This window comes from Lentzea sp. NPDC060358, from assembly GCF_042725365.1.
Taxonomy (GTDB): domain Bacteria; phylum Actinomycetota; class Actinomycetes; order Mycobacteriales; family Pseudonocardiaceae; genus Lentzea.
The window spans coordinates 1-54,558 of the sequence record NZ_JBHXCW010000017.1; the positions used below are offsets into that span (position 1 = coordinate 1).

General features: G+C 71.7%; 58 protein-coding genes (1 of these 58 only partly in view). 22 read left to right on the forward strand and 36 right to left on the reverse strand.

Annotation, left to right across the window (positions count from 1 at the left end):
* Positions 1–13 precede the first annotated feature (13 nt).
* Positions 14–1,063: an aldo/keto reductase gene (locus ACFWGZ_RS05945; protein WP_382450335.1), complete on the reverse strand. Its 1,050-nt coding sequence runs from the start codon at positions 1,061–1,063 to the stop codon at positions 14–16.
* A gap of 110 nt (positions 1,064–1,173) precedes the next feature.
* Between ACFWGZ_RS05945 and ACFWGZ_RS05950 the strand changes: the two genes are divergently transcribed.
* Entirely contained in the window at positions 1,174–1,989 is an 816-nt protein-coding gene (locus ACFWGZ_RS05950) for a helix-turn-helix transcriptional regulator (protein ID WP_382450336.1), read from the forward strand.
* Here ACFWGZ_RS05950 and ACFWGZ_RS05955 read toward each other — a convergent pair.
* The 5 genes from ACFWGZ_RS05955 to ACFWGZ_RS05975 are packed head-to-tail and all read right to left on the reverse strand — an operon-like array spanning position 1,986 to position 5,727.
* Positions 1,986–2,585, reverse strand: a complete 600-nt coding sequence (locus ACFWGZ_RS05955; protein ID WP_382450337.1) for a YigZ family protein — start codon at positions 2,583–2,585, stop codon at positions 1,986–1,988. The genes ACFWGZ_RS05950 and ACFWGZ_RS05955 overlap by 4 nt on opposite strands.
* Positions 2,582–3,646: an ATP-dependent DNA ligase gene (locus ACFWGZ_RS05960; protein WP_382450338.1), complete on the reverse strand. Its 1,065-nt coding sequence runs from the start codon at positions 3,644–3,646 to the stop codon at positions 2,582–2,584. The genes ACFWGZ_RS05955 and ACFWGZ_RS05960 overlap by 4 nt, the downstream gene beginning before the upstream one ends.
* A 15-nt stretch (positions 3,647–3,661) precedes the next feature.
* On the reverse strand, positions 3,662–4,771 hold the full coding sequence (locus ACFWGZ_RS05965; protein WP_382450339.1) for an MAB_1171c family putative transporter: 1,110 nt from the start codon (positions 4,769–4,771) through the stop codon (positions 3,662–3,664).
* 1 nt (position 4,772) lies between these two features.
* On the reverse strand, positions 4,773–5,285 hold the full coding sequence (locus tag ACFWGZ_RS05970; protein ID WP_382450340.1) for a hypothetical protein: 513 nt from the start codon (positions 5,283–5,285) through the stop codon (positions 4,773–4,775).
* A gap of 4 nt (positions 5,286–5,289) precedes the next feature.
* Entirely contained in the window at positions 5,290–5,727 is a 438-nt protein-coding gene (locus ACFWGZ_RS05975; protein WP_382450341.1) for a helix-turn-helix domain-containing protein, read from the reverse strand.
* A 193-nt stretch (positions 5,728–5,920) separates the two neighbouring features.
* Here ACFWGZ_RS05975 and ACFWGZ_RS05980 point away from each other — a divergent pair, with 193 nt between their 5' ends.
* Positions 5,921–6,298 (forward strand): hypothetical protein, encoded by a 378-nt coding sequence (locus ACFWGZ_RS05980; RefSeq protein WP_382450342.1) that lies wholly within the window; start codon positions 5,921–5,923, stop codon positions 6,296–6,298.
* Here ACFWGZ_RS05980 and ACFWGZ_RS05985 read toward each other — a convergent pair.
* Together ACFWGZ_RS05985 and ACFWGZ_RS05990 are read right to left on the reverse strand one after the other, a co-directional pair.
* Entirely contained in the window at positions 6,277–7,506 is a 1,230-nt protein-coding gene (locus tag ACFWGZ_RS05985; RefSeq protein ID WP_382450343.1) for a ThuA domain-containing protein, read from the reverse strand. The two genes, ACFWGZ_RS05980 and ACFWGZ_RS05985, sit on opposite strands and share 22 nt — an antisense overlap.
* A 41-nt stretch (positions 7,507–7,547) precedes the next feature.
* Entirely contained in the window at positions 7,548–8,435 is an 888-nt protein-coding gene (locus ACFWGZ_RS05990; protein WP_382450391.1) for a lytic polysaccharide monooxygenase, read from the reverse strand.
* A 101-nt stretch (positions 8,436–8,536) separates the two neighbouring features.
* On the opposite strand from ACFWGZ_RS05990, the gene ilvA reads away from it, so the two are divergent.
* Positions 8,537–9,772: a threonine ammonia-lyase IlvA gene (gene ilvA / locus ACFWGZ_RS05995; protein ID WP_382450344.1), complete on the forward strand. Its 1,236-nt coding sequence runs from the start codon at positions 8,537–8,539 to the stop codon at positions 9,770–9,772.
* A gap of 72 nt (positions 9,773–9,844) precedes the next feature.
* Here the strand turns inward: ilvA and ACFWGZ_RS06000 are convergent, their stop codons facing one another.
* Positions 9,845–10,486, reverse strand: a complete 642-nt coding sequence (locus ACFWGZ_RS06000) for a DUF4360 domain-containing protein (RefSeq protein ID WP_382450345.1) — start codon at positions 10,484–10,486, stop codon at positions 9,845–9,847.
* Positions 10,487–10,547: 61 nt separating this feature from the next.
* Complete coding sequence (locus ACFWGZ_RS06005; RefSeq protein WP_382450392.1) at positions 10,548–11,168, reverse strand: DUF4360 domain-containing protein; 621 nt, start codon at positions 11,166–11,168, stop codon at positions 10,548–10,550.
* A gap of 308 nt (positions 11,169–11,476) precedes the next feature.
* Here ACFWGZ_RS06005 and ACFWGZ_RS06010 point away from each other — a divergent pair, with 308 nt between their 5' ends.
* Positions 11,477–11,722 carry a mycoredoxin gene (locus ACFWGZ_RS06010; RefSeq protein ID WP_089919660.1) on the forward strand — a complete coding sequence of 82 codons (246 nt, stop codon included), beginning with the start codon at positions 11,477–11,479 and terminating at the stop codon, positions 11,720–11,722.
* Between the two features lie 78 nt (positions 11,723–11,800).
* Here ACFWGZ_RS06010 and ACFWGZ_RS06015 read toward each other — a convergent pair whose 3' ends face one another.
* From ACFWGZ_RS06015 to ACFWGZ_RS06030, 4 genes are all read right to left on the reverse strand, one after another.
* Positions 11,801–12,847 (reverse strand): alpha/beta hydrolase family protein, encoded by a 1,047-nt coding sequence (locus ACFWGZ_RS06015; RefSeq protein WP_382450346.1) that lies wholly within the window; start codon positions 12,845–12,847, stop codon positions 11,801–11,803.
* A 66-nt stretch (positions 12,848–12,913) separates the two neighbouring features.
* Positions 12,914–13,414, reverse strand: a complete 501-nt coding sequence (locus ACFWGZ_RS06020) for a DinB family protein (protein WP_382450347.1) — start codon at positions 13,412–13,414, stop codon at positions 12,914–12,916.
* Positions 13,415–13,457: 43 nt separating this feature from the next.
* Positions 13,458–14,468: a glycoside hydrolase family 19 protein gene (locus tag ACFWGZ_RS06025; protein ID WP_382450393.1), complete on the reverse strand. Its 1,011-nt coding sequence runs from the start codon at positions 14,466–14,468 to the stop codon at positions 13,458–13,460.
* Between the two features lie 239 nt (positions 14,469–14,707).
* Positions 14,708–15,091, reverse strand: a complete 384-nt coding sequence (locus ACFWGZ_RS06030) for a VOC family protein (protein WP_382450348.1) — start codon at positions 15,089–15,091, stop codon at positions 14,708–14,710.
* Between the two features lie 99 nt (positions 15,092–15,190).
* Here ACFWGZ_RS06030 and ACFWGZ_RS06035 point away from each other — a divergent pair, with 99 nt between their 5' ends.
* Entirely contained in the window at positions 15,191–18,385 is a 3,195-nt protein-coding gene (locus ACFWGZ_RS06035; RefSeq protein ID WP_382450349.1) for a GH92 family glycosyl hydrolase, read from the forward strand.
* A gap of 10 nt (positions 18,386–18,395) precedes the next feature.
* Positions 18,396–19,289 (forward strand): phosphotransferase family protein, encoded by an 894-nt coding sequence (locus ACFWGZ_RS06040; protein WP_382450350.1) that lies wholly within the window; start codon positions 18,396–18,398, stop codon positions 19,287–19,289.
* On the opposite strand, the gene ACFWGZ_RS06045 is transcribed toward ACFWGZ_RS06040, so the two are convergent.
* The gene (locus ACFWGZ_RS06045) at positions 19,284–20,192 is read right to left on the reverse strand and encodes an RluA family pseudouridine synthase (protein WP_382450351.1); all 909 of its coding nucleotides are present in this window, start codon (positions 20,190–20,192) and stop codon (positions 19,284–19,286) included. The two genes, ACFWGZ_RS06040 and ACFWGZ_RS06045, sit on opposite strands and share 6 nt — an antisense overlap.
* Before the next feature lie 93 nt (positions 20,193–20,285).
* Between ACFWGZ_RS06045 and ACFWGZ_RS06050 the strand changes: the two genes are divergently transcribed.
* Entirely contained in the window at positions 20,286–21,149 is an 864-nt protein-coding gene (locus ACFWGZ_RS06050) for a DMT family transporter (protein WP_382450352.1), read from the forward strand.
* On the opposite strand, the gene ACFWGZ_RS06055 is transcribed toward ACFWGZ_RS06050, so the two are convergent.
* The 3 genes from ACFWGZ_RS06055 to ACFWGZ_RS06065 all read right to left on the reverse strand — a co-directional run bounded on the left by ACFWGZ_RS06055 (position 21,052) and on the right by ACFWGZ_RS06065 (position 23,002).
* Positions 21,052–21,939 carry a LysR family transcriptional regulator gene (locus ACFWGZ_RS06055; protein ID WP_382450353.1) on the reverse strand — a complete coding sequence of 296 codons (888 nt, stop codon included), beginning with the start codon at positions 21,937–21,939 and terminating at the stop codon, positions 21,052–21,054. The two genes, ACFWGZ_RS06050 and ACFWGZ_RS06055, sit on opposite strands and share 98 nt — an antisense overlap.
* A 135-nt stretch (positions 21,940–22,074) precedes the next feature.
* Positions 22,075–22,347: a hypothetical protein gene (locus ACFWGZ_RS06060; RefSeq protein WP_382450354.1), complete on the reverse strand. Its 273-nt coding sequence runs from the start codon at positions 22,345–22,347 to the stop codon at positions 22,075–22,077.
* A gap of 10 nt (positions 22,348–22,357) precedes the next feature.
* The gene (locus ACFWGZ_RS06065) at positions 22,358–23,002 is read right to left on the reverse strand and encodes a hypothetical protein (protein WP_382450355.1); all 645 of its coding nucleotides are present in this window, start codon (positions 23,000–23,002) and stop codon (positions 22,358–22,360) included.
* A gap of 245 nt (positions 23,003–23,247) precedes the next feature.
* Here ACFWGZ_RS06065 and ACFWGZ_RS06070 point away from each other — a divergent pair, with 245 nt between their 5' ends.
* From ACFWGZ_RS06070 to ACFWGZ_RS06090, 5 genes are read left to right on the forward strand one after another with little or no spacing between them, the layout of a single operon-like run.
* A complete protein-coding gene (locus ACFWGZ_RS06070; protein ID WP_382450356.1) occupies positions 23,248–25,404 on the forward strand; it encodes a hypothetical protein in 2,157 nt (718 codons plus the stop codon).
* Positions 25,401–26,366 carry an AAA family ATPase gene (locus ACFWGZ_RS06075; protein ID WP_382450357.1) on the forward strand — a complete coding sequence of 322 codons (966 nt, stop codon included), beginning with the start codon at positions 25,401–25,403 and terminating at the stop codon, positions 26,364–26,366. The genes ACFWGZ_RS06070 and ACFWGZ_RS06075 overlap by 4 nt, the downstream gene beginning before the upstream one ends.
* On the forward strand, positions 26,363–27,469 hold the full coding sequence (locus tag ACFWGZ_RS06080) for a DUF58 domain-containing protein (protein ID WP_382450358.1): 1,107 nt from the start codon (positions 26,363–26,365) through the stop codon (positions 27,467–27,469). Before ACFWGZ_RS06075 ends, ACFWGZ_RS06080 begins: the two co-directional genes overlap by 4 nt.
* Positions 27,466–27,744 carry a hypothetical protein gene (locus tag ACFWGZ_RS06085; RefSeq protein ID WP_382450359.1) on the forward strand — a complete coding sequence of 93 codons (279 nt, stop codon included), beginning with the start codon at positions 27,466–27,468 and terminating at the stop codon, positions 27,742–27,744. Before ACFWGZ_RS06080 ends, ACFWGZ_RS06085 begins: the two co-directional genes overlap by 4 nt.
* Positions 27,741–29,786, forward strand: coding sequence for a transglutaminase domain-containing protein (locus ACFWGZ_RS06090; protein WP_382450360.1), 2,046 nt, complete (start codon positions 27,741–27,743; stop codon positions 29,784–29,786). The genes ACFWGZ_RS06085 and ACFWGZ_RS06090 overlap by 4 nt, the downstream gene beginning before the upstream one ends.
* A gap of 24 nt (positions 29,787–29,810) precedes the next feature.
* Here the strand turns inward: ACFWGZ_RS06090 and ACFWGZ_RS06095 are convergent, their stop codons facing one another.
* From ACFWGZ_RS06095 to ACFWGZ_RS06105, 3 genes are all read right to left on the reverse strand, one after another.
* Positions 29,811–30,263, reverse strand: a complete 453-nt coding sequence (locus ACFWGZ_RS06095; RefSeq protein WP_382450361.1) for a hypothetical protein — start codon at positions 30,261–30,263, stop codon at positions 29,811–29,813.
* A gap of 121 nt (positions 30,264–30,384) precedes the next feature.
* A complete protein-coding gene (locus tag ACFWGZ_RS06100) occupies positions 30,385–31,992 on the reverse strand; it encodes a serine/threonine-protein kinase (protein ID WP_382450362.1) in 1,608 nt (535 codons plus the stop codon).
* A gap of 69 nt (positions 31,993–32,061) precedes the next feature.
* On the reverse strand, positions 32,062–32,655 hold the full coding sequence (locus ACFWGZ_RS06105; RefSeq protein ID WP_382450363.1) for a DUF4230 domain-containing protein: 594 nt from the start codon (positions 32,653–32,655) through the stop codon (positions 32,062–32,064).
* Between the two features lie 159 nt (positions 32,656–32,814).
* Between ACFWGZ_RS06105 and ACFWGZ_RS06110 the strand changes: the two genes are divergently transcribed.
* The 3 genes from ACFWGZ_RS06110 to ACFWGZ_RS06120 are packed head-to-tail and all read left to right on the forward strand — an operon-like array spanning position 32,815 to position 34,604.
* Positions 32,815–33,702, forward strand: a complete 888-nt coding sequence (locus tag ACFWGZ_RS06110) for a proteasome assembly chaperone family protein (RefSeq protein ID WP_382450364.1) — start codon at positions 32,815–32,817, stop codon at positions 33,700–33,702.
* Between the two features lie 9 nt (positions 33,703–33,711).
* On the forward strand, positions 33,712–34,071 hold the full coding sequence (locus tag ACFWGZ_RS06115) for an MmcQ/YjbR family DNA-binding protein (RefSeq protein ID WP_382450365.1): 360 nt from the start codon (positions 33,712–33,714) through the stop codon (positions 34,069–34,071).
* Between the two features lie 11 nt (positions 34,072–34,082).
* Complete coding sequence (locus ACFWGZ_RS06120; protein ID WP_382450366.1) at positions 34,083–34,604, forward strand: YciI family protein; 522 nt, start codon at positions 34,083–34,085, stop codon at positions 34,602–34,604.
* Here the strand turns inward: ACFWGZ_RS06120 and ACFWGZ_RS06125 are convergent.
* Genes ACFWGZ_RS06125 through ACFWGZ_RS06155 form a run of 7 tightly spaced genes read right to left on the reverse strand, consistent with a single transcriptional unit; the run spans position 34,601 to position 39,666 of the window.
* Complete coding sequence (locus ACFWGZ_RS06125) at positions 34,601–35,773, reverse strand: MFS transporter (RefSeq protein WP_382450367.1); 1,173 nt, start codon at positions 35,771–35,773, stop codon at positions 34,601–34,603. The two genes, ACFWGZ_RS06120 and ACFWGZ_RS06125, sit on opposite strands and share 4 nt — an antisense overlap.
* Positions 35,770–36,198, reverse strand: a complete 429-nt coding sequence (locus ACFWGZ_RS06130; RefSeq protein ID WP_382450368.1) for a MarR family winged helix-turn-helix transcriptional regulator — start codon at positions 36,196–36,198, stop codon at positions 35,770–35,772. The genes ACFWGZ_RS06125 and ACFWGZ_RS06130 overlap by 4 nt, the downstream gene beginning before the upstream one ends.
* 52 nt (positions 36,199–36,250) lie before the next feature.
* Positions 36,251–36,706: a dihydrofolate reductase gene (locus ACFWGZ_RS06135; protein WP_382450369.1), complete on the reverse strand. Its 456-nt coding sequence runs from the start codon at positions 36,704–36,706 to the stop codon at positions 36,251–36,253.
* Positions 36,703–37,500, reverse strand: a complete 798-nt coding sequence (locus ACFWGZ_RS06140) for a thymidylate synthase (protein WP_382450370.1) — start codon at positions 37,498–37,500, stop codon at positions 36,703–36,705. The genes ACFWGZ_RS06135 and ACFWGZ_RS06140 overlap by 4 nt, the downstream gene beginning before the upstream one ends.
* A gap of 9 nt (positions 37,501–37,509) precedes the next feature.
* A complete protein-coding gene (locus ACFWGZ_RS06145) occupies positions 37,510–38,115 on the reverse strand; it encodes a nitroreductase family protein (protein ID WP_382450371.1) in 606 nt (201 codons plus the stop codon).
* Positions 38,115–39,206 carry an acyl-CoA dehydrogenase family protein gene (locus tag ACFWGZ_RS06150; protein WP_382450372.1) on the reverse strand — a complete coding sequence of 364 codons (1,092 nt, stop codon included), beginning with the start codon at positions 39,204–39,206 and terminating at the stop codon, positions 38,115–38,117. The genes ACFWGZ_RS06145 and ACFWGZ_RS06150 overlap by 1 nt, the downstream gene beginning before the upstream one ends.
* A 22-nt stretch (positions 39,207–39,228) precedes the next feature.
* Positions 39,229–39,666: a MarR family winged helix-turn-helix transcriptional regulator gene (locus ACFWGZ_RS06155; protein WP_382450373.1), complete on the reverse strand. Its 438-nt coding sequence runs from the start codon at positions 39,664–39,666 to the stop codon at positions 39,229–39,231.
* 83 nt (positions 39,667–39,749) lie between these two features.
* Between ACFWGZ_RS06155 and ACFWGZ_RS06160 the strand changes: the two genes are divergently transcribed.
* Complete coding sequence (locus tag ACFWGZ_RS06160; protein WP_382450374.1) at positions 39,750–40,514, forward strand: SDR family NAD(P)-dependent oxidoreductase; 765 nt, start codon at positions 39,750–39,752, stop codon at positions 40,512–40,514.
* 51 nt (positions 40,515–40,565) lie between these two features.
* Positions 40,566–41,351, forward strand: a complete 786-nt coding sequence (locus ACFWGZ_RS06165) for an aldo/keto reductase (RefSeq protein ID WP_382450394.1) — start codon at positions 40,566–40,568, stop codon at positions 41,349–41,351.
* A 90-nt stretch (positions 41,352–41,441) separates the two neighbouring features.
* Here ACFWGZ_RS06165 and ACFWGZ_RS06170 read toward each other — a convergent pair whose 3' ends face one another.
* The 3 genes from ACFWGZ_RS06170 to ACFWGZ_RS06180 are packed head-to-tail and all read right to left on the reverse strand — an operon-like array spanning position 41,442 to position 44,475.
* Positions 41,442–42,779, reverse strand: coding sequence for an ABC transporter permease (locus ACFWGZ_RS06170; protein ID WP_382450375.1), 1,338 nt, complete (start codon positions 42,777–42,779; stop codon positions 41,442–41,444).
* The gene (locus tag ACFWGZ_RS06175; protein ID WP_382450376.1) at positions 42,779–43,480 is read right to left on the reverse strand and encodes an ABC transporter ATP-binding protein; all 702 of its coding nucleotides are present in this window, start codon (positions 43,478–43,480) and stop codon (positions 42,779–42,781) included. The genes ACFWGZ_RS06170 and ACFWGZ_RS06175 overlap by 1 nt, the downstream gene beginning before the upstream one ends.
* On the reverse strand, positions 43,480–44,475 hold the full coding sequence (locus tag ACFWGZ_RS06180) for an efflux RND transporter periplasmic adaptor subunit (protein ID WP_382450377.1): 996 nt from the start codon (positions 44,473–44,475) through the stop codon (positions 43,480–43,482). The genes ACFWGZ_RS06175 and ACFWGZ_RS06180 overlap by 1 nt, the downstream gene beginning before the upstream one ends.
* A 140-nt stretch (positions 44,476–44,615) precedes the next feature.
* On the opposite strand from ACFWGZ_RS06180, the gene ACFWGZ_RS06185 reads away from it, so the two are divergent.
* From ACFWGZ_RS06185 to ACFWGZ_RS06200, 4 genes are all read left to right on the forward strand, one after another.
* The gene (locus tag ACFWGZ_RS06185; RefSeq protein WP_382450378.1) at positions 44,616–45,410 is read left to right on the forward strand and encodes an SDR family NAD(P)-dependent oxidoreductase; all 795 of its coding nucleotides are present in this window, start codon (positions 44,616–44,618) and stop codon (positions 45,408–45,410) included.
* A complete protein-coding gene (locus tag ACFWGZ_RS06190; RefSeq protein WP_382450379.1) occupies positions 45,407–45,883 on the forward strand; it encodes a DUF1360 domain-containing protein in 477 nt (158 codons plus the stop codon). The genes ACFWGZ_RS06185 and ACFWGZ_RS06190 overlap by 4 nt, the downstream gene beginning before the upstream one ends.
* Before the next feature lie 90 nt (positions 45,884–45,973).
* Positions 45,974–46,669: a HemK2/MTQ2 family protein methyltransferase gene (locus tag ACFWGZ_RS06195; protein ID WP_382450395.1), complete on the forward strand. Its 696-nt coding sequence runs from the start codon at positions 45,974–45,976 to the stop codon at positions 46,667–46,669.
* The gene (locus ACFWGZ_RS06200) at positions 46,611–46,838 is read left to right on the forward strand and encodes a CDGSH iron-sulfur domain-containing protein (protein ID WP_382450380.1); all 228 of its coding nucleotides are present in this window, start codon (positions 46,611–46,613) and stop codon (positions 46,836–46,838) included. Before ACFWGZ_RS06195 ends, ACFWGZ_RS06200 begins: the two co-directional genes overlap by 59 nt.
* Here the strand turns inward: ACFWGZ_RS06200 and ACFWGZ_RS06205 are convergent.
* Both ACFWGZ_RS06205 and ACFWGZ_RS06210 read right to left on the reverse strand, forming a co-directional pair.
* Entirely contained in the window at positions 46,760–47,782 is a 1,023-nt protein-coding gene (locus ACFWGZ_RS06205) for an iron-containing redox enzyme family protein (RefSeq protein WP_382450381.1), read from the reverse strand. The two genes, ACFWGZ_RS06200 and ACFWGZ_RS06205, sit on opposite strands and share 79 nt — an antisense overlap.
* Entirely contained in the window at positions 47,757–48,734 is a 978-nt protein-coding gene (locus ACFWGZ_RS06210; RefSeq protein WP_382450396.1) for a YbdK family carboxylate-amine ligase, read from the reverse strand. The genes ACFWGZ_RS06205 and ACFWGZ_RS06210 overlap by 26 nt, the downstream gene beginning before the upstream one ends.
* Before the next feature lie 102 nt (positions 48,735–48,836).
* On the opposite strand from ACFWGZ_RS06210, the gene ACFWGZ_RS06215 reads away from it, so the two are divergent.
* Complete coding sequence (locus ACFWGZ_RS06215) at positions 48,837–49,238, forward strand: hypothetical protein (protein ID WP_382450382.1); 402 nt, start codon at positions 48,837–48,839, stop codon at positions 49,236–49,238.
* Here ACFWGZ_RS06215 and ACFWGZ_RS06220 read toward each other — a convergent pair.
* The 3 genes from ACFWGZ_RS06220 to ACFWGZ_RS06230 form a co-directional block, all read right to left on the reverse strand.
* Entirely contained in the window at positions 49,187–52,063 is a 2,877-nt protein-coding gene (locus ACFWGZ_RS06220; RefSeq protein ID WP_382450383.1) for an AAA family ATPase, read from the reverse strand. The genes ACFWGZ_RS06215 and ACFWGZ_RS06220 overlap by 52 nt on opposite strands.
* Before the next feature lie 68 nt (positions 52,064–52,131).
* A complete protein-coding gene (locus tag ACFWGZ_RS06225) occupies positions 52,132–52,320 on the reverse strand; it encodes a hypothetical protein (protein WP_382450384.1) in 189 nt (62 codons plus the stop codon).
* A protein-coding gene (locus ACFWGZ_RS06230; protein ID WP_382450385.1) for a type 2 lanthipeptide synthetase LanM family protein crosses the window boundary here: on the reverse strand, positions 52,317–54,558 show its 3' portion. The gene runs 368 nt beyond the window's last position; only the last 2,242 of its 2,610 coding nucleotides appear in the window; its start codon lies beyond the right edge, outside the window; it ends in the stop codon at positions 52,317–52,319. Before ACFWGZ_RS06230 ends, ACFWGZ_RS06225 begins: the two co-directional genes overlap by 4 nt.

Genomic DNA, 54,558 nt, shown 5'->3' on the forward strand with positions numbered 1-54,558 from the left:
CCCACGGGCGTTTCTAGCGGCTATCGACCTTCAGGTCACCCGACGTCACCGCGCGGATGTGCTCGCCCGCCAGCAGGTCGTGCGGGTACCCGAGCTCGATCGCGCTGACGGCGTCGAGCCGGGCCAGCTGAGCATCCGAGAGCTCGACCTCCAGCGCGTCGAGGTTGCCCAGCAGCTGCTCGGGCGTCCGGGCGCCGATCACGGGTGCCGTCACGCCCGGCTGCCGCAGGTTCCAGGCCAGCGCGACCTGCGCGGGCGTGCGCCCCACCTCGCGGGCCACCTCCCGCACGACATCGGCGATGCCCAGGGTGCGCTCGGTGACCATGCCCAGACCGGCGTTGAAGCTCCGCCGCGTGCTCTCGCTGCCGTCGGGCGAGGTCAGGTCGGCGCGGCTGTACTTGCCGGACAGCACCCCGCCGCCCAGCGGTGAGTACGGCACCACGCCCAGCCCCACCGCCCGCGCCATCGGGACCAGGTCGCGTTCCGCGTCCCGGTTGATCAGGCTGTACTCGACCTGCAGCGCGACCAGCGGCGACCACCCGCGCAGGTCCGCGATCGCCTGCAGGCGGGAGACCTCCCACGCCGGGGCGTTGGACATCGCGACGTACAGCACCTTGCCCTGCCGCACCAGGTCGTCGAGGCCCCGCAGCACCTCCTCGGCGGGCGTCGAGAAGTCCCACACGTGCACGTAGAGCAGGTCGACGTAGTCGGTCCGCAACTGCAGCAGGCTGTTCTGCACCGACGCGACCAGGTTCTTGCGGTGCGCGCCGCCGGAGTTCGGGTCGCCGGGCCTGCGCTGGGTCGTGTACTTCGTCGCCAGCACCAGGCTCTCGCGGGCGTCGCGGGTGAACTCGCCGAGCATGCGCTCCGACCCGCCGTACCCGGCGGCGGTGTCGATGAAGTTGCCACCGCGCTCGACGTAGGTGTCGAAGAGCTTGCGCGCGTCGTCCTGCTCCGCGCCCCAGCCCCAGTCGGTGCCGAACGTGGCCGTGCCCAGCGCCAGCGGGGACACCCGCAGCCCGGAGCGGCCCAGCAGCCGGTAGGTGTCGAGGGTGAGCGACATCGGGTCCTCCTGTGGTCGTCGTCGGGCACCAGCGTCGGCCGCGGGCGAGCAGGGGGTAAGGGAGGCCGCTTCCTGGGAACAGCCGTCCCACCCAGGCGGTTGGACCAGGGGTGATCACCAGCACCGCGGAGCTGGCCGCGTTCCTGCGGACCCGGCGCGAACGCCTCGACCCGCGCGACTTCGGGCTGCCGGTGCGCCGGCAGTCGCGGCGCACCCCCGGCCTGCGCCGCGAGGAGGTCGCCGAACTGGCCGGGATCAGCGTCGACTACGTCGTGCGCCTCGAACAGGCCCGCGGGCTGCGGCCGTCGGCGGACGTGGTGGAAGCCCTGGCCGGGGCGCTGCGGCTGGCGCCGGACGAACGCGCGTACCTCTTCGGCCTGACCCGGCAGCGGCCCGGTGACACCGGCAAGCCCGCCACCACCGCCGAACCGTCGCTGGCGCGCCTGGTCGACGACCTGTCCCCGCGCCCGGCGATGCTGCTGAACCACCGCTACGACGTCCTCGCCTGGAACGCCGGCATGGCGCGGCTGTTCCTCGACTTCGGCACCCTGCCGCCGTCCCGGCGCAACGCGATCTGGATCTGCCTGATGCACCCGCACATGCGCGCGCTCTACGTCGACCGCGACCGCGTCGTGCGGGACGGGGTCGCGCACCTGCGGACCGCGTGGGCCGCGCACCCGGACGACCAGGTGCTGAACGACCTCATCGCCGACTGCCTCGCGGGCGACGAGGAGTTCGCCCGGCTCTGGTCCACCCAGGACGTGAAGGTCAACGCCCGCGGGCACAAGCAGCTCGACCACCCGGACGTCGGCCTCGTCGACGTCGAGTTCGAGACGCTCCGGCCCGTGCAGGACCCCGACCAGCTGCTCGTGGTGCACCGCGCTGCGGATGAGGTGAGCCGGTCCGCTTTGGCCGCTCTGCTCTAGAGGTCGACGTCCACGGGCTCGCCCCGGATCGCCGTGACCGCACCACCGGTCTGCGCCGCGAGCCACACCTCGAACTCGCCGGGATCCTTGGTGTGCACGGTGAACGTGACGTCGTGCCCGTACTCGGCGTCGGCGACGTGGTACCCGGCGGCGCGCAACGCGTTCTCCAGCTTGCCCGCCTGGTCGTGGTCCGCGGCGAGCAGCAGGGTCTCGTGCCGCTCGCGGGTGAGCGTGCCGAGGAAGTCGATCGCCTCCGACACCGCTCGGCCGTACGCGCGCACCAGGCCGCCCGCGCCGAGCTTGATCCCGCCGTAGTAGCGGGTGACGACGACGGCGGTGTCCACGAGCTCCCGGCGCGTCAGCACCTCCAGCATCGGCACCCCGGCCGTGCCCGCCGGTTCGCCGTCGTCGGACGAACGCTGGGTGCCGGCCGTGCGGAACGCCGTGCAGTTGTGGGTCGCCTGCCAGTGCTCCTTGCGGACGCGGGCGAAGAACTCGGAGGCCTCGGCGTCGGTGGTGACGCGGGCGACGTGGCACAGGAACCGCGACCGCTGGATCTCGATCTCGTGCGTGCCGTCCCGCCTGATCACCTTCACGGCTCGATTGTGCGCCTGCGCTCCGCCTCACCGAACAGCGCGTCCAGCTCGGCGGGAGGCACCTCCTCCAGCTGCTCGAAGGTGCACTGGGCGGGCTCCTTGTCCTGGCGGAACCGCACCAGCCGCGCGATGTGCCGGAACCGGCCGCCCTGCACGTGCTCGTACCGCACCTCGGCCACCCGGACCGGTTCCAGCAGCACGACCTGGAGCTGCTTCTCCGGGTTCCACCGGCTGTTCATGCCGGGGCCCTCGTAGGTCGCCCACGCGGCCCACGGGTGCTCGGAGGGGTCGAGCAGCGGCTTCAGCTCGTCGACCAGCTCCCGCCGCCGGGCCGCGGTGAAGCTGCTCGCCACGCCCACGTTGTGCAGCTCACCGTCGCGGTAGAGGCCGAGCACGAGCGACCCGACGCTCTCGCCGTCCTTGTGCACGCGGTAGCCCGCGACCACGCAGTCGGCCGTCCGCTCGTGCTTGACCTTGAACATCACCCGCTTGTCCGGCTCGTACACGCCGTCCAGCGCCTTCACCACCACACCGTCGAAGCCCGCGCCCTCGAACCGGGTGAACCAGTCCTGCGCGACGTCCGGGTCCGTCGTGGACGGTGTCAGGTAGAAGCCGGGCACCTGCGAGGCGACCTCTTCCAGCCGTGCCCGCCGTTCGGCCAGCGGCAGCCCGGTCAGGTCGTCGTCGCCGCAGGCCAGCAGGTCGAACGCGACGAAGCTCGCCGGCGTCTCGACCGAGAGCTTCCGCACCCGCGACGCGGCCGGGTGCAGCCGCAGCTGCAGGGTGTCGAAGCTCAAACCGTCGGGCGTGACCAGCACGATCTCGCCGTCGACGACGCACCGCGGCGGCAGCGCCTCCTTCAGCAGCTCGACGACCTCGGGGAAGTACCGGGTGAGCGGCTTGTCGTTGCGCGAGCCCAGCTCGACCTCGTCGCCGTCGCGGAACACGATGCAGCGGAAGCCGTCCCACTTGGGCTCGTAGGAGAGCCCGTCCCCGCGCGGCAGCCCGGGCACGGACTTCGCGAGCATCGGCTTCACCGGCGGCATCACGGGCAGGTCCACCCACGGACCATAAGCTCAGCGCAGGGATGCCGCGAGCTTTTCCAGCTCCCGCACGTCGGCGTCCATGCCGTCGTCCTCGGGCACCGCGAGCGCGATCGGCTGGCGCACCGTCACCGCGCCCGACCCGCGCGTCCGCAGTCCCGACCGCAACCGGTCCGCGAGCGGCAGCGAGTCCGGCGTCTCGGCGACGTACGGGCTGATCCGCACCAGCCCGTCGCGGCACTCGATCACCCGCCGGTAGTACCGCCGGTGCACCCCGCGCAACGACACCGCGTCCCGCCGCGACGGCACCCGGTGCAGGGCGTCCTCGGGGAACGACTCGTGCAGCAGCGTCCACAGCGGAGCCAGCCGGTGGTAGGCGCGCAGGTGCCGCAGCCACAGCCGCGACGCGGCGACCCGCATCGCGACGATCGGGTGGACGACGCCGACCACGCACAGCAGCACGCCGGGAAGCAGGAAGAACACCGCGGCGGTCAGCAACCAGCGGGGGAGCGGTTCGCCGAAGTAGCGGGAGACGTTCGACGCCACGAAGATCGCGTCGGCGGGCACCAGCAGCGCGAGGCCCGTGGAGGTGATCAGCAGGCCCCTGCGCAGCCGCGGTTCGGCGCCGCGGGCGTAGCGGCGGGCCCACACGAACATCGTCGCGAAGCCGTAGAGCAGGTAGCCGTTGCCCAGCGAGTAGAAGACCGTGATCGCGAGGACGCCCGTCGGGCCGCCGCCGAGCGAGTTCGGCACGCGTGCCGCCGCCACCCTCAGGTCGTCGGGGATCGACAGCACGGCCCACGTCATGACGAGGACGCACAGCGCGAGCGGCACGAGGTGCCGCAAGGCCTGGCGGCGCGCGCGGGCGTCGTCGAGCGCGGAGAAGATGAAGAAGCAGATCAGGCCGTACACGCCGATCTGCAGCATCGAGTGCTGGACCAGCTGGCAGACCATCGGGTCGAGCCCGAGGAACCACCGGCCGCCCGCCGCCGCCCTGCCGAACGGGTGGCCGATCGCCCAGCCCGCCACCAGCGCCGTGACCGACCGCAGGCGCGGGTCGTGCGGGCGGCGGACCAGCAGGTAGAGCACCACCGCGAGCGCGGAGAACGCGACGATGCCCTGGGTCTCCTTCAGGTGTTCCACGTCAGAGCCACCCCAGCCGGTCGGCGAGCGAGGACGACATGCGCCGCGCCGGGCCCTCGGACGCCCGCGGCGCGACCTCGTCCAGCACGGACGCCCATTCGAGGATGATCGTCGCGACCGTCTCCGCCTCGCGCTCGTGCGCGCTGTCGTAGGAGGTGCGCCGCAACGCCCGGCGCACCGCGTCCGGGTCGAGGTCCGGGTACAGGCCCGTGAGCAGGTCGTCGTCCTGCTCGTCGCTCGTGTGACCGGCCAGCAGGTGGCCCAGCTCGTGCAGGATGATGTGGTTCTGGTGCGCCTTCGACGTCTCCCGCTGGTACAGGATGTAGTCGGCCTGCGCGGTCGCGATCCACACGCCGTACGGGCCGGGCACCGGGATCGGGTGCGCGATCAGCCGGATCGGCCTGCCGCGCTGCTCGCCGACGCGGCGGCAGAGCTCGGAGACGTCGAGCGGCGGCTGGATGTCCAGCTCGTTGAGCAGACGGCGGCACCGCTTGCGCAGATCTCGTTCGGCCACCGGGTCACCCCTCGCCGCGTTCGGCCTGTTCCTGCCGGTAGACGACGTCGAGCAGCTCCATCACGAGGCGGCGGCGGTCCGGCGAGAGCTCGCCCGCGCGCATCGCCATCAGCTGCGCGTCGCTGCCCGAGGCGATCTCGTCGAGCCTGCTCTGCCGGTCCTGCAACGACTTCAGCTGCTCGTCGACGCGGTCGGTGACCTCGTCGTCGAAGAAGTAGCTCACGGGCACACCGAAGAAGCCTGCCAGTGCCTGCAGGTGCTTGAACGTCGGGTTGTCCTTCTTGCCCTTGCGCAGCTGCCAGATGTAGCTCTGGGAGATCGTGACGCCGGTGCCGGCGATGGCCGCGGCGACGTGCTCGTTGCTGTACTCCTGGCCCGAGCGGGCCGTGTAGCGGGCGAAGAGGTGGTTCAGCCTGTCCGCCAGGGACCGTTCCCCCGCCATCACCGGCCCCCCGCGCTCGTCGTCTCCACCCACGGAAATCGCTACCAGGGTGCCGGGATTTTCGCCAGTTGAAACCCCGCTCCCGCCCAACATAGACTCCACGCCGTGGCCGTCTCAACCGCGGAGGGTGCTCGCACGACCGGGGACGGTCACGTCCGCCCACCCGTTCACCAGGTCGCGGAGGATCTCGGACATGGCGCTGGCTGAACGACAGGGTGCCTTCCACCGGGCCGTGCTCGACGTCGTCTACGAGACCATGGACCAGCTGGACCGGCCGGCCTCGCCCCAGGACGTGGTGGAACTGCGCGAACGGCTGCGCGACGCCCTGCCGTGGTGGCGCGGGCTGCTGCGGGTGCACGAGCCGAACGAGCGGCACCGGTGCAAGTCGTGCCGCACCTGGTACGGCGGTCACCGCGCGTGGCCCTGCCCGGTGTGGCGGGACGCGGTGCAGGCGTTGCACCAGCTCAACGACATGTACGGCTTCCTGGCCGCGTCCCGCCCGGCCTCCGCGGACGGCAGGCCGGGGGAACGCGTGACCGTGACCTGGCCTCAGCCCAGCCGGAACGACTGAGCCGCGGACCCGGTGCAGGCCGCCTGGACGAGCTGCACGCCGTCGGCCGACTCCGCGGGGGCGCTCAGGCACTTGCCCGAGTGGCGGGCCGTCAGCGTGGAGTAGCCGTCGGACCCGGTCGTGACCCGCCACTGCTGGTTGGTGCCGCCCACCCAGTCCCAGAGGTGGACGCCGGCGCCGTCCGCGGTCGACACGTCGCTCACGTCCAGCACCTTCGCCGGGTCGTTGCGGTACTCCAGGCGCGAGTAGCCGTCGGTCGTCGCCACCGCGCGGAAGTTCTGCGCCGTGGTGCCGTTGCAGGCGTACTGCTGGATGACGGTGCCGTTGGACAGACCTGCGGCCTTGGCGTCGACGCACTTGCCGTTGCCGCGGTTGACCGCCGTCTTCCACTCGCCCTGCGGCGGGGGAGTGCCGCCCCCGCCGAGCCAGAGCAGGCTGTCGATCAGGAACGTGTTCTGCGTCGCGCTCGCGAAGGTCGACGACAGCGGCTTGTTGGCCGCGTAGTCCATCGCGTTGTGGCCGAAGTTCGCGTAGACCATCTTGAAGTTCCTGTTGGTCCACATGATCGGGTAGTACCCGCTGCGCCACTGCTGGTTCGGGTCGGTGCCGAGCGGGAAGCTCGACGGGTCGACGCTCGCCAGCACCTGGACGGCCGGGTTCTGCCGCAGGTCGCGGTCCCAGCTGTACCACTCGCTCACCGCGGAGGTGAACTTCTCCGGCAGCCGCGCCGTCGACGGGTGGTCGCGGGTCTCGACCTTCAGCACCGCCGTGGTCGGCCCCCACGTGTTGCTGACGAAGTTCCCCTTGGCCAGGAACGTGTTGTGGTACCAGGACCACTCGTTCGCGTTCTGGGTGAACGCGCTCACGTGGAACCCGAAGAAACCGCCACCGGCCTCCATGTACCGCTGGAAACCCGCGCGGGCGGCGGAGGAGGTCGGCGCGTCGTCGAGGAAGACCACGACCTGCGCCTGTGCCGGGGTGAGGGTGTTGAGGCGGTTCCAGTCCGTCGTCGCCTCGTAGGTGAAGCCGTTGTCCTGGCCCGCGCGGGTCAGCCACGGGTTGGCCTCGTTGACGAACGCGATGTGCGCGGCGTCCCACGTGCCGTTGTAGAACGCCAGCACCTTGAACGGTGCCGCTTGTGCCGGAACGCCGACCGGGATGAGCGTCGCGGCGACCAAAGCCAGCAACGCCAGCAGTTTACGAGCCATGCAGGCACACCTTCGTCTCGCAGGGGTTGCGCGCCCGAAGATCACCCTAGTGGTGGTCCAGACCTGGTGGGGACCGGTACCGGACCGGGACGTTCACAGATTCTTCTGCGCCACAACATGATCGCGCCCAGCGCGGCGAGGCCGCCGAGCGCCGCGACGATCGCCGACATGCCGATCCTCGTTGCGGTGGAAGGAGGTTGTTCGGCACTCGACGCGACGGGGACGGGGCGTGGCGTGCTCGAGCTCGGCAGTGTGCCCGGGGCCGCGGACTTCGTGGACGGTGCCGCCGCCGGCTTCGTCGCGGGCGGTGCGGCCGCGGGGGGCTGGGTCGCGGCCGGCGGGGCGGCGGCGGGCTGGGCGGCGGGCGCGGCCGGTGCCGCGATCTCCACGTCGGTGCACGAGTAGTAGGTGTCGGGCGTGTCCGTGTTCTGCCAGACCGTGTAGATGACGTGCCGCCCGGCCCGGTCCTTCGGCAGCTGCACCTTGAACTCGTAGCCGCCGTTGACGAGCGGGGGAGTCGGCACGCTCAGGAACTGCTCCAGGTCGGCCCACCGCAGCGGCTGCGCCGGCGAGTAGCCCGGCCGCGTCGCGTAGAACCGGAACGAGCCCTGGTGCGGGATCGTCGCCCGGTAGGTGAAGGCGGTGCTCTTGAGCTTCGTCACCGGCCACTGCGCCGAGGGCAGGTCGAGTCCGGCGTACCGGGCGATCCCGGCGCTGCACAGCTTGCCGTCGGGCACCCGCGCCGCGTCCCGCCCGGCCACGTTCGGCAGCCGGATGTTGTCCCACTCCGTGGACGGCAACCCCGCCGCGATCGCGCTGCGGCAGGGCGAGGATGATGCTGTGGGTTGTCCTGGTGAGCAGAGATAAGCCCTGCTGGCAGGGTCCGTGGGCGCGCCATGAGCGCGTGCGGGGACCTCACAGAGCAACATCAGCAGTGCTACCACGCCCACAAGGCGAAACACAGGTACCTCCCCTGTCCTTCTAGGGGTACGCGTGCCAGACCCGAGTCGTTCACGGAAGATGTATTGACATGTCCTTCGCTGATGAGGTGTCCGCGGCCGCGGCCCGGCTGGGTGGCGTCGCCCGCACGACGCCGCTCGAGGTGAACCAGCGGTTGTCCGAGCGGACCGGCGCGCGAGTGTGGCTCAAGCGCGAGGACCTGCAGGTCGGCCGGTCGTACAAGCTGCGCGGCGCCTTCAACCTGCTCTGCCAGACCGAGTTCGCCTTCGGCGGCGCGGTCTGCGCGTCGGCGGGCAACCACGGCCAGGGCATGGCCTACGCCTGCCGCCGGCTGGGCATCGAGGGCCGCGTGCACGTCCCGCGCACCACCCCGCGCCAGAAGCGCGACCGCATCCAGGCCCTCGGCCAGGGCATGGTGCAGCTGGTGGTCGACGGCGACACCTACGACGACGCGGCGGCGCTGGCCAAGCAGTACGCGCTGGACACGGGCGCGACCCTGGTCCCGGCGTTCGACGACCCGCGCACGGTCGCGGGCCAGGGCACTGTGGGCCTGGAGATCGTCCAGCAGCTCGGCGGCGCCCCGGACGTGGTCGTGGTGCCCATCGGCGGTGGCGGCCTGCTCTCCGGCGTCGGCACGTGGTTCAAGGAGCGCTTCCCGCGCACCCGCATCATCGGCGTGGAACCGGCCGGTGCGGCGAGCATGATCGCGGCGATGCAGGCGGGCGAGCCGGTGACGCTGCCCGAGGTCGACTCGTTCGTGGACGGCGCCGCGGTCCGCAGGGCGGGCGAGGTGACGTTCCCGATGGTGCGCGACAGCGGCGCCGAGCTGCTGACCGTGTCCGAGGGCGCCGTCTGCACCGAGATGCTCGAGCTGTACCAGATCGACGGCATCATCGCGGAGCCCGCGGGGGCCCTGGCCTCGGCCGCGCTGGTCGAGGAGATCTCCGTGAGCCCCGACACGACGGTCGTGTGCCTGCTCTCCGGCGGCAACAACGACGTCTCCCGCTACGCCGAGGTCGTCGAGCGCTCGATGGTCCACCGCGGCCTGAAGCACTGGTTCCTGGTGGAGTTCCCGCAGGAGCCGGGCGCGCTGCGGCGGTTCCTCGACGACGTCCTGGGCAAGGACGACGACATCGTGCAGTTCGAGTACATGAAGCGGGACAACCGGGAGACCGGGGCGGCGCTCGTGTGCATCGAGCTGGGGCGGCGCGAGGACTACGACCTGCTGTGGGGGCGGATGAAGGAGTCGCCGCTCAAGATCCAGCACGTGGAGCCGGGGTCCACGGCGTACCGGTTCCTGATCTGACGGGCACGGGGCGTGCCGGGCACCCCGTGAGCGGGATGCCCGGCACCCGGGCGAGTGGCCTGATGTGCCGTCCTACCTGGGCGAGCAGACCTTCCACGCGAAGTGGTAGGTCGTCTCGATCGAGCCGTCCGTCGAGTCCATCGCGATGAAGCTCGTCAGCTTCTTCGGGTCCGACGTGCCCGCGCTGACCCGCAGCTCCGTGTTGATGTTGAAGTTCCGCTTCTCGCCGCACGGGTGGTAGACGATCGCCGCCACGTCCGTCGTGTCGGTCGCCTGCCAGTCGTCGCTGAACGGGCCCTTGTAGTTGTGCTGCTTGTACTCCGTCTGCGACATGCCCTGGAAGTAGTAGTTCGCCTTCTCCAGGGCGGTGGCGCCGCGCTCCAGGTGCGCGAAGCCGCGGTAGTCGGTCGACGAGATGCCGTAGGTGAAGCCCGACGGCACGTTGACGCGGAGGTTCAGCTGGCAGTTCTTGCGGAAGTCGGTGGGCAGGGCCTGGGGGCCGACCTGCGCCATGAACTCGCTGTAGGTGACGGTGAACGCCTTGTTGTCCGGGCTCACGGCGACGGCGGCCGTTCCCGCCCGGCAGCCGGAGCCGTTGATCGTCACGACGTCGATGGTGATGTGGTCGGGGGGAGGCGTGTCGTTCGGGGCGCCGCCCGGCGGGATGACGATCGTCGACATCGCGAGCGCGGCCGCGGCCAGGGTGGTGAGCATGGGGCACCTTTCCGACTGGGGTCCAGGAGACGAACGGCGGCGGCAGGAGGTGCCTGGAGCGTCAGCAGCGCTTCCAGGAGAACTGGTACTTCGTGCTCACGCTGCTGTCCGTGGAATCCATCGTCATGAAGCTGTTCGCCTTCGACGCCGTTCCCGCGTTGACGCGCAGTTCGGTGTTGATGTTCAGGTGCCGGATTTCCCCGCACGGCGCGTAGATGATTTCCGACACCGTGGCGCGGTCGGTCGCCTGCCAGTTGTCGCTCTTCGGGCCCGCGAAGTTGTGGGTGCGGCTCGCGCCCTGCGACATGCCCTGGAAGTAGTAGTTGCCCTTTTCCGTTCCGGTCGCTCCCGGCTGCAGGTTCGCGAAGCCGCGGTAGTCGGCCTGGGCGATGCCGAACGTGAAGCCCTGCGGGTAGCTGACTCTGATGTTGAGCTGGCAGTTCTTGCGGAAGTCCGTGGGCGCCGCACCCTGCCCCGCCTGGGCGAGGTACTCGCTGTAGGTCACCGTGAACGCCGTCCGGTCGTCGGCGGCCGCGACCGCCGCGGTGCCGGCGGGGCAGCCGGAACCGTTCACGGTGACGACGTCGATCGTCACGAAATCGGGGACATCGGCTGCTGCGTGGGCGGGCGCGGTCAGGACCGCGGACAGCGCGAGGGCAGCTGCCGCCACCGTTTTCAACATGACCAGCCTTTCTGTTCTGTTCATCGCGGTCGCGGCGGCGGAATCCAGACGATATCGGAAACCCTCCGTGGTGACGGGCCGCCGATTGGGTGACTGAAATAGTCGGTGGTGGGCTCGTGAATGCACGACGAAATGCACGCCCGAAATTTTCGGCGCGCGCGAACCATGTTCGCCCACGGTGCGAAGAATTGACCTGACAGTTGTCTGACGATCGCGTGGCGCGCAGCACGGGCGGCGCCGGGAAGAAGATCCGCACGCGCGGCGTTGACCCTGGTGACTTCGCCCGGACTCGACGAGGAGAGCGCCTGATGGCTCCCGACCAGCTGACCGTCTACTCGACCTCGTGGTGCGGCTACTGCCGGATCCTGAAGAGCTCGCTCGACCGCGAGGGCATCGAGTACGTCGAGATCAACATCGAGGAGACGCCCGGCGCGGCGGACTTCGTGATGAGCGTGAACGGCGGCAACCGCACGGTGCCCACGGTCCACTTCCCGAACGGCGCGGCGCTCACCAACCCGTCGCTCGCGCAGGTGAAGGAGCAGCTCGCGGCCTGACGACCGGGGCTTCCGCAGGCGGGCGAAGGGTGTTCGGGACCGGTCCCGGACACCCTTCTCGTCACCTGCTGGCCGTGCTCATCGAACCGGTCTGTGCGTCACGACGTCGACGCCCCGGTTGCCCTCGCTGACGATCGGGTTGTTCCGGCCGTTCAGGTACTGCTGGAAGAACGCCGAGACGTAGGTCGTGGCGATCTTCCGCTGCTGCTCGGGCGTGAGCGTCGGGCCGGGCGTGCAGAAGTTGTCGTGGTCGTAGGACCACTCGGTGTTGAAGAAGTTGTGGTTCGCCCGCCGCGGGGTGACCTGGTGGAACGGCACCTCGTTGCGCCCCAGCGCGTTGGCGATGTACATGGGTGCCTGCGTCGGCATGCTCGCGGAGTCGCAGTCACCGGTCACGACCGCGAACGGGATCTTGGTGATGCGGTAGTCGAGGTTCTGCGGCGCGTCCGGGTCCGGGCGGTAGTAGCCGGCGGGGGCGAGCGGGAGCACCGCCCTGATCCGGACTCCTCGCGGCAGTTCGGAGACGTGCTGGTCCGAAGCCTGGTAGACGACGCCGCGGCCGCCGCGGGAGTGGCCGAGCGTGCCGACGTTGGTCAGGTCCACGTGCCCCTGGAAGCCGTGCAGGCGCTCCACGAGCGGGCCGGTGCCGTCGTTGAGGTCGCGCCACATCTCGAGGTGCTTGTTCATCAGCGCCGCACGGGCCACGTCGGAGATCTGGCCCGTGATGCCGGCGTTGATCCCGTTCGCGCTCACCGAGACGACCACGAAGCCCTGTCGTGCCAGCTCCTCGCCCAGGTAGTCGTACCCGCGATAGCTCGGGAACGGGTCCCCGGCGGGACAGGGCCACTGCTCCACCTTGTTCACGCACGACTCCCAGTAGCCGTGGGCGAGCATCATGAGCGGACGCTTGCCGACGAGCGTGCGCGGTGCGTGCACGACCGCGGTGAGTTCGAGGTCCGCGACGGTTCCGTCCGGCCCGGTGAGGAAGCCGGGCACCTGGAACGCCCGGTCGCCGAGCGAGTACTCGACCCTGCGCACGCCGGAGCCGTCAGGCGCGGCGGAGGCGGCCGGTGCGACCAGCGTCATCGCCACCACGACGGTGGCCGCGACTTTTCCGAGTTTCATGCCCGGATTCGATCATCGGGTTCTCGGGGTCTCGTGCTGATCTCGTCCTGGTTGTGCCACAAGCGCTCAGGCGCCGTCCCGCGGCCACTCGTAGAGGGCCGACGTCGTCGACTGGCCGTCGAGCGTCTCGCGGAGGACGTCCGCGTGACCGGCGTGCTGCGCGGTCTCCCGGATCAGGTGGAGCACGATCCGCCGGACGGACAACGGCTCCGGGTGCGGGTCCCACGGCGCGGACGGCGGCGGGACCAGCTTGTCGAGCGAAGTGGTGCGCACGGCCTCGTCGGTCGCGCGCACCGCTTCGTCGTAGGACTCGAGCAACAGCTCGAAGTCGTCGCCGGTCCACACGTACTGGCGGCCGTCGAGCCATCCTCGCGGACGGCCCGGCTGCTCGGTCAGGACGTGGGTCCAGCCCCGCTCACACCAGGTGAGGTGCTTGAGCAACCCACCCAGCGTGAGCTCGCTGACCGTCGTGCGCTTCACCGCGTCGGCGGTGGTCAGACCCCGCATCGTGACGCGGAAGGTCCTGCGCTGATCGTTCAGTTCGTGCAGCAGGTCGTCGAGCTCCATGGCCCCGATTGAAGCCAGTGGTGCTCAAGTCCCGGCAGGGCGGCTAGCAGGAGAGGTTGCCGCCCGGCGTCACACCGATGGTGCCGGTGATCCGCTGGTAGTTCGAGACGCGGCTCTGGACCTGCGCCGGGTTGCGGCCGTCGCACTCCAGGGAACCGTTGATGCTGCGGATGGTCTGGCCGAAGCCGGCGCTGTTGACCATCGCGTCGTGGGCCGTCATGCTGCCCGGTCCGCGCTGCGTCATCCAGTACCAGATCGCCGTGCGCCACGCGGTGGTGGAGTTCTGCGCCACCTGGTAGGGGTTCTGCAGCAGGTTCAGGCCCAGGTAGTCACCGGCGGCCTTGTAGTTGAAGTTCCACGACAGCTGGATCGGACCGCGGCCGTAGTAGGCGTAGGTGCCGGCCGGGCAGCCGTAGGGCTGGCTCTCGTCACAGAGGTCGTTGTTCTTGTTGATCTCTTCGATGTAGACGAAGTTGCCGGTCTCGTGCGCGGTGTTCGCGAGGAACGCCGCGACTTCCTGCTTCTTCACCGTGTCGCTGCCGGACGTGCCGAACGCGGGGATGGTGCGTGCCGCGTCGACGAAGCCCTGGTAGGTGTAGAAGCTGTTGCGACCGGAGAACAAGCTGTTGAACTGCGACTCGCTGATCGGGAAGCCGGTGCCGGGCTGGCCGCCACCGCCGCAGTTGTGCGGCTCCCAGAACCACGTGGAGATCGTCGGGTCGTAGCCGGGGTTGTCGTGCTCGGCGATGTAGTAGGAACCGTTGTACTTCACGATGTTGCCCGTGTAGTACTGCCGGCCCGCGACCCAGTCGGTGGCGCCCGAACAGGTGCCACCGCCTCCACCGCCGCCACCGTCACACCCCGTCGGCTCCCAGTACCACGTGGAGACCGTCGGGCTGTAGCCCGGGTTGTCGTGCTCGGCGATGTAGTAGTTGCCTTCGAATCTCACGATCGAGCCAGTGGTGTACCACTGACCCTGTACCCAGTCCGTGAAGGTGCAGGCCTGCGCGGACACTTCTGCCTGAGAAGACGCAGTCGGCGCGATGACGGCCAGCGAAGCCGCCACCACACCTGCCGCGAGAGACGCCAAGATGCGTTTTTTCAGCAAGGTCACCCACTCCTGGAGTCTTGTTTCATCCGAGAGGTCAGGGATGTGAACAGTGCTGAGATTGGCATCAATGGTCCAGACCAGTCAAGGGTCTAGACCTGTTCGCGAGGTTCTTCCCGGTGCGCGCGGCCCAGCCGTGGTATCGCTCTCACGGCGGGGAGCAGGAGGTGTCTTCGCGTTGTGCGCTAAGCACCCGAGCCGTACGGGCGCGTGATGATTTCCAGGGCGTGGCCGTCCGGATCGTTCCAGTACACGCCCCGCCCACCGTCGTGGGTGTTGATCTGCTGGGGCAGCGACTTGTGCGGATCGGCCCAGTGGGCGAGGTCCTGGGCCTTGATGCGGCCGAAGATCTCGTCGAACTCCTCCTCCGTCACCAGGAACGCGTAGTGCTGGCCGGTGATCGGGCCTGCCACGGTCAGGAAGTCCAGCGAGACGCCGTTGGCCACCTCCACCACCGAGAACGGGCCGAAGCGGACCGCGTCCGGCAGGCCCAGGAGGGTGGTCAGGAACTTCGCCGAGCGGGTCTGGTCCGTGCTGTGGACGATCGTGTGGTTGAGCTGTACGGGCATGTCTCCTGCTTACTCCGGTGGACGAGCTCGTGTCGTGCAGTCGCCGACCTGCGGCCGAGGGGTGTCCGGGGAGGTGGTGTTCCGGTAATACTGCCCCTTATGCGGACACTGGTTGTAGTCGGACTGTTACTAGGTTTAACAGTTCCTGCGCAAGCGGCTCAGGCGGACGAAGATCCCTCGTCCCTGGTGAACCCCTTCGTGGGTACGCAGAACTTCGGCAACACCTTCCCCGGTGCGTCGGTGCCGTTCGGGATGGTGCAGGTCAGCCCTGACACGGGCGGTCAGGGCGGGTACGACTACAAGGCCACCTCCCTCTACGGGTTCTCGCAGACCCACCTGTCGGGGGTCGGCTGCGGTGTCATGGGCGAGCTGCCGGTGATGCCGACGGTCGGGTCCGTTGACAACGTTGACATCAACGCCTACAAGTCCGAGTTCAGCCATTCGGACGAGACCGCGCAGCCCGGGTACTACCGGGTCGGGCTGCCGCGGTACGGGGTGAACGCCGAGCTCACGGCCACGCAGCGGACCGGGTGGCAGCGCTACACGTTCCCCTCGTCCGGTGCGGCCAACGTCCTGTTCAACACCGGCAAGTCCAACCAGACGGTGCTCGACTCCGAGATCCACGTCGTCGGTGACCGGACCATCGAGGGCCGTGTGCGCAACGGGCGGTTCTGCGCGGGCAAGGACGAGCACACCGTCTACTTCACGGCGTCGTTCGACCGGCCGTTCGCGTCCTTCGGGTCGTGGCGGGGGAGCGCTCTCACCCCTGGTGGCCGGGATGCCGCCGGCACGGGCGGGAACGGTGCCTGGGTCACGTTCGACTCCTCGGCCGACCGCGACGTCGTGCTGAAGATCGGCCTGTCCTACACCGGGCTCGAGGGCGCGCGGAAGAACCTCGCGGCGGAGGCTCCCTCCTACGACTTCGACGCGGTGACCAAGGCCGCCAAGGACACGTGGAAGAAGCAGCTGGAGGCCGTCAAGATCTCCGGCGGGCCGCGGGACCGGCAGGTCGCCTTCTACACCGCGCTCTACCACTCGGTGATGCACCCCAACCTCGCCGGCGACGTGGACGGCAGGTACCTGGGCTTCGACAACCAGGTCCGCACGGCCTCGGGGTACACGCCATACCAGAACTTCTCGCTCTGGGACACGTACCGGCCGCAGAACCAGCTGCTGCAGATCCTCGAACCGAAGGTCGCCCGGGACGTCGCGCTGTCCGTCGTGGCCAGCGGGCGGGACGGCGGGTGGTTGCCGCGCTGGGCGCTGGCGTCGTCCGAGACCAACATCATGACCGGTGACCCGGTGACGCCGTTCCTCGTGGAGGCGTGGTCGAAGGGGCTGCTCAAGGGGTACGAGGAGGAGACCTACCAGCTCCTGCGGACCAACGCGACGTCGTTGCCGCCCGCCGACTCGCCCTACAACGGGCGCTCCGGCGTCACGTACTACCAGGACCGCGGCTACATCCCCTCGGGCCTGGAGCTGGGCGTGGACTGCGCGCACAAGGGCGGCGACAACGACTGCGTGCACCCGGCCTCGGCCACGCTCGAGTACGCGGCGGCCGACGCCTCGCTCGCGCTGATGGCCAAGGGGCTGGGCAAGCGGGCCGACGCGCGCCTGTTCGCCGACCGCGGCCAGTGGTACCGCAACCTGTGGGACTCCTCGACCGGCCAGTTCCGGCCGCGCACCGAGGCGGGCACCTGGCTGACGCCGTACAACCCGGTCGACGCCTCGCACCAGTTCCACGAGGGCGGCGCCTACCAGTACCAGTGGCTGGTCCCGCAGGACCCGGCCGGGCTGGTGTCGCTGATGGGCGGCCGCAAGGAGACCGAGAAGCGCCTCGACTCGTTCTTCGCCTACGACAAGCTGCTGATCGACCCCGCCGGCACCGCCCGGCAGGACTGGATCACCGAGCCGTACGACTACTACGGCAAGCCGACCTACAACCCGAACAACGAACCCGACCTGCTCGCGCCGTACATGTACCTGTGGGCGGGCGCGCCGTCGAAGACCGCGACGGTCGTGCGGGCGGCGATGACGCTGTTCACCACCGGCCCGGACGGCATGACCGGCAACGACGACCTGGGCACGATGTCGGCCTGGTACGTCTTCTCGTCGCTGGGTCTGTACCCGACGTTCAACGGCGCGGACTTCCTCGCGTTGTCGTCGCCGCAGTTCGAGTCCGCGACCGTCCGGATCGGACAGTACGGCTCGCAGGGCGGCACGCTCACGGTTTCGGCGAAGGGCGTGTCGGACACCAACCGGTACATCAAGAACGTGTCGTTCGGCGGCAAGGACGTCCGCAAGACCTACCTGACGTGGTCGTCGTTGCAGCGCGGCGGCAAGCTCACGCACGAGGTGTCGTCGAAGCCGTCGTCGTGGGGCACGGGCCGGTCGGACGAGCCGCCGTCGCTCAACGACGGCAACGCCGACTCGCGCCGCGCCGTCTCGGCGTCGCTGCGCAACTCCGAGATCGTCGTGCCGACCTCCGACACCGCGCAGTCGCTGACGCTGCAGCTCGACGTGCTCGCCCAGTCGCCGGGTGCCACGACGGTGCGGCCGCAGGTGACCGCGCCCGCCGGGTGGAAGGTGAGCGGCGCCAAGCCGGTCACCCTCGTGTCGCGGCACCTGCCGACGCAGAAGACCGTGCCGTTGACGGTGTCGGTGCCCCAGGGCGTGGCACCGGGTTCGTACGAGATCGGCGTCCAGGTGGACCAGGTCGCGCTGAAGGCGGTGGTCGAGGTCAAACCGGCCGCTATCTGCGCGTTCTCGACGTGTTCGGTGGACGTGACGCCGGAGCTCAACCACGACGGCACCGCCACGGTCGCGGACTCGGCGGCCGGTGACTTCGACGGCGGCGGCTGGAGCTACGACGCCGCGCTGCTGCCGCCGAAGGGCCCCGTGACGTGGGGCGGCATCACCTACCAGGCGCCGGACCCGACCGGCACGGCGCCGAACTTCGTGGAAGCACGGGGTCAGGCCATGCTGTTGCCGCCGGGGCAGTTCTCGTGGCTGCACGTCGTCGGCTCGTCGCACAACGGGCCGGTGTCGACCGCCTTCACCGTCTGGTACGCCGACGGCACCTCGGCCGAGGTCGCCGCCACCGTGCCGGACTGGGCGGGTGGTGGCCCGGCCGTGCTGGAGATGCCGCACCGCATCAAGGCGGGCCAGGGCGTGGACGGACCGCCGGTGCGGCTGTTCGGCCAGTCGCTGCGCCTCGACGCCACCAAGACGGTCCGTTCGGTGACCCTGCCGGACGACCCGCGGGTGGAGCTGTACGCGCTGACCCTGGCCTGATACTGGAGGAGTGGAACTCCTCGGGAGCAGTCAGCGGTCGCGCGTGCGGGCCGACGGCGACCGCGTCGTCAAGCACGTCATCGGCGACGCGGCCGCCTTCACCCGCGAGGTCACCGCGCTGCGGCTGGCCGCGCACACCGGAGTGGTGCCGCGCGTCCTCGAGGTCGACGAGGACGCGCGGACCGTGGTCCTCGAACGGCTCCGGTCCGACCCGCTGCGCGAGGACTGGGTCGTCGACTACGCCCGCGGCCTGGCCCGCCTCCACGCCGCGACCGGCCCCGGTCACGCCGGACTCCTGCCGCGGCAGGAGATCCCGGACCCGACACCGTTCCTGCGGTTCGTGCGGGCTCTCGGCGTCGAGGTCGGCGGCGCCGAGGCCGAGCTGGTCTTCGAGGACACCGGGAAGTTCGACCTGCTGCACGGCGATCCCTGTCCCGGCAACGACCTCTACACCGAGCGGGGCGCGCGGTTCGTCGACCTGGAGGGCGCGTGCCTGGGCGACGGCCTCACCGAGCTCGTCTACCTGCGCATCGGGTTCCCGACCTGCGCGCTCGTCACCGAGACGCCGCGTGCGCTGCGCGAAGCCGCCGAGCAGGCCTACTTCGCGGAGCGCGGGTACGAGACCGGGCTCGAGGACGCGTGCGTGCGGTGGCTGGTGCAGGGCGACGCGCTGGTGCAGCGGCAGGAGCGGGACGGCCGGGACCACCTCGCCAGGGTCGTCGACGAGGACTGGAAGTGGTACAGCACAACGGCTCGCGGCCGGCTGATGTACCGCACGCGGGTCGTGGCGACGTTCACCGAGACGCACCCCGAGACGAGCGCGCTGGCGCACCGCCTCCTCGGCCGCATGAACGAGGTCTGGGAGCGCCGGCCGATCGCGACCCGCCGCGAGCACCGGTCATGACCAGGCGGACAGCCTCAGCCGTGAGGTGAAGGAGCGGTCCTCCCCGCTCACCGGGTCGACGAAGGACAGCGTGCGGGCCAGCAGCTGCAACGGCGCCGTGAAGTCGTCGAGCGGGCGTTCCCGCAGCACGGGGTAGAAGTCGTCGTTCAGGATCGGCACGCCGAGACCCGACATGTGCAGGCGCAGCTGGTGCGTGCGGCCCGTCACCGGTCTGAGGCGGTAACGGCCCAGCCCGTCCCGGTGCTCCACGAGCGACACGTGCGTCTCGGCGTTCGGCTCGCCGTCGGTCTCGAACGCCGTGATGATGCCGCGTTCCTTGACGATCCGGGACCGCACGACCCGCGGCAGCTCCAGCGCGGCGTCGTACGGCGCGATCGCCTCGTACTCCTTCGACACCACCCGGTCGCGGAACATCGTCTGGTACCTGCCGCGCAGCTCCCGGCGCACGACGAACAGCACGAGCCCGGCCGTGACGCGGTCCAGGCGGTGCGCGGGGGAGAGGTCGGGCAGGCCCAGCGAGTCGCGCAGCTTCACGAGCGCCGTCTGCATGACGTGCTGGCCGCGCGGGATCGTCGCGAGGAAGTGCGGCTTGTCGGCGACCACGATGTCGTCGTCCCGGTGCACCACCCCGACCTCGAACGGCACGGGCACCTCGACCGGCAGGTCGCGGTGGAACCAGATGTAGCTGTCCGGCACGAACGGCGCGTCGATGCCCACCGGGCCGGTGACGCTCCAGATCCGTTCCTCGCGCAGCATCTCGGCGATGCGCTCCGGCGCCACCCGCGGCAGGCGTTCCTCCAAGTGGTCGCGCAGCAGCAGCCACGGGCCTTCGGGAGGCAGCTTCAACCGGGCCGCGTCCAGGCCGTTGCGCTGGGGGAGGGGGGAGGAAGGTTTGCGTCTCATCGCACCGGCCAGTCTAAATGGTCGGGAAATCCGAACGACATCGCTCGAAAACATTCGCTGTACCGAAGAGACCAGTTCGCCGAGGCTGGAGCCATGTCGGTCTTCCTCGTCCTCGGCTCGGTCGTGTCGCTCCAGTTCGGCGCGGCCTTCGCGAGCCAGCTCTTCGGCCAGGTCGGTGCGCCCGGTGCGACGGCGCTGCGGCTCGGCATCGCGGCGCTGGTGCTCGCGGTGGTCGCGCGGCCGAGGTTGCGGCAGGAGACGCTGGTGCTCGGCATGACGATGGCCGGCATGAACGGCACGTTCTACCTCGCCCTCGACCGGATTCCGCTCGGCGTGGCCGTGACGATCGAGTTCCTCGGACCGCTGGGGCTCGCGGCGGTGCTCGGCAGGAGGCCGCGGGACTTCGTCTGGGTCGGGCTGGCGCTCGCCGGCGTCGTCGTCCTGGGCGTGCGCGAGTACACGGGCGCGAAGCTCGACCTGGTCGGCGTCGCCCTCGCGTTGATCGCGGCCGTGTTCTGGGCCTGCTACGTCCTCGCCGGGCGCGAGGTCGCGACGGCCGGGCTCGGGACCGGCGGCCTCGCGGGAGCCAGCCTGGTCTCTGCGGCGCTCACGCTGCCGTACGGGCTGTCGGCGGCCGGCACCGCCTTGTTCGAGCCCCGCGTCCTGCTGCTCGGCACGCTGGTGGCGCTGCTCGCGTCCGCGATCCCCTACACCCTGGAGATCAGGGCGCTGAAGACGTTGCAGCCCAGCACGTTCGGCGTCGTGCTCGCGCTCGAACCCGCCGCGGCGGCGCTGGCCGGCGCGGTCCTGCTGGGCCAGCACCTCGGCGTGGTCTCGCTGTGCGGCATGGCGCTCGTGATCACGGCCGGGGTTGCAGCGGCGCTACGGAGAGCGCCAGCGTCTCGCGAAAGGCCCGCACCGCGGGATGCTGACCTCGGCCTGCCCGTGCCGCGGTGAACAGCAGGCGCGACATCGGCGCTGGCAGCTCGTGCAGGTCGACGGTGATCTCGCGGTCGTACCAGACGAGGTCGGGCAGCAGCGCTACCGCGAGATCGCGTTCCACGAACCGCAGCTTCACCAGCACGTCCATCGACGAGAAGCGCACGTCCGGCTCGAACCCGTTGTGGCGGCACCAGTTCACGTTGAACCTCCGCTGCGGGTAGCCGGTGGGTTCCATGATCCACGGGTAGGTGCCGATCTCGCCGGCCGGCAGTCCGCGGGGAACGGCCAGCCGGATCGGGTCCCGGTACAGCTCCCGGTAGTCGAGCCCGGTGAACCTGGCCTCCGGCTGGTCCGGCCACTCCTCCGCGAAGACCAGGTCGAAGTCCCTGGCGTTCAACGCGGAGAGCGCTTCGGCCGGGTCGAGCACCTGGAACTCGACCCGCAGCGCCGGGTGCTCGTCGCGCATCCGCGCCAGCGTCGCCGGGATCAGCGCCAGCGCCGCCGTCTGGAACGTCGCGACCCGCAGCGTGCCGGTGACCTCGTGCAGCGACGCGGCGACCTCGGACTCGGCCTGTTCGAGCCGCGCGAGGACCTCCTCGGTGTGCCGCACCAGGATCTCGGCCTGCGGCGTGAGCCGCACCCGCCGGCCCACGGGTTCCAGCAGCGGCACGCCGACCTCGTTCTCCAGCAGCGACAGCTGCTGCGACACCGACGACGGGCTGTAGTTCAACGCCTGCGCGACCGCCGCCAGCGTGCCCCGACGGGAGAGTTCGCGCAGCAGCCGCAATCGGTGGAGGTCGAACATCCGATCATTATTCCGGCCCGGCGCCGGCGCCGCCCCCTGAGCAGCGGAGGTCGCGCTGCCACCCGGTGACGAGGTCCCGGTGACGGACGGCCGCACGAGGGCGGAACCGCGTCGGGTGGCTCGGTCCGGACGCGGTCACGCGCTCAGGCGGGAGAGCCGCGTCGTGTCGGGTGCGGCCGTCCCGATGCGGGTCACCGTCGGCCGCGCCGCGCCGGCGGACCGGTGGTGCCGGAGTCCGAGCGCCTGTCTGGCGCACCACGCGCTCGCGACGAGGAGCACTGCGGCGAGCGCACAGGGCCAGGCGGTGGCCTCGGTGATCGCCAGTCCGGCGTTCGTGGCGCTGAGGAGTCCGAAGACGCTGGTCAGCAGCCACCAGGTGAGTCGATCGTCGCATGTGCGGGCCGTCATGGCGGCCCGGTTACCCGTTCTCGAGCTCCCTCACACCTTCCTCTTCCTCCTTCTTCTCGCCGCGGCGGCGCATGAAGCCGAAACCGGGGATGCCGAGGATGGCCTGGCGCATGTCGCTCGTGACCTCGAGCAGCTGGTGCACCTCGGGCCCGACCTTGTCCAGGGTGGCGAGGATCGGGAGGATGTCGCTGGTCAGGTGCTCGGTGAGGACCGGCAGCTCGTCGACGAGCTTGATCGCGGCCTCGACCTCCTGCGGCGAGAGCTCCTCCACGAACCGCTTCGCGAGCGGCTGGGCCTGCTTCGCGATGGGCTCGTAGATGCCGATCAGCTCGTTGGCCGTGTCCGCGGTGTGGCTCGCGGTCGTGACGACCAGTCCGGCCCGTTCCGCGACGTCGCTCGCGCTCGCCGTGATCGCGCGGACCTCGTCCACGGCCTTCTCCGCGTCCGTCACGACGTTGGCCGTGCGCTCGACCAGCTCGTCGGCCCTCGCCACGACGCCGTCGACGGCGTCGATGGTGCTGTTGACCTTGCGGACGAGTTGTTCGACCTCGCCGATGAGGTCCAGCACGCGGCTCGGGACCGCGGCGACGGCGGCCGTCGTGTCGAGGGCGGCGCCGAGCGCCTGCTTGGCCAGTCCCATGCCGGGGATCTCCATGAGCCCACTTTATTCAGGTGCGGCCTCCCGCGCGGAGCGAGCGAGGACGTGTCGGTGGTGGACCGTCCGGCTCACGGCGTTGCCCGGTTCGGCGTAGAGCCATTCGTTTTCCGGAATTGTCAGACCCCGTCATTAGTCTCACTGATGTCTGCCAGTCGGCTGACCGGACGATCCGGGAACCGTGCACCGTCCGAAGTTGTCAAAGCCGGGGGTTAGCATCCCCGGCGGGCGAGGGAGGGCGCGCGATGTCTTGGTGGCACCGGATCAGACGAGTCGTCTCCGGGGGAGGGCGGGAGTCGGCGAGTTTCGTCGCCGCTCTGCTGGGGGTGCTGGTGCTCGCGGGCGCCGCGCTCGGGCAGGGCATCTCCCGGACGTCGGTCGCGGTGTCGGACGGGCTCACCTGGCTGGGCGACGACCAGCGCGGCGAGGTCGTCCAGGTCAACCCCGTGTCGGGCAAGCCGCAGACGCGCCTGCAGATCAGCGGCCCCGACTCGCAGCTCGAGATCGCGCAGGAGGACGGCCGGCTGATCGTCCTGAACCGGCGCACCGGCGAGATCACCGTCATCGACCTCGCCACGCTGCTCGCGTCCGGCCGCCGCCAGGCTCCTCCCGGCGCGACGAGCAAGGTCCTCGTGTCCAACGGCATGGTGTTCGTCGTCGACCGCGCCGCCGGCACGGTGCACACCGCCGACCCGCTCACGCTGGCCGACATCGGCCAGACCTGGCAGGCCGGCCAGCCGCTCGCCGACGCCGTCGTGGACGAGCGCGGCGTGCTGTGGCTGGTCGACCACGGCGGCACGCTGCGCTCGCTCGACTGGTCCGACGACCAGGAGCGGTTCGAGGAGCGGTCGCACCGGCAGGTCAGCGGCGCCGGTCCCCGCACGGTGCTCGTGCCGCACGACCAGGGCGTCACGCTGATCGGTCTCGACGGCGGCGTCGTGGTGCGCGACGGCACGGGCGAGGACGTGTCGCGGTCGACCGACCGCACCGATGCCGAGGTGATCGCGGCGCAGCGGGCGCCGGCGGACCTCGTGCCCGCGTCGGTGCCCGACTCGTCCGCGGTCGTGCTCGTCGTCGACGGTCAGGTGCAGCGCGTGGACGTGGGGGCGCTGGGGTGCCCGAAGCCGGGCCGCCCCGCGGTGTTCCGCGACAAGGTCTACGTGCCCTGCAAGGGCTCCGGCAAGGTCATCGTCCTCGACCGCGGCGGCAAGCGCGGCGGCGACGACGTCCGCACGTCCGGCGGGTCCGACCCCGAGCTGGTGTTCGACGACGGCCGGTTGTTCGTGAACGTGCCGGGCTCCTCCACGGGCGTGCTGGTCGACGCCGACGGCGCCACGCGGTCGCTGACGATCCGCAGCCCCGAGCTGCCGGTGAAGGACCCGGACCGCTCGCCGCCGCCGTCGGTGCCGCCGCCCCCGCCGCCGAACCCGAACGAGCCGGTGAAGCCGCCGCGCAACCCCGGCAACAGCGGCACCAACGGCACCGGTCCGACCACGGAGGTCCCGCCCCCGCCGTCGTCCGCGCCCCCGTCGTCGTCCTCCGGTGGCGCCGCCCCGGCCGCGCCCGCGGGCGTGACGGTCAGGGAGAAGTCGCGCAGCGGTTCGGCGCTGGTCGTGACGGTGAGCTGGAGCGCGGCCGCGTCGGCCGACCCGATCGTGGGCTACACGGTCTCCGGGTCCGGCTCGTTCAGCGGCGGCTCGGTGTCGGCCCAGGTCTCGGGCACCTCGACCGACCTCTCGGTGCCGTGCACCGGGTCGAGCTTCTGCACGGGCGGCCGGCTCGACGTGACGGTGCGCGGGTCGACGGCCTCGCAGGCCGGTGCGGCGGGCATGGCGGCGTTCACCGTGTCGCCGCCCGCGACCACGAACCCGCCGAACACCCCGCCGCCCAACACGCCGCCGCCGGTGACGACCACGACGACCCCGCCCTACACCCCGCCGCCCACGACGACCACGACGACCCCGCCGCCTCCACCGCCGCTGCCGACCGCGGGTGCCACGGTGATCACCGGGGCTACCGGCGCCCGCACGCTGCCGACGCGCCGGCTGACCCTGAGTCCACCAGCCGACTGGGCGAGCCACAACGGCCGGTGCGAGGTCGTGAACAAGACGTACGGGTACTCGGTCGGCATCGCGTGCAACGCCACGTCGGCGACGATCGAGGTCGACGAAGGCAGCAACGCGCTGGTCGTGCGGGCCTATGCGGCGACCGGTGCCGGCCAGGTCGACTCGGCCCAGCGGAACGTGATCTTCACCTACGACGAGTGCGCCGGGAAGCCGAACTGCATCCCGAAGATGGCGCCCGCCGGTGCGGGGACCGCGCCGATGGGCGCGGGTGGTCTTGGCTTGCTGGCGTGCGCGTTCCTGCTGCGCATCGGTGTTCGGAAGGAAGACGAGAAGTGATCGACACCGGTGAGGTCTCCGCCTTCCGCGACCTGCACACGCGCCTCGGCGACGCGGTCGAGGCCGCGGTGCGCGGCAAGCGCGACGTTGTCGACCTGGTGCTCGTGGCCATGTTCGCGGGTGGCCACGTGCTGCTCGAGGACGTGCCGGGCACGGGCAAGACGACACTGGCCCGTGCCGTGGCCGGTGCCCTGGGCGGCATCTCGCGGCGCGTGCAGTTCACGCCCGACCTGCTGCCGTCCGACGTCACGGGCACCTCGGTCTACGACCCGCAGACGGGCCAGATCCGGTTCCGGCCGGGTCCGGTGTTCGCGAACATCGTGCTGGCCGACGAGATCAACCGCGCCGCGGCCAAGACGCAGTCCGCGCTGCTCGAGGTGATGGAGGAGCGGACCGTCACGATCGACGGCGTCGGGCACGCGGTGCCGGACCCGTTCCTGGTGGTGGCGACGCAGAACCCGATCGACCTCGACGGCACGTACCGACTGCCGGAGGCGCAGCTCGACCGGTTCATGCTGCGCACCTCGATCGGCTACCCGTCGGTCGAGGACGAGCTCGACGTGCTGCGCCCCGGCAGCGGCGCCGGCCGGATCGCCGACGTGCGCACGGTGACGTCGCCGCGCGAGGTGAGCGCGTTCAGCGGCCGGTTGCAGCAGCTGCACGTGGCCGACCCGATCCTGCAGTACATCTCGTCGCTGGGCGCGGGCACGCGTGGCGACGAACGACTGCGCCTGGGCACCTCGACGCGTGGTCTGCGCACGCTCGTGCGGTGCGCCCAGGTGTACGCGGCGTCGAAGGGCCGGCACTTCGTGGTGCCGCAGGACGTCCAGGACGTCGCCGAGCCGGTGCTGGCCCACCGCCTGGTGCTGACCAGGGAGAGCGTGCTGGCGGGCGTGACGACGTCCGAGGTGCTGGCCGACGTGCTCTCGCACGTGGCGGTGCCCAAGCCCGCGGCGCAATGAGACTCACCGTGCGCGGCACCGGCACGGCGGTGCTGGGCCTGCTGATGCTCGGGTTCGGGCTGTGGTGGCGCTACGCGGGCATGGCGGCGTTCGGGCTGGCGCTGACCGCGCTGGTGGTCGCGTCCGCGGTGTCGGTGCTGGTGGCGTCGCCGCTGACGGTGTCGCGCACCGTCCGCCCCCGCACGGTGCCGCGCCTGGCGCGGTGCAGCGGCCGCCTGGAGCTGTCGGCCGTGGGCCGCTGGCCGGTGGCGCTGGACGCCGTCGACCAGGTGGCGGGCGCGCCCATGTCCGTGGACGTGCCGCTGCTGAAGCCCGGCGCGGTCGAGGCGGTCGACTACGCGATCCCGACCGAACGCCGCGGCGTGTTCGACGTGGGCCCGCTGACGTTGCGCCGCAAGGGCCTGGCCAGTCTCGCACAGGCCCGCACCGTGCTGGGCGAGGTCGTGCAGGTGCGGGTCGTGCCGCGCGTGCTGCCGGTCCGCGGCCTGCCCTCGGGAGCCCGCCGCGGCCAGGTGGGCGCCGACGAACGGGTGGAGCGCGGCGGCACCGACCTGGTGGGCCTGCGCGAGTACGTGCCGGGCGACGACCTGAGGCGCCTGCACTGGGCGACGTCCGCGCGCACCGGCACCCTGATGATCCGCGAGGACGCCGACCCGGCCCGCCCGCACCTGGCCGTCCTGCTCGACGACAACGCCGCCTCCTACGAGGACGCCCAGCGCTTCGAGGAGGCCGTGGAGGTGGCCGCCTCCCTGGTCACCTCGGCCCTGGACCAGGGCCACCCGGTGCGGCTGCTGACCTCGTCCGGCGGCACCGACCGCGAGGAGAACCAGGACTCGGCCCCGCTCCTCGCGGCCCTGGCCGACCTGGAACTGCAGGACGTGGACGGCCGCCCGACCGTGCCGGTGCGCGACCTGGACGTGGTGGCCGTGATCAGCGGCAAGCAGGTCCCCGCCCTCGTGCTGGAGGCGGGCAGGGCGGCGTTCGGCACCGTGCTGGTGGTCGACGAGCAGCGCCCGGCGAGCGCGTCCGGCTCGGTGCTGGTGATCAGCGGGCCCAGGGCGGAGGACCTGGTGGACGCGTGGAACGCGGTGGTGGCCCGATGAGCCGCGCACAGGTGGTGCTGGTGGCGGGCCGGGGTCGGCTTGGCGCGGCTGTGGTGGCGGCGGGCCGGGGCCAGTTCGGCTCGGCCGTGCTGGTCGCGGGCCAGCCCGGCTTGACCGTGCCCAGGCAGAAGCTCCCGACCTCCGCCGCACCCGAAACCACCGCTCTCACCGCTCTCACCGCCCCCGCCGCACCTGGGACCACCGCCTCCACCGCTCCCACCGCCTCCACCGGCGCGCGTCCCACCAGCCCGCCCCACCCGGCGGTGACCCGATGAGCGAAACGCGAGCCACACCGGCGGCCACCCGGCTGAGCGGCGCCCTCAAGTACGCGTGGGTCTGCGCGGTCGTCCTCGTCGGCGCCCTCCAGCTGGCCCAGGCCTGGGACGGCGCGTACGTCTACTTCGGACTGGCCGCGTTCACCGGTTTCCTGGCCCTGCTCCTCACGCGGTGGGTCCCGGCGGGCCTGGCCGCGCTGGCCGTCATGGTCCTCGCCCTGGCAGCGGGGTTCTTCGCGGCGAAGGGCGCGTCGCCGGACCGCGATCCCACCTGGGTCCTGCTCGACACCGTTCCCAGGCTGCTGACCGCGGCCCGGCCGGCGCCGGCGACGCCCGAGCTGCTCGTGCCCGGACTGCTGCTGGTCATCGGCGTCTCGACGGGCGCGGTGCTGTCGGTGGCCAAGCGGAACACGGCGCTCTTCGTGCCCGCGCTGGGCGCGGCGAGCCTCTACGTCAGTGCCGCGCTGCTCACCACCGGCCGTGCCGACCGCTACGGGCTCGTGGCGCTCGTCCTGGTGGTGCTGCTCGCCCTGGGGTGGCTCGTCATCGACCGGCGCGGGCCCGTCGTGCCGCCCGCGGTGCTCGCGACGGCGCTGGCGGCGTTGACGCTGCTCGCGTTCGTGCTGCCCACCAACGGGTTCGAGCCGCGCAGACTCGTCACGCCGCCGATCACCGACATCGCCATCTCGAACCCGCTGCCGCAGCTCGCCGCCTGGGCCGCGCAGGGGGACGCCGAGCTCTTCCGGATGCGCGGGCCCGAGGTGCCGGTGCGCCTGGTGACGCTCAGCCGCTACACCGGCGCGTCGTGGGAGGCGGCCGCCACGTACGGGCCGCTCGGTGTCGTGGACGCGCCCGACCTGCCCCTCGGCGGCAAGACGCAGGCCGCGAGCGCCGACCTGGTGATCACCGGCCTGCAGGGCGAGTGGCTGCCTGGTGTCGGGAAGCCGCAGGCGGTGTCGCTCAGCGACGCCATGGTGGACCCGGACACCGGTTCGCTCGTGGTCGCCGAGGGCATCCGGACCGGGCTCAGCTACACGGTCCGCGGCGTCGTGGAGACGCCGGCCGACGCCGACCTGGCCGAGGCGCAGGTGCCGGCCGACGCGACGAGGTACACGGCGTTGCCGCGCCTGCCGTTCACGCTGGCCGACTACGCGCGGCAGGCGACGGCCAACGCGCGCACGCCGTACGAGAAGGCCGTGGCGCTGGAACAGGTCGTGCGGCTCAACCGCCGCCCGGACGCCGAGGCGCCCGTCGGGTCGTCGTACGCGCGGCTGGAGACGTTCCTGTTCGGCGCGCCGGGGGAGTCCGGTGCGGGGGCGGGCACGGCGGAGCAGTTCGCGTCGGCGTACGCGGTGCTCGCCCGCGCGGTCGGCCTGCCGACGCGCGTGGTGGTCGGCTTCCAGCCGGTGCCGGAGCAGAACGGCGAACGGGTCGTGCGCGCCGCCGACGCCACGGCCTGGCCCGAGGTGTACTTCAGCGGCTGGGGCTGGGTCGCCTTCGACCCGGTGTCGGGCAACGGAAGCGGCCCCAGCGCCGCCTCCAAGCGCGAGGTGCTGAACCGGCTGGCCTCCACGACCGCGAAGCCGACGCCGACGTCGTTGCCGTCCGTGCCGCCACTGGTGCAGCCGACGGCCGTCCAGCCCGACGCGCAGGCCGCTCCCGCGGCACCGAAGGGTTTCCCGTTCTGGGTGCTGACACCGGTGCTGGTGCTGGTCGTCCTCTACGCGGCACGCACGTCGCGCCGCCTGAGGCTGCGCTCGGCGGGACCGGTGGGCGCGTGGAACGAGGTGCTGGACGCGCTGCAGCTGGCCGGCCGGAAGCCCGAGCCCAGTCGCACGGTGCCGGACGTCGGCCGCGACTGGGGCGAGCCGGGACGGCAGCTCGCCGTGCTGGTGGACCAGGCCGCCTTCGCGCCGCAGCCCGCCCAGGCGGGACCGAGCTGGACGCTGGCCCGGCAGGTGCGCAAGGCGGTGCGGCGCAAGGCTTCCTGGTGGCGCAAGGTGGTGTGGGCGGTGGATCCGCGCCCGTTGTTCCGGCGCTGACGAACCGGCGCCGACGAACCGGCGTCAGCGCACGACCTGGGCCGCGATGCAGTTGCGGCCCGGCACCTTGAGCAACGCCTCGCACAGGCCGGGCGCCACCACCGACGGGAACGGGCCGATCCAGATGAACTGGGTGAACCTCGTGTCGTCGGGGACGATGGCGGAGCAGACGTCGTCCCGCCGGCTCAGGAACGCCGTCTGGTCCCTGAGCGCCGGGTTCGCGCTCTCCCGGTACTGCACCCACAGCGACTCGTAGTCCAGCAGCACCTTGACCTCCTCCGCCCGCATCGCACCCTCGAGCGAGTGCAGGACGAGCACGGACGAGCCGGGGTCGCAGGGCATGTCGGAGTACTCGAGCTGGACGGGCTCGGTGCGGGGGGAGGGCGAAGCGCTGGTGCCGGCGGGTGTGGACGGCGAGAGGCTGCCGCCGATCAGCAGGCCGATGCCGATCCCGACGGCGAGCGGGACGGCTGCCAACGCCACGAGTGTTCGGCGCTTGAGTCCACGGGCGAACAGCGGTGGGCCGGCATAACGAGCGCTTTGCACGCGGGGGACCGTACGCCAGTGCGTGCACGCGCAACAACGCGGCCTCGAAACGTCAATTCTTGTTGGCGCAGACTTTCGCGGAGCTGCCGCGTTCGCCGCTGTAGCCGAATGCCGCGATCTGGAAGCAACGCCGCGAACCGCCACCGTCGTCGATGACGTACTTCGTGCCACCACCGGTCACGCGGGTCACCGCGACCGGTTTCGCGCCGGTCACGTCGATCACCACGAACTCGGCCTGCCCGCCGCTCGGGTCGCTCCACTCGAGCTCGATCGCCTTGCCCGCGTACTCCGCGCGCTTGAGCACGGGGATGAACTTCGGGTCGGTGTTGGGTGGCGGGCCCGCGTCGGCCGACTCGGACGTCGGCACGGGGATCGTCGTGGTCGTGGTCGTGACCGGCGGCTGGGCCTGCTGCCGGTCGTCGGGGCGGTTCAGGATCAGGCCCGCCAGCACGCCACCGGTCACCGCGATCACGGCCAGCAGCGCGAGCACGCCGCCGCGCTTGGCCTTGCGGACCGGTGCCGTCATCGGCTCCGGCGGGGGCAGGTCCACGGTCGGCAGCACCGCGACCGGCGGCGGGGGAGGTGGCGCGGGGACGTGGTCGGTGCGGCGGTAGGTCAGGTCCTCGAGACGCCCCCGCCAGGAGTCGTCGGTCTCCGGTTCCGGTTCGGGCTCGGGTTCCGGCTCGGGGACGAAGCCGCGCGGGCCGAAGCCGGGCGCCTCGGTCGGGCCCTCGGGGTAGAACTCCGCGCGCTCGCCCAGCACCGCCGTCGAGTCGGGGTCCACAATGGACACGGCACTGCCGGAGGCGACCGCCGCCAGCGCGTCGCGCAGCTCCAGCGCCGAGCCATAGCGCTCCGCGCGGTCCTTGCGCAGGCAGCGGTTGAGCACGGCGACGAGCGAGGCCGGCACGTCGAACCGCGTCAGCGGGCGAGGTTCGGAGTTGCTCACGCGGCCGACGTAGGACAGCAGCGTGTCCTCGTCCGGGTTGTCCGACGCGAACGGCGGCTTGCCCTCCAGCAACGTGAAGAGCGTCGAGCCGAGCGACCAGAGGTCGTCCGCGAACGACGGAGTGGCGCCCTCGATCATCTGCGGGGCGGCGTGCCGGTAGCTGACCATCTGCAGCGACGCGGAGTGGCCCGCGTCGGCGCCGCGCGCGATGCCGAAGTCGGCCAGCACGTAGGAGGTGGGCAGCACCAGGACGTTCTGCGGCTTCACGTCGCGGTGCAGGATGCCCTGGCCGTGCGCGAACGCCAGCGCATCGGCCACCGCGACGCCCGCCGCCACCACGTCCGCGACCGGCAACGGGCCCATGGCGCGCAACCGGTCGTGCAGCGAGCCGCGTTCGTAGAACTCCATGACGATGCACATGCGGCCGTCGGGCAGCGTGCCCGTGTCGAGGACGGTGACGATGTGCGGGTGCTGCCGCCCGAGCTCGACGGTGATCGCGAGCTCGCGGCGGAACCGCGCCACCGTCGCCGGGTCGCTCACCTGCAGCACCTTGACGGCGACGTCGCGGCCCAGGCCGTCCTGGCGGGCGCGGTAGATCGTGCCCTCGCCGCCCTGCGCGATCACGCGGAAGCCGCTGTAGCCGGGCAACGCGATCTCGGGAGCCTGCGGGGCGCCCTGCGCGGGCGCCCAGGCCATCAGATCGTCGTCCACCGGCGGATCCTAACCCGGAGCGGTCACCTCACCGCCGGACGTTCGGTGCGAACGCCCCGCCGGGTTCGGTCAGTCGCCGACCACCTTCACCTGGAACCCCAACGTCTGCAGCATCCCGGTCAGCATCACGCGGGTGTTGTCCTCGGCGCGCTTGAGCAGCTCGGACTGCCGGGCGGCCTCGGCGAGCTTGGCCTCCGCCGCGACGTAGAACTTCTGCTGGTCGGGAGGCCCCGCCAGGGCCTGCAGGTCGTTGATGAGACCGCGTTCCTGGCTGAAGACGTACGACTTGTCGTGGTGCATGTTCGGCTTGTCGAGCTGCGGCTTCGGCAGCCTCAGCTCGACGGTCTTGCGGTCCGGGGAGACGACGAGCCCGTCGTCCTTCAGCGTCGAGAAGTCGACGTAGGCGTTCACGGACCCGGCCGCGACGAACAACGTGCGTTCACCCGCGAGCGCATCGGGTACCCACTTCACGTCGTTCTCGATGTCGAGCACGACCTGGAACTCGCCCGCCGCGGCGTGGAACTGGCTGAGGTCGCGCACCGACTTCAGCACCGCCGGCTGGCTGCGGTCGATCGTCTCCTCCTCGCCGAAGAGGCCGAACGGCTTGAACTGCCCGAAGACGAACACCGCCGAACCGAGGACGATGAGAACGGCTGCGACCAAAGCTCCACGCGTCATCCAGCGCCTGTACACCTTGCAGGAGTACCCGTGAGGTGATGCGCGCACACGGTCCGTATGGGCTAATCGACCCGTGCGGAATCAGTTCCGTGTCCACATGGTTGGCTTGGACGAGACTGGAACGAGTGCTTCAGGAGGCGTGCGGTGGACCCGGAGAACCTGTACGAGGTGGACTCGGAGGTGCCGGACCTGACAGGCGCGGTGCTGCTGCACCACTTCGAGGGCTTCATGGACGCCGGCGCCGCGGGCCGGCTGCTCGCCGAGCACCTGCTGGAGACCCTGGAGAGCCGCGTCGTCGCCCGCTTCGACGTCGACGGCCTGATCGACTACCGCTCGCGCCGCCCGCTGATGACCTACGCGACCGACCACTGGGAGGACTACGCCGCCCCCGAACTGGTCGTGCACCTGCTCTTCGACAGCGCCGGGCACCCGTTCCTGCTGCTCAAGGGCGTGGAGCCGGACCGCGGGTGGGAGGCGTTCATCGAGGCCGTGCGCTCGCTGGTCGACCGGTGGGGCGTCCGCCTGACCCTGGGCTTCCACGGCATCCCGATGGGCGTGCCGCACACCCGGCCGCTGAACGTCATCGGCCACGCCACCCGCCCCGAGCTCGTGTCGGAGTACCAGCCGTTCTTCAACCGCGTGCAGGTGCCGGGCAACGTGTCCGGCCTGCTGGAGTTCCGCCTCGGCCAGGCGGGCCACGACGCGATGGGCTTCGCCGCCCAGGTGCCGCACTACCTCGCGCAGTCGCAGTACCCGACCGCCGCCGTCACGCTGCTCGACGCCGTCGCGCGCGCCACGGGTCTCGCCCTGCCCATCGGCTCGCTCGTCGAGGCGTCCCAGGCCGCCGACGCGGAGATCCACCGCCAGGTGGCGGAGTCGGAGGAGGTGGCCCAGGTGGTGGAAGCGCTCGAGCGGCAGTACGACGCCTTCATCCAGACTGTCGGCACCACCGACATCCCCAGCGCGGACGAACTGGGCGCCGAGTTCGAACGGTTCCTCGCCGAGCAGCAGCGTCCGCCGGACCACCTGTAGGAGCTCCCGATGGCCACCTGGGACGACGTGCACAGGATCGCCACCTCCATGCCCGACGTGACGGAGCGGGTCCGGGAGGGCGTCGTCGACTGGAGGGTCGCGGAGAAGCTGTTCGTCTGGGAACGCCCGCTGCGGGGCACCGACCTGGCCGCGCTGGGCGCCGCCGCGCCGTCGGGGCCGATCCTGGCGGCGCGGGTGCCGGACCTCGGCGCCAAGGAGGCGCTGCTCGCCTCCGACGAGGCCGTGTACTTCACGACGCCGCACTTCCACGGCTACCCGGCGGTCCTGGTGCGGCTGGAGCACATCGGGGTGGGCGAGCTGGAGGAGCTGATCGTGGAGGCGTGGCACGCGCGGGCCCGGCACCGGTAGACACTCGGTTCGTGGAGTTCTTCTGCTTTCACCGCGACCGGCCCGGTTCGCTCCCGCTGCGCGAACAGCTCGTCGAACGGCACTGGTCCTACATGGACGCGTTCGAGCTGATCGCGCGCGGGCCCACGTTCTCCGGCGGGGTCCTCACCGGCAGCGTGCACGTCGTGGACGTGCCGGACGCGGCCGCGGCGCGGGCGTTCGCGTTCGACGAGCCGAACCACCAGGCCGGTGCGTACCGGGACGTGCTGGTGCGCCGGTGGCGCAACGCTCTCGGGCGGACGATGTGGGACTTCCCCGGCGGCCGGGAGGGCGGCGGTCACCTCGTCCTCGGGTTCGGAGCGGGGGAGCCCGCGGACCTCGTGCCGCCGCGCACCGACGAGCTGATCGCGTACGGACCGCTGCTGTCCGACGACGGCACCGCGTGGCTCGGCACCGCCGCGCTGGTCAGGTCGGCCGACCCCGCGTCGGTGCTGACCCGTGACCGCTACGACGCCGTCGAGGTCCACGAGTGGGAGTTCGGCGGCCGGCGTTAGCGCTCCAGCGACCGGTCGAACACGTTGATCAGCAGGAACACCGCGCTCACCACGACGAGGAACACCGTGAGCGCGTGCAGCCCGGCCGTGTCGACGTGGCTGCCGAAGACGAGGCCCTGCACGGACGCCGTGACGATCGCGCCGAGGTAGACGAACGTGCGCAGCAGTCCGGCCGAGGCGGCGACGCGGGACGGGTCGGCCTGCCGGTACACGGCGTGTTGCAGCGTGAGGCCGTTGAGGCCCTGCGGGACGCCGCTGACCAGCACGACGACCAGGAGCATCCACAGTGGACTGTCCGGGTGCAGTGCGAGGACGAGCAGGCACACGGCGAGCTGGACGGCGGAGGCGACGACGAGCTTGCCGCGCAGGGCCTGGCTGCGGCCCGTCAGCGCGGCGACGCCGACGGCCGTGGCGAACAGCGGCAGCAGCAGGAGGCCCGCCTGGCTCGGCGACAGGCCGCGGCCGGCCTGCAACCACTGCGTGAACCCGTAGATGAACCCGTACGCCACGATGTTTGCGAGCAACGCACGCACGTAGGTGATCAGCAGCGGTGCGTTCAGGCCGCGCAGGTCGACCAACGGCCGGCGTTCCCGGGGACGCGGTGCGTCGCGCGGGAAGTACCGCCACCCCAGCACGAACGCCGCCAGCGCCAGCGGGATGTTGATCGCGAGGGTCGTGCGCCAGCCGCCGGCGTCGACCAGCAGGCCGCCGAGCGGCGGACCGATGACCGCGACGGTCTGCGTGGAGATCGCGAGGACCGTGAGCACGCCGCCCGGGCTGTCCTCGCCGGTGCGGTCGGCCTCGTCGCGCAGCAGGCGCATCGCGGCCGGGTAGCCCGCGCAGGTGCCGAGGCCGAGCAGCACGCGGGCCACGACCAGCACGAGCAGGTTCGGTGCGAGGGTGCCGAGCACGCCGCCGAGGCCGACGAGGGCGGTGGCGGGCAGGAACAGCCGGCGCGGGCCGTAGGTGTCGATCAGGCGGCCGGTCACCGGCTGGCCGATCGCGGTGGCCACGTACAGGGCCGTGACCAGCCACGCCGTCCGCGACGGCGGTTCGCCGAACGCCACGCCGATCGGCACCAGCGCGACGGACAGGATCGTCGAGTTGATCGGGTTGAGGACCGCGCCCGCGACCAGCGGGGTGATCAGCCGGCGGTCGAACCCGCTCATTCGTCCACCACGCGCTCCAGCAGCGCGACGGCCTCGTCGATCACCCGCCGCTCGGCCTCGGTGAACCGCTGCGCGAGCGCCTCGGTCAGCCACCCGAGCCGCTGGTCCCGCGCACCCCGGGCGGCCGCGCGGCCCGCGTCCGTGAGCGCGATCAGCGTGCGCCGCCCGTCCTCGGGGTCGGGTGAGCGGGCGATGAGGCCCAGGTCGTGCAGGCCGGCGAGGGTCTTGGCCATGGACTGCGGCCTCACCCGCTCGGCACCGGCCAGCCGGCTCGCGGTCGACGGCTCGTCCAGCAGCAGCAACCGGGCCAGCGCCGAGGCCTGGGGTGCGCTCAGGTCGTGCACCGACGACTCGTCCTGGAGCTTGCGCCGCAGCCGCTGGACGAAGACGCGCAGGCGCTGGTTGAGCGCGGCGGGATCGGTCACGATCGACAGCCTAGACTGCGCAGTCCGAACTGAACAGCCTGGGCTGTCTACTTCAGTAGCGGACGAACCGGTAGTGCAGCCCCGTGCTCGACTCCCGCCACTCACCGGTCTCGACCGGCTCCCGGTCCACGACTGGTGCGTACGTGTCGCCCTCGAACGGCTCGCGGATCTCCGTCACCTCGACGCGGTCGGCGAACGGCAGCGTCGCCGCGTAGACCGCCGACCCGCCCATCACCCACAGGTCGCCGGTGACGTCCGCGAGTGCCTTCTCCAGCGAGCCGAACGTCTCCGCGCCCTCCTGCGGCGTCCGGGACAGGACGAGGTTCCGCCGGCCCGGCAGCGGCCGGAACCGGGGCGGCAGCGACTCCCACGTGCGGCGGCCCATCAGCACGGCCGAGCCCGCGGTGATCTCGCGGAAGTGCTTCATGTCCTCGGGGACGTGCCATGGGATCGCGTTGTCGCGGCCGATGACGCCGTTCGCGGCCTGGGCCCAGATCAGCCCGATCACACCGCCACCGGCGCCTTGATGCCGGGGTGCGGGTGGTAGCCGACGATCTCGAAGTCCTCGTACGCGTAGTCGAACAGGCTGGGGGCCGCGGCCATCTCGAGTGCCGGGAAGTCCCGTGGGTCCCGGCTGAGCTGCAGCTCGACCTGCTCGACGTGGTTGTCGTAGACGTGGCAGTCGCCGCCGGTCCAGATGAAGTCGCCGACGCCGAGCCCGGTCTGCGCGGCGACCATGTGCGTCAGCAGCGCGTAGGAGGCGATGTTGAACGGCACGCCGAGGAACAGGTCCGCGCTGCGCTGGTAGAGCTGGCACGACAGCTTGCCGTCGGCCACGTAGAACTGGAAGAACGCGTGGCACGGCGGCAGCGCCATCTGCGCGATCTCGCCGACGTTCCAGGCGGAGACCACGATCCGGCGCGAGTCCGGGTTCGTCCTCAGCGTCTTCAGGACCTCGGAGATCTGGTCGACGTGCCCGCCGTCCGGGGTCGGCCACGAGCGCCACTGCACGCCGTAGACCGGGCCCAGTTCGCCCTCGGGGGACGCCCACTCGTCCCAGATGGACACGCCGTGCTCCTGCAGCCACCGCACGTTGGAGTCGCCGCGCAGGAACCACAGCAGCTCGTACGCGATCGACTTGAAGTGCACCTTCTTCGTCGTGATCAGCGGGAAGCCCGCGGCGAGCGGGTAGCGCAGCTGGTGGCCGAAGATCGACCGCGTGCCGGTGCCGGTGCGGTCCTCCTTGCGCACGCCCTCCTTCAGGACATGGCGAAGCAGGTCTTCGTACTGCGTATCGGGCATGCGAGCACCCTAACTCCAGCGGTTGATCATGGTGAGGCCTGCCACGTCCTTCCGGACCGCGATGGAGAACGTCTCCGCGGGGTGGCCGAGGGGCACCATCGCGGCGATCTCCCACCCGTCCGGCACGCCGAGCAGGTCGAGCGTCTCGGCCTGGTGGATGCGGATCACCGTGGTCAGCGTCGTGCCGAGCCCCAGCGCCCGCGCGGCCAGGCAGAAGTTCTGCACGGCCGGGTAGACCGACGCGGCGACCGGCCCGATGTCGACGCCCTCCACCAGCGACTCCTGGCGCGGCATGAGGAAGAACACGATGACCGGGACCGCGGCCAGGGTGCGCGCTAGGTGGAACGCGGACCGGCCGATGCGCTTGCCGACGGCGTCGGTGGGGCGGTCCGGCATCGCCGCCGCGTACCGGCCGAACGCGCTCAGGTACAGCTCGCCCAGCTTCGTGCGCAGGTCCGGGTCGGTGACCACGAGGTAGCGGGTCGGCTGCACGTTGCCGCCCGACGGCGCCTGCTGGGCCGCGCGCAGGCACGTCCACAGGTCGGCCTCGGCCACCGGTTCGGCGGTGAAGCGGCGGATCGCGCGCGTGGTCATGATCGCTTCGAGCGCGTCCATCAGAACCTCGTCATGTCCGGGCCGAGCCCCAGCTTGAGCATCGAATAGGTCTCCAGCATGCGGCGCGACACGACCGTGTGCTGCGCTGCCACGTGCACGTCCCGCAGGCAGCGCTGCAACGCCGACGACTCGAACACCGAGGTGCCGCCGCCCGCCGCGAACGCCTTCTGCGCCACCCCGGTGGCCTCGCCCGCCGCGAACGAGCAGGCGAGCCGCAGCCGTGCCTTCACCGCGTCCGGGGTCTGCTCGCCGTGGACCGCGTGGTCCCAGGCCGCGCCCAGCGCCTCGTGCAGGAACGCCGTCGCCGCCGACAACCGCGCCTCCATCAGCGCGATCTCGATCTGCACGCCGGTCTGCTCGGCGAGGCGGACGGTCGCGTACTGAGGGGTTTTCTCGGCTGCGAGGGCCTCGATCTCGTCGATCGCGCGGCGAGCCACACCCAGGCACACGGACGCGACGCCCACGGCCAGGAAGCTGAAGTAGGGGAACATCGTGATCGGGCCCTCGATGCCGGGCGTGATCCCGATCGGCCAGAGGGCGCGCCGCGCCGGCAGGAACGCGTCGGCGACGGAGAACTCGTGCGAACTGGTCGCGCGCAGCCCGGCGGCGTGCCACGTGTCGTGGACGGTGACGTCGGAACGCGGATACACGGCCAGACGCGGTCCCTCGGGCGTCAAGGTGCCGCCGATGACCCACGACGAGTACGCGACCGCGCTGCCCCAGCCCCACCGGCCGGTCACGCGGTACCCGCCGTCCGCCGCCACGGCCCTGCCCAGCGGCGCGGCGGTCCCGGCGATCAGCGCGCGCCGGTCGCCGAACACTTCGTCGGCCGCGTCCTGCGGCAGGTACCAGGCGAGCGACGACGAGCTGGTGGTCGTCATCGCGGTCCACCCGGCCGAGCCGTCGGACCGCGAGAGCTCCTGGACCTCCCGGCTCCAGCCGGGCAGGTCGAGCTCGGCGCCGCCGTAGCGCTTCGGGGCGATCACGCGGTGCACGCCGGCGTCGACGAGCGCGGCGAGCACCGGTTCGGTGAGGGCGCGCTGCCGTTCGGCCTGCGGCGCCTCGGCGCGGATCAGGGCGTGGAGATCCATGCGGGCGATCTTGCTTCACCGGTCACAGCTTGGCGAGCGCCTCAACGAGTGGCTTGAGTTCGGGGACGTCGCCCGCCTCGGAGAGTGACGCGGAGAGCACCTCGTCGTGCGTCGGGCGGGCGTCGGCGAGCAGGGCGTGCCCCTTTTCGGTGACCTCGGTGTAGATGCCGCGCCGGTCGGTGGGGCAGAGGTAGCGCGCGAGCAGGCCGCGGTCCTCCAGCCGGGTGACCAGGCGCGTCGTGGCCGACTGGCTGAGCACGACGGCGTTGGAGAGCTGGTTCATCCGAAGGTGGAACCCGTCCTGGCGGTTGAGCACGTCGAGAACGGTGTACTCGCTCACGGAAAGCTCGTGGGCCTTCTGCAGCGCTCTCTCGAGACGGTCCTCGATGCGCGCGTGCAACGCCGCGAGCGTGCGCCAGCCCTGCGCGCGCGCCTGGACGGCGTCGTCGTCCAGTGACATAGGTCAACCCTTCTCGAATAGACAGCGTCTGCAACTATTGCGTACGCTTGTAATCGTCTTCAGCAAGTCTACCGGGGAGAGACATGGATCTGTCGGGACGCACGGCCCTCGTGACGGGCTCGACCGCGGGCATCGGCTTCGCGACCGCCGAGGGCCTGCTCAAGGCGGGTGCCTCCGTGGTCGTCACCGGCCGCGCCGAGGAGCGCGTGGCCGAGGCGGTCGGCAAGCTCGGCACCCACGGCGACGTGCGCGGCGTCGCGACCGACCTCGCGACCGCGGAGGGCGCGGCCGACCTGGTCGCGCAGGTGCCCGACGTCGACGTGCTGGTCAACAACCTGGGCATCTACGGCGCGCGGCCGGTGTTCGAGATCGACGACGCCGAGTGGCAGCGGTTCTTCGACACCAACGTCATGTCCGGTGTCCGCCTGGCCCGGCACTACACGCCCCGCATGGTCGAGCGCGGCTGGGGCCGGGTGATCTTCGTGAGCAGCGAGTCGTCCGTCTTCACGCCCACCGAGATGGTCCACTACGGCATGACGAAGACCGCGCAGCTCGCGATCTCCCGCGGCATGGCCCAGGAGGTCAAGGGCACGGGCGTGACGGTGAACTCGGTGCTGCCCGGCCCGACGCTCACGCCCGGTGTTGAGGAGTTCATCCGCGACCGCGTGGGCGAGGGCGGCGAGGCGGAGTTCGTCCGCACCGAACGCCCGACCCTGCTGCTGGGCCGGCTGATCCGCCCGCACGAGGTCGCGAACCTCATCACCTACGTCGCGTCGGACCTGTCGTCCGCGACGACCGGAGCCGCGTTGCGCGTCGACGGCGGCACCGCTCCGACGCTCATCCCCTGATCGAGTGAGGATTTCGTCTTGAACAACGTCAAGCTCAACAACGGCGTCACCATGCCCCAGCTCGGCTTCGGCGTCTGGCAGGTGCCCGACGCGGAGGCCACCCCCGCCGTCGCGGAGGCGCTCAAGGCGGGCTACCGCAGCATCGACACCGCGGCCGCCTACGGCAACGAACGCGGCACCGGTGCGGCGATCGCGCAGTCCGATGTGGACCGTGCCGACGTCTTCGTCACCACCAAGCTGTGGAACGACGACCACGGCTACGACAACACGCTCCGCGCGTTCGACGCCTCGCTGGACAAGCTCGGCCTCGACGTGCTCGACCTGTACCTGATCCACTGGCCGACCCCGGCCCGCGACGACTACGTCGACACCTGGAAGGCGTTCGTCGAGCTGCAGAAGGAGGGCCGCGTCCGCGCGATCGGCGTCTCCAACTTCCAGCCCGCCCACCTGCGCCGCCTGGCCGACGAGACCGGCGTCGTGCCCGCGGTCAACCAGATCGAGCTGCACCCGTACTTCCAGCAGGCCGAGCTGCGCGCGTTCCACGCCGAGCACGGCATCCAGACCGAGGCGTGGTCGCCGCTCGGCCAGGGCGGCGAGCTGCTGTCGGACCCGGTGGTGGCGGAGATCGCCTCGCGCCACGGCCGCTCCGCCGCGCAGGTCGTGCTGCGCTGGCACCTGCAGATCGGCAACGTGGTGATCCCGAAGTCGGTGACGCCGGCGCGGATCCGGGAGAACATCGCGGTGACCGACTTCGAGCTGTCGGGGGAGGAGATCGCCGCTCTGTCCACTCTGGACCGGGGCGGGCGCATCGGCCCGAACCCGGACGAGCTCAACTGAGCCGCTGACAGCACGAAGCCCCGGCCCGCCTCTCCCGCGGCCCGGGGCTTCGCCGGCAACGAGCCCGAAGGACACGGGCTCGCACGTCTGTCAGGCCCGCATCACGGTCGCGATCGGGATCCGGGCCGCCCGCACGGCCGGGATCAACCCGCCGAGCACACCGGCGACGAGACCGGCGATCACACCCGCGACGCCCGCCTCCCACGGGAAGGCCGTGCCCTGCAACGACGGGAAGCGGTCGCCGAACATCGCCAGCGCCACCCGCAGGCCCACCGCTCCCGTGCCGATGGCGAGGGCCGCCGTCAGCAGGCCGGTCAGCAGGGTCTCGGCGAGCACGATGCCCGCGAGCAGCATGCGGGACATGCCCACCGCGCGGCGCAGCGCGAACTCCTCGACCCGTTCGCCGACGGTCGCGAGGCCCACGTTCAGGATGCCCGCGACGCCGATCAGCAGCACCAGGAACGCCATGCCGAGGAAGATCAGCCGCATGATCCGCAGCTGGGACTCCATGCGCTCCTTGGAGTTGACCGGCTCGAAGTGGACCTGCTCCCGCGTCAGCCCGGCGCCGGTCAGCTTCGCCTGCAGCAGCCGCTGCAGGTCCTGCGAGCCGGGCTGGAGGTAGACCTCGAGCTGGGTGGGGCCGCCGCGCAGCCGGCTCAGGCCCTCGCTGCTCGACTCGGCCGCCGCCGGCATCCACGTGCGCAGCTCGTCGAGGCGCATGAACACGCGCGGCTGGGAGCTGCCGTCGTCCACCACGCCGATGATCTGCGGCGTCACGTGGTGCGTCGCTCCCTCGATCATCATCTCGCCGGGGATCTGGTACTGGGTCAGGCCGGTCGCGGCCTCCTTGTTCAGCACGATCCTGGGGGCGAGCGCCGGCGCGGTCGCGAACTCGAGCCAGCTGCCGGAGACCGGCCGGTACGGCTTGAACGGGATGATGTCGCCGGTCAGCGCGACCATGCTGACCTCGATGGCCTGGCCGTCGGGCTTCTTCTCCTGCGGCTTCTCCTCCTCGCAGCGGCCGTACCGGTCGCAGTACACCATCGGGCCGCCGTAGTAGTCGCCGCCGCGGTTGGCGTACTTGAACGGCGAGCCGCCCTCGTTGATCGGGCGCACGCCCGGTTCGCCGATGATCGCCTGCGAGCTGACCGCGGCGATCGCGTCCGAACGGCCCTTCAGGGTGCTCTCGACGATCCCCGCCGCGCCCTTCTCACCGGGGATGTAGCCCCTCACCGTGCCGTCCTTGCCCGACTGCAGCTCGACGTCGGTGAGCATCGCGCGTTCGGCGATCTCGGAACCCGCCTGCACCGCCACGATCGCGAGCACGCCGAGGAACAGCGACACCATCGACAGGAACGTGCGCAGCTTCCGGGCGCGGATGCCCTGCCCGCCGATCACGAGGGCGGACCGGAACTTGCCGGAGAACATCAGTTGAACCGCCCGTCGCGCAGCTCCAGCACGCGGCCCATCTTGCGCGCGTGGTCGTGGTCGTGGGTGACCAGCACGAGGCCGCAGCCCCGCCTGGTCGTGTCGAGCAGCACCTCGACGACGAGGTTGCCCGTCTCGGTGTCGAGCGCGCCGGTCGGCTCGTCGGCGAGGATCACCCGCGGCCGGCGGACGAGGGCGCGGGCGATCGCGACGCGCTGCTGCTCACCGCCGGAGAGCCTGCTGGGCTTGGACTTCGCGAGGTGCGCGATGCCGACCTGCTCCAGCGCGTCCATCACCTGCTGCCTGCGCTTGCGGCGCGCGGACCAGCCCTGGCCGTTGACCAGCGCCATCGCCACGTTCTGCGCCGCGGTGAGGTGCTTGAGCAGGAAGAAGCGCTGGAACACGAACCCGAACTCGGCGCTGCGCAACGCGGCCGCCCTGCGTTCGGGGAGCTTCGTGATGTCGTTGCCGTGCAGGAAGTACTGGCCCTCGTCGGCGCGGTCGAACAGGCCGAGCAGCGACAGCAGCGTCGACTTGCCGGAGCCGGACCGGCCGAGGATCGCGACGCTCTGCCCCGCGTGGACGGTCAGGTCCACACCGGACAGGATCGTGCGCGGTTCCTCCTGTCCCTTCAGCACCTTCGTGATGCCGTTGAGCTGCAGCAGCGGAGCCGCCGCGGTGACCTGGGGCGCAGTCGTCATCACGACCCCGCCGGCTTCGGCTGGTCGCCGCCGCCCTGCTGCGGTTCCGGCAGGTTCGGGCCGGGGACGGCCAGCTCCTCGTCGCCGGTGAGACCCGACTTGACCTCGACGACCTTGCCGTCGGTGAGACCCAGCACCACGTCGGTGGTGCGGCGGGAGCCGTCCGGCTGCAGCACGTCGACCTTGCCCTTGCCCTGCTGGCCCGCCACGGCCTCGACCGGCACGACCAGCGCCTGCGCGGCCTTGCCGGTGGTCACCTCGATCGACGCGGTGGCGCCGTTGATCATCTGCACGTCACCGGGGGCGGTGCACACGATCCGCAGGCCGGTGGACGCGCTCGGCGTCTGCGGCTGACCCTCGTCCTTCGGCGTCTTAGGTGCCTGCGGCGCGCCCGTGCCCTCGGTCTTCGTGTCCTGCGTGACCGGCGGCTTCTCCGGGACGGTGCCCTGCGGCAGCGCGGCGATCGTGCCGAGCACGGTGCACGGGAACGGGCCGGGCCCGTTCTTGATCTGCGCCGTCACGTCGGTGAGCGCGCCGCTGATCTTGTAGGCCTGCGTGCCGTCGATGTCGGCGACCAGCGCGTACCCCACGTGCTTGGCGGACGCGATCGGCATGCCCGCCGTCACCGTGGCCTTGTCGTCGACCAGTCGTCCGCCGAACGTCGAACCGGCGGGGGCCTCCACGTAGTTCGGGGCGCCGTCCTTCCACACCGTCGCGACCCTGGTGGGCTTGGTGGGCGTGCCGTTCGGCGTCTGGAGGTCGAAGTACCGCACCTGCCCCGCCACCGGCGCGACGAGCCCGAACGTCGGGTTCATCTCGACCTTGCCCGCGATGCTGAGCTTGGTGGTCAGGTCCTGCTTGGTGGGCTTGACCTTGGTCATCGTCGTGCCGCGCGGCGCCAGTCCCGGGTTGGCCTGGTCCTGGCCCGACGGGCTGCACGCAGCCACGCCCACCGCGACCAGCGCGCAGAACGGCGCCAGAAGAATTTTGCGCACGAAATGTCCCCCATGTCGATTCGGCCAACCTACCGATAAGGACACCTGATGTGCCGTCGAGGTTGCATCGGACTTTCGGCCGATCCCGCATCGACCGCGTGGCCACGGGTACTCGGTCGCCGACCGGAAGGAGAACACCTGTGAATGCGCTTGCCGTCGTGACCGGTGCGTCCAGTGGGATAGGCTGCGAACTCGCGAAAGTCCTCGGTGACAACGGGTTCGACCTCGTCGTCGTGGCGGAGGACGAGCGGATCGAGGACACCGCCGCCCAGATCGCGTTGCGGTGCGGGGGAGTGCGGGTCGAACCGCTGCGGGCCGACCTGACCACTCACGAGGGCGTCGAGTCCGTGGTCAGCCGCCTGCGCGCCGCGGGCAGGCCGGTGGACGTGCTCGCGGTCAACGCGGGCGTGGGCGTCGGCGGCGACTTCGTGCGCGACACCTCGCTCGGCGACAACCTCGAGATCGTCGACCTGAACGTCCGTTCGGCCGTGCTTCTGACGCACCGCCTGCTCGGCGGCATGGTGGACCGGGGGAAGGGCAGGGTCCTCTTCACCTCCTCCGTCGCCGCCACCGCGCCCGGCCCGTTCCACTCGGTCTACGCGGCCTCCAAGGCGTTCCTGGCCTCGTTCGCCCAGGGCCTGCGCGAGGAGCTGCGCGACACCGGCGTCTCCGTCACCACGCTGATGCCCGGCCCGACCGACACGGAGTTCTTCGACCGCGCCGGGATGCAGGACACCAAGGTGGCGACGGGCGACAAGGACGACCCGGCCGAGGTCGCGCGGCAGGGCGTCGAGGCGTTGATGAGGGGCGACGACCACGTGGTGGCGGGCTCGCTGCGGAACAAGGTCCAGGCCGTCGCCGGCAAGGTCGCGCCCGACCCCGTCAAGGCGAGAATGATGCGCTCGATGACCGAGCCGGGCTCGGCCGACTCGTGACGCGGATCAGGCAGGCGTACGGACAGGGCAGGCCGCTGCCCGGGTACCTCCTGGCCATCGGCGGCTACGCGGCCCTGGTCGGTGCCGTCGCGGCGGCCGGGCGTCTCACCGGCGTCCGGCTGCCCCGGCGGTTCTCGTTCGGCGACACCGTGCTCATCTCCGTCGCGACGCACAAGGCCAGCCGGCTGCTCACGAAGGAGGCGGTGACCAGTCCGCTCAGGGCGCCGTTCACGCGCTACGAGGCGCCGGCGGGACACGCGGAGCTCAAGGAGTCCCCGCGCGAGGACGACCCGGCGCGGCACGCGATCGGCGAGCTGCTCACGTGCCCGTTCTGCGCGGGCGTGTGGATCGCGAGCGGGCTGACCGCGGGCCTGGTGTTCGCGCCGCGGCTCACGCGCCTGGTGTCGACGGCGCTCACCGCCGTCGCCGCGTCGGACGCGCTGAACCTGGTGTACGACAAGCTGAAGTCGTGACGGCGCACTGAGCCGGTACATCCTCGCTTACCCGCGAAAACGCCGGGAAAACGCTTGTTTCAAGGCGATCGGGCGGGGGATACCACCGTGGTGAGGCTGCTCAGAGCACCAGGCGTCTACACGCCCCAAGAAGACACCGGTCTCCTCGTGGAGGCGATGCACGCGGCCGCGATCCCCGCGGGAGCGAGCGTGCTGGACATCGGCACCGGCACCGGAGCGCTTGCCATGGCGGCGATCCGGGCCGGTGCCGCGCGGGTGACCGGTGTGGACGTGTCCCGGCGTGCCGTGTGGACCGCCCGCGTCAACGCCGTGCTGCAACGGATGCCGCTCAAGGTCAAGCTGGGCAACGCCCTGGACGTGATCTCGGACGAGCGCTTCGACCTGGTGCTCGCCAACCCGCCCTACGTACCCGCGGCAAGCGCTTGCGCCGCAACGGGTCCGGCCAGGGCGTGGGACGCGGGACTGGACGGCCGCCAGCTGCTCGACCCGCTGTGCGCCGGGGTGCGCGACCTCCTGGTGCCCGGCGGGGTGCTGCTGGTGGTCCACTCGGCACTGTGCGGGGTGGACACGACGCTGCGGCAGCTGCGGGACAGCGGGCTGAAGGCGTCGGTGGTGCAGCGCCGCCGGATCCCGTTCGGACCGGTCATGCGCGGCCGGATCGACCACCTGGAGCGCAACGGCCTGATCGAGCCCGGCGAACGACACGAGGAACTGGTGGTGATCCGAGGTGACCGGCCAGAACGCCCGCAGGGTGACGGTGGTGCCGAACGGGCCGGTGCTCGTTGAGGGACCGGTGGAACTCGTCACCGACGACGGCCGGACGCACACCAGCGACCGGTTCGTGGTCGCGGTGTGCGCCTGCCGGCGCAGCAAGCGCTACCCGTTCTGCGACACCAGCCACCGCAAGCGCGTGCGCAGCGACGACTCACCGGACCGCCACGACGACAGCAGGTGATCCGCGAGCCGCTGCTCCAGCAGCTCGGTCGCCTGGACGCCGAACACGACGTCCGCCCGCAACGAGGGTTCCTGCTCCAGCAACGACCCGATGACGTCACGCCGCATGACCTGCTCGTGCACGGCATCGGCCTCGATGTGCTCGGTGAAGAACTCGACGCAGCGCGGGTCGGCCCCGAGCCGGCCCAGCGCCTGCGCCATGCGGTGCGCACTCGGGCCCGTCGTGATCTCGGCAGCGGCGAAGTGCCCGACGAGCGCGCCCCGCAGCGACCGGTGCAGCCCGAACAGCGACATCATGTTCACGATGGCGATCGCGGGCGCGGGCACGTCGTCCAGGTACGCCAGGTAGTCCGCCGACATCCCGGCGCCCTCGAGCAGGTCCGCGTAGAGCCGCTGGTGCATCCGGTCGGCCCTGCCGCCGCCGAACTCGTCGAACTCCACCGCGACCAGCGCCGCCTTGGCCCTGCCGCGCAACCGCGGGATCACCCACGCGTGGGGATCGGCCTCCTTGTGGTGGTAGACCGACCGGTGCGCGAAGTACTCGCGCATCTCGTCCCAGGTCCCGTCGTCGCGCAGGTGGTGCGAGACGCCGGAGCCGGGGACGTGCTCGACGAGCAGGGCGTCCAGTTCGGACTCCAGGTCGTCGCCACCGTCCACCCCCGACCGCAGCGCGCCCAGGAACGCCTGCTCGGCCCGGCCGCGCAGGCGCAGCAGCTCCGTGTCCCACTCCCAGGCGGGGTCCACGCCGTCGAAGCCGCCGTAGTGCAGCTCGTACATCACGTGCAGGGCGATCGTCAGGTCCTCGCCGAAGGGGTCCGCGGCGGAGAACCGGAGCGCCCGGCCGGTGCGGTCCCGGCTCAGCGTGTCGATCACGGCCTCGGACAACGGGCCGCGCGGGGAGGGAAGCTTCACCACGGGGTCATACCCTCCGTTCGACGAGGTCATGCACCAGCGCGAGCTCGCCGCGTTCCCCCAGTGCCGGGGTCACGTGGTCCACCAGGCGCTCGAGCAGGTCCGTCGCGGGCACCCGGCACTCGCGCCACGGGTCGACGCCCGCGCCGTCCAGGCCGTACCGGGAGGCCGCCCAGACGGCCGCCGCGCACACGTCGTCGCGCACCGGGGGCAACTCGTCGCCCCGGCACGCCGTGTGCACCAGGGCGCGGCTCAGGGCCGCCTGCAGCACCGCGTCGTCGACGGTCTCGGCGGCGTCGGCGCAGCGGAACTCGACGGTCGGCAGCTTGGGGGACAACCGGATCAGCCAGAACGTCTGGGCGGCGTCCACGAGCGTGCCGCACGCGACCATCCGCGCGACCTGCGCGTCGTGGTCGGCCGGTCCCGAGAACACCGGTGGCACCCCGGAACCGGGGAAGCGGGACTGCTCGACCATCCGCCAGCTCGCGTACCCGTGGTCCGCGGAGTTGGCCGAGAGCGCGAGCAGCGTGGGCAGCCACGGGCGCGCGTGGTTGAGGACGCGGACGCCGGTCTCGCGGTCCGGCACGCCCACGTGCACGTGGCACCCGCTCGCCTCGTAGTGCTCGACGACGCCCGCGTAGGTGTCGAGGACCCGGCGGAACCGCGGGTTCTCCCGGCTCACGATCGGCTGTTTCGACGGTTTCGGCGGTGTGCCGCGCGAGATCAGGCCTAGCCCGGCTTCCGCGGCCGCCTCCGCGAGCGTCGCCCGGGCCTGCCGCAACGCCTCGCCGAGGGCGGCGACCGACGTGCACGGACCCGTCGCGGCCTCCACCTGCGTGCCCGCGAACTCGGCGTGGAACTTGGTCAGCTCCGTGTCCCGGACGCGCGCGAGCACCGCGTCGGCCCGCACCGAGGTGCGTCCGGAGGCGGTGTCGACGAGCAGGAACTCCTCTTCCACGCCAACGGTGTCGGCGCACTGCGGCACGTTCGCCAAGCACGGCTCCTCGAAGTCCGGTCGTGGGCGTCGGTCGAGGAGCGGCTACCCGGCGGAGGTAGGGGCAAACGCCGGGCGGGTACCCGGTCCGGCATGGACGACGACAAGACCACCGAGGCGCTCGGCAAGCTCGGCAAGGCGCTCGAGACCGTCGAGCAGGCGCGCGGGCACCTCTACGCGTTCCACCAGCTCACCGGATCGGCGGACTTCCTGCTCGACGACGCGATCTCGGCGCTGCGCGAGGCGGGCCACCACGAGCACGCCGACCGCGTGCAGCGGGACCTGCTGGGCCGCGACGTGCTGCCGGGCAGGTGGACGTTCGAGGTCGTGGAGCAGTACGACGACACCTACTACGACGTCTTCCGCGAGGTGACCCGCGACGCCAGGAACGCCCTGGGCGGCGGGCGCCGCCACGAGCACGAGGCGCGGCTCAAGCGCGAACGTCAGCGGCTCAGCGCGGCGGCGTACGCGGACAGGGACTCGCGGTCCGGCTGACCGGTCTTCGCGATCAGCGACGCGACGTGCTTCTCGACCGTGCGCGGCGAGATGTGCAGGCGCGTCCCGATCGCCTTGTTGCCCATCCGGTCGGCGAGCAGCACGAACACCTCGAACTCGCGGACGGTGACGCCGTGCCCGCGCAGCTGCCGCGGCACCTGCTCCGTGCCGCTGCGGCGCTGCTGCACGGGCGCGCCCGCCTGCCGCAGCAGCCCGCGGCACGCCGACGCCACCGGCGCGATCCCCGCCTGGTGGAAGTACTCCTCGGCCGTGCGCAGCCAGCCCACCGGATCGCCCCAGCCCGCGGCCTCCGGCGCGACGAGCCGCAGCCCGAGGTGCCGGGCCAGCGGGTAGGGTTCCGCGGCCTGCTGGGCGCGCTGGAACGCGTCCACGGCCTCCCCGCGGCGCCCGGCCCTGCCGAGCAGGACGGCGTGCGCCAGCTCGACGAACTGCCGGTTCCAGCGCATCCGGGCGGGAGAGGTCGCGGTGAGCGCGCGGTGGTCGGCCCAGCCGAAGCGGCCGTCGAGCACGCCGAGCAGCAGCCGCGCGCCGTGCGTGCCGGAGAGGTGGAACGTGGTGGGGTTCTGCGACTCCAGCTCCAGCGCGTGGTCGATCTCCCGCGCGGCCTGCGCGTGGTCCTCCTCCAGCAGCGCGCAGAACGCCCGCGCGAGGCCGTAGCAGAGCGGATGTTCCTGCGCGCCGCTCCTCGCCACCGCCTCGAACCGGCCGATGGCGGCCTCGGTGCCCGCCCGGTCGCCGCGGTGCGCGGCCAGCGTCGCCTGCACCATCAGCAGGTACCGGGTGAGCGCGTGGAACTTGAGCCGCGAGGTGGCCTGCAGGCACGTCTCGACCTGCTCGGCCGCCTGCGCGTACCTGCCGGTGAGCACCGACTGCAGTGCGAGGATCGCGTCCACGTTGTGCGCCACCGTGATCGCGCCCGCCTGGTACGCCTCGGCGTGCGTGCGGTCCAGCGCGGCGGTGGTGCCGTCGGCGAGCCATTCGTTGCCCGCCAGGCGCACCAGCGCGTAGACGTGCTGGATCGGCATGTGGTGGGTGTCGGCGAGCGCGAGCGCCCGGCCGAAGCACGTGCTCGCCTCGTCGAGGTCCTGCTCGCGCGCGATGATCCCGAGCAGCTGCCACGCCTCGCACGCCACCGCCGGCAACCCGGCCCGGTCCGCCGCCAGCGCCGCCTGCCGCGCGAGGCCCGCCGCCGAGTCGATCCGGTCCGCGCTCGGGATGTTGAGCGCCAGGTAGGCCGAGTTGACGTCCAGCTGCGCGCTCAGCTCGTCGGGCGCGTCCGGGCCGAGCAGCGCGCGGGCGATGCGCACCTGTTCCACGCCTTCGGTGAACCGGCCCGCGATGTGGGCCACCCTGGACAGTCGCGTGTGGAGCTTCGCGCGGTCCCGGTCGTCGAGCCCGTGCAGTTCCGCGAGGTCCAGGGAGAAGGCGCGTTCGAAGTCGCCCGTCTCCGCCAGCGCCGGCAGCAGGGTGTCGAGGACGTCGGCGCGTTCGGCGGCCTCGTCCGCGAGCAGCTCCTGCGCCCGGTCGAGCAGCGCGACGGCCGACTTCGCCGCGCCCCCGGCCAGCGCGCGCCTGCCCGCCTCCGCGAACAGCCGGCCGGCCGGCACCGGCGTGCCGCCGTCGAACCGCAACTTCGCGACGAGCGGGCACCAGTCGCCCGGCAGCCCGGGGTGCAGGTCCTCGACCGCGTCCGCGGTGCGCGCCGACAGGTCCGCGCGTTCGGCGGGGGTGAGCTGGGCGAGCAGCGCGTCCGCGGTCAGCGGGTGCCGGAACGCGTACCAGTCGGGCGTGGGCTCGTCCGGCGTCACGAGCTGCGCCGCCACGCCGGCGTGCAGGTGGCTCAGCAACCGCCGGTCGTCCGTGCCGGTGACCTTCTGCACCACCGAGAGCGGGAACCGGTGCCCCAGCACCGCCGCGATCGACAGCACCTCGCGCCCCTGCGGCCCCAGCCGGTCCGTGCGGTGCGCGACGCTGCGCACGAACGCCGCCGGCACCGGGAGCTTGAGCTCGCCGAGCACCTGCCAGCCGTGCGCGCCGGACACGAGCAGGCCGCTGCTCACCATGCCGTGCAGCAGTTCCTCGACGACGAACGGGTTCCCCGCGCTGTCCGTCCACAACCGATCGGCCAGCTCCGCGGGGACCTGCTCGCTCTCCAGGCACGCGGCCGTCATCCGGTCGACCTCGTCGCGCGACAGCCGGTGCAGTTCGAGCAGGCTGCCCGAACCCCGTTGCACCACGCGGCGCACGAGCTCCAGCGCGCCGCCCGGTTCGGTGCGGATGGTCGCGAGCAGCAGGACCGGCTGGTCCTCCAGGTTGTCCGCGAGGTACTCGACGACGGCGAGCGTCTCGGCGTCGGCCTCGTGCAGGTCCTCGAGCACCAGCAGCAGCGGCGTCTTGCGCGCGACGGAGGCGAGCAGCCTCAGCACCGCCTCCGCGAGCACGACGACGGACTCCGCGGTGGACCGGTGGTCGTGCCAGTCGGGGATCAGCGTGCCCAGCACGGGTTTGTACGGCCCCAGCGCGGAGTCGTCCGGCGGCTCGCCGCGGAACAGGCCCAGCAGGGCCTCCGCGAGCGGGCGGAACGGCACCATCGGCCCGATCGTCGTGCCGCGGCCCTTGAGGACCCGCATGCCCTCGTCGTAGGCGTGACCGGCCGCGTAGCGCGCGAGCCGGGACTTGCCGATCCCGGCCTCCCCGGTGAGGAAGACGGCTCCGCCACGGCATTCGCGGACCTGGGCGAGTGTCCCCGTGATGGCCGCGACCTCTCGATCGCGGCCGACCACGTGGGGCGCTCGGGTCTGCATGTCTGGACCCTAACGGTCCCGGTCCGCTCGCCGTATCGGCTGCACAGACGTATTCGACGCGGAAGTTCCTACTTGTCGCTGACGGTCGTGTCCGACAGCGCCGGGGTGATCGAGGCGAACGCGCTCGCCGCCAGGGTCAGGCCCATCAGAGCACGCGCCCTCGCTCCCGCGAAGATCGTCGGGGCGAGCTCCATCTCCCCGAGCGCGTCCTGCGCCGCTTCCGGCTGGACGTCCGAGCGGTGCGGGGACTGGTTCATCTGGTGCACTCCTTGGTTTCGTGTGGTGGGTCGAGCTGCAGGACCGACGGCACCGCGAACCCCTGTCGCAGGAGACCGACACCGATACCGGACAGCCCCGTGAGCAGTCCGGGCGACGCGACGCCACCCGGTGTGGCGCAGCGCGCGCCGTGCTCGTCGAGAGCGCCCAGCACCAGCGCCGTGCGACGGGCGGCGGCGCCGGGGTGGTGCGCGGACAGGGCCTCGACCACGCCCAGTTCGCCGTGGCAGAGGCTCATGTCCCGCAACGGTTCCCTGGAGGCGAGCAGGCCCGCCAGGCGGTCGTCGCCGCGGGCCAGCGCGGCACCGGCCAGTCCGGTGCACCAGCCGATGTCCGTCGGGTCGATCGCGTCGCACTCCAGGAAAGCCGTCGCTGCCACGTCTGATAACTCGTCGCGAACCGTTGCCGCGTAACGCCGCAACGCCCACCCGATTCCGGCGTGGCCGCGGGCGAACCCGTTGACCTGGCCGGACGCGCCGCGCAGGACCGCCGCGTAGTGGTCGGCCAGCGCGAGCGACCCGGGCGTTCCGACGGCCAGCATCGCGGCCAGCGACCCGGCGACGCCGTCCACCACGCCCAGCGCCGCGTCCTCCCGGGGCATGACCGACACGGCCGCCGCGAGCAGCGCGGGGTCGAGGTCGAGCAGCGGCGTGAGCCGGGCGAGGCCCAGGCAGATGCCGCCCAGCCCGTGCAGCCCGCCGCCCGCGGCCGCGGCCAGCGCCGGTTCGGCCGCGAACGCCTCCAGCAGCGCCGGCAGCGGCCGCAGCGCGTCGCGGGCGAAGTCGACGTACCGGGCGGCACCGGTGAGCGCTCCCAGCTCGGCCAGGAACAGCGCCACACCCGTGTAGCCGTTGGACAGCCCGGCGCCGAGCGGCTGCACCGTCCAGTGCCGGTCGTCGACTAGCTCCAGCCCGATCCAGTTGACCCGGTCCTCGCCGGTGACGGCGTGCGCGAGCACCTGGTCGGCGATCCCGCACGCGGCGACCAGCAGCCGGGCCGGGTCGGGGTCGACCGCGGCGACGTGACCGGGCAGCGCCGCGCCCGAGCGGTGCGACACCGGCCGCGGCCGCGACGCGAGCAGCGCCGTGACCACCCACTGCTGGTCGTGCCGGTCGACCTCGCTCATCGCCGTGATCTTGCGTTCGACGGAGTGCAGCCCGGGCTCCGGCAGCATCCCCGGCAGCCGGAGCCCGGACGCGGTCCACAGGTCGGCGGACCCCGGCTGGCACGTGAACAGCGGGACGTCCCCGCGCCACAGGTCGGACACCTCGAACGGCACCAGCCGGTCGAGCAGCGGGTCGTCCACCACCAGCACCCCGAACGCGAGGTCGCGGTCCAGCGCGTCGACCAGGACGGACGGGTGCGTCGACTCGTCGAGCAGCCGCGCGTACTGCCGCGTCGCACGCGCGATGAACCGCACCTCGTCGTTCGCGGCCTTGCGCACGAGCCGCAGCAGCTCGTCCCGATGCGCGACGATCGCGTCGTAGCCCGCGCGGAACCCCGCCAGCAGCGAGTCCTGGTAGTCGGCGGGTTCGGCGGTGACCCCGGCCAGCACCGGCCGGTTCACCGCGCCGGGCGACTCCCGGGGGCGCCGGACCAGGCGCATCCGGTCCGTGCCCGCGTCGGCCCAGTCGACGACGTCCAGCGGCGACGGCACCCCGTGGTCACCGCCGACCCCGGACACGTCCGCCACCCCGTTGTCGCCGAGCAGCACGTGGGGGAGCAGCGCCGTGCGGTGCACCGACCTGACCAGCGCGAGGGCCGCGGGGTCGGTGGCGGGCGCGAGGGTGGGGTGGAACAGCGTCTCGACGTCCACGAGCACCGGCTGGTCGCCGCACGCGATCAGGTTCTCGTAGTGCATGTCCGTGCCGTCGAGGGCGTAGAGCAGCGCGAGCAGCGCCCCCAGCCGCCGGTAGAACTCCGCGACGTCCGCCACGTCCGCGCACGGTTCGTGCTCGACGTGCTCCAGCCACCCGTACCCGTTCCCGGCGAGGAGGCACGGCGTGCGGAAGCTGATTCCCGTTCGGGTGGAAAACCACTCGAGGTAGGTGGTGAACCGCGCGTGCAGCTCGACCGGGCGCGGCCGGTAGACGACCCTGGCGCCGGAGTCGAACCTCAGCACCGCGACCGTGCGCCCCTGGTGGTGCGGGTCGCCCAGTCCGGTCTCCACCGACACGAGCGCACCGGGGTCCCGCCCGCCGAAGATCGTGCCGACGATC

Coding starts and splice junctions, on each gene's coding strand:
- ACFWGZ_RS05945 (WP_382450335.1), bottom strand. CDS start 1,063: ATGTCGCTCACCCTCGACACCTACCGGCTGCTGGGCCGCTCCGGGCTG.
- ACFWGZ_RS05975 (WP_382450341.1), bottom strand. CDS start 5,727: ATGGCGGGGGAACGGTCCCTGGCGGACAGGCTGAACCACCTCTTCGCC.
- ACFWGZ_RS05980 (WP_382450342.1), top strand. CDS start 5,921: ATGGCGCTGGCTGAACGACAGGGTGCCTTCCACCGGGCCGTGCTCGAC.
- ACFWGZ_RS05985 (WP_382450343.1), bottom strand. CDS start 7,506: ATGGCTCGTAAACTGCTGGCGTTGCTGGCTTTGGTCGCCGCGACGCTC.
- ACFWGZ_RS05990 (WP_382450391.1), bottom strand. CDS start 8,435: ATGTTGCTCTGTGAGGTCCCCGCACGCGCTCATGGCGCGCCCACGGAC.
- ilvA (WP_382450344.1), top strand. CDS start 8,537: ATGTCCTTCGCTGATGAGGTGTCCGCGGCCGCGGCCCGGCTGGGTGGC.
- ACFWGZ_RS06000 (WP_382450345.1), bottom strand. CDS start 10,486: ATGCTCACCACCCTGGCCGCGGCCGCGCTCGCGATGTCGACGATCGTC.
- ACFWGZ_RS06005 (WP_382450392.1), bottom strand. CDS start 11,168: ATGTTGAAAACGGTGGCGGCAGCTGCCCTCGCGCTGTCCGCGGTCCTG.
- ACFWGZ_RS06010 (WP_089919660.1), top strand. CDS start 11,477: ATGGCTCCCGACCAGCTGACCGTCTACTCGACCTCGTGGTGCGGCTAC.
- ACFWGZ_RS06015 (WP_382450346.1), bottom strand. CDS start 12,847: ATGAAACTCGGAAAAGTCGCGGCCACCGTCGTGGTGGCGATGACGCTG.
- ACFWGZ_RS06020 (WP_382450347.1), bottom strand. CDS start 13,414: ATGGAGCTCGACGACCTGCTGCACGAACTGAACGATCAGCGCAGGACC.
- ACFWGZ_RS06030 (WP_382450348.1), bottom strand. CDS start 15,091: ATGCCCGTACAGCTCAACCACACGATCGTCCACAGCACGGACCAGACC.
- ACFWGZ_RS06035 (WP_382450349.1), top strand. CDS start 15,191: ATGCGGACACTGGTTGTAGTCGGACTGTTACTAGGTTTAACAGTTCCT.
- ACFWGZ_RS06045 (WP_382450351.1), bottom strand. CDS start 20,192: ATGAGACGCAAACCTTCCTCCCCCCTCCCCCAGCGCAACGGCCTGGAC.
- ACFWGZ_RS06050 (WP_382450352.1), top strand. CDS start 20,286: ATGTCGGTCTTCCTCGTCCTCGGCTCGGTCGTGTCGCTCCAGTTCGGC.
- ACFWGZ_RS06055 (WP_382450353.1), bottom strand. CDS start 21,939: ATGTTCGACCTCCACCGATTGCGGCTGCTGCGCGAACTCTCCCGTCGG.
- ACFWGZ_RS06060 (WP_382450354.1), bottom strand. CDS start 22,347: ATGACGGCCCGCACATGCGACGATCGACTCACCTGGTGGCTGCTGACC.
- ACFWGZ_RS06065 (WP_382450355.1), bottom strand. CDS start 23,002: ATGGAGATCCCCGGCATGGGACTGGCCAAGCAGGCGCTCGGCGCCGCC.
- ACFWGZ_RS06070 (WP_382450356.1), top strand. CDS start 23,248: ATGTCTTGGTGGCACCGGATCAGACGAGTCGTCTCCGGGGGAGGGCGG.
- ACFWGZ_RS06080 (WP_382450358.1), top strand. CDS start 26,363: ATGAGACTCACCGTGCGCGGCACCGGCACGGCGGTGCTGGGCCTGCTG.
- ACFWGZ_RS06085 (WP_382450359.1), top strand. CDS start 27,466: ATGAGCCGCGCACAGGTGGTGCTGGTGGCGGGCCGGGGTCGGCTTGGC.
- ACFWGZ_RS06090 (WP_382450360.1), top strand. CDS start 27,741: ATGAGCGAAACGCGAGCCACACCGGCGGCCACCCGGCTGAGCGGCGCC.
- ACFWGZ_RS06115 (WP_382450365.1), top strand. CDS start 33,712: ATGGCCACCTGGGACGACGTGCACAGGATCGCCACCTCCATGCCCGAC.
- ACFWGZ_RS06125 (WP_382450367.1), bottom strand. CDS start 35,773: ATGAGCGGGTTCGACCGCCGGCTGATCACCCCGCTGGTCGCGGGCGCG.
- ACFWGZ_RS06140 (WP_382450370.1), bottom strand. CDS start 37,500: ATGCCCGATACGCAGTACGAAGACCTGCTTCGCCATGTCCTGAAGGAG.
- ACFWGZ_RS06145 (WP_382450371.1), bottom strand. CDS start 38,115: ATGGACGCGCTCGAAGCGATCATGACCACGCGCGCGATCCGCCGCTTC.
- ACFWGZ_RS06150 (WP_382450372.1), bottom strand. CDS start 39,206: ATGGATCTCCACGCCCTGATCCGCGCCGAGGCGCCGCAGGCCGAACGG.
- ACFWGZ_RS06155 (WP_382450373.1), bottom strand. CDS start 39,666: ATGTCACTGGACGACGACGCCGTCCAGGCGCGCGCGCAGGGCTGGCGC.
- ACFWGZ_RS06160 (WP_382450374.1), top strand. CDS start 39,750: ATGGATCTGTCGGGACGCACGGCCCTCGTGACGGGCTCGACCGCGGGC.
- ACFWGZ_RS06165 (WP_382450394.1), top strand. CDS start 40,566: ATGCCCCAGCTCGGCTTCGGCGTCTGGCAGGTGCCCGACGCGGAGGCC.
- ACFWGZ_RS06170 (WP_382450375.1), bottom strand. CDS start 42,779: ATGTTCTCCGGCAAGTTCCGGTCCGCCCTCGTGATCGGCGGGCAGGGC.
- ACFWGZ_RS06175 (WP_382450376.1), bottom strand. CDS start 43,480: ATGACGACTGCGCCCCAGGTCACCGCGGCGGCTCCGCTGCTGCAGCTC.
- ACFWGZ_RS06205 (WP_382450381.1), bottom strand. CDS start 47,782: ATGACCTCGTCGAACGGAGGGTATGACCCCGTGGTGAAGCTTCCCTCC.
- ACFWGZ_RS06215 (WP_382450382.1), top strand. CDS start 48,837: ATGGACGACGACAAGACCACCGAGGCGCTCGGCAAGCTCGGCAAGGCG.
- ACFWGZ_RS06220 (WP_382450383.1), bottom strand. CDS start 52,063: ATGCAGACCCGAGCGCCCCACGTGGTCGGCCGCGATCGAGAGGTCGCG.
- ACFWGZ_RS06225 (WP_382450384.1), bottom strand. CDS start 52,320: ATGAACCAGTCCCCGCACCGCTCGGACGTCCAGCCGGAAGCGGCGCAG.